This window comes from Bacteroidia bacterium, assembly GCA_023228875.1.
Lineage (GTDB): Bacteria > Bacteroidota > Bacteroidia > NS11-12g > UBA955 > JALOAG01.
Genome location: JALOAG010000009.1, coordinates 57,672 through 100,079 on the forward strand (window position 1 = coordinate 57,672; position 42,408 = coordinate 100,079).

43 protein-coding genes and 1 tRNA gene (1 of these 44 cut by a window edge) are annotated in these 42,408 nt (G+C 35.3%); 21 read left to right on the plus strand and 23 right to left on the minus strand.

Annotated features, from left to right (window positions below; translation table 11 throughout):
* The 9 genes from M0R38_09485 to carA form a co-directional block, all read right to left on the minus strand.
* Positions 1-418, minus strand: the 5' portion of a protein-coding gene (locus M0R38_09485; protein ID MCK9481975.1) for a sulfite exporter TauE/SafE family protein. Its footprint begins 299 nt before the window's first position; 418 of the gene's 717 nt are visible here — the first part of the coding sequence; its start codon is at positions 416-418; the stop codon falls past the left edge of the window.
* A 54-nt stretch (positions 419-472) separates the two neighbouring features.
* A complete protein-coding gene (locus M0R38_09490) occupies positions 473-937 on the minus strand; it encodes a FixH family protein (protein ID MCK9481976.1) in 465 nt (154 codons plus the stop codon).
* Positions 938-943: 6 nt separating this feature from the next.
* Entirely contained in the window at positions 944-2,368 is a 1,425-nt protein-coding gene (ccoG, locus tag M0R38_09495) for a cytochrome c oxidase accessory protein CcoG (GenBank protein MCK9481977.1), read from the minus strand.
* 11 nt (positions 2,369-2,379) lie between these two features.
* Positions 2,380-3,243, minus strand: a complete 864-nt coding sequence (locus M0R38_09500) for a c-type cytochrome (protein MCK9481978.1) — start codon at positions 3,241-3,243, stop codon at positions 2,380-2,382.
* Between the two features lie 4 nt (positions 3,244-3,247).
* The gene (locus M0R38_09505; GenBank protein MCK9481979.1) at positions 3,248-3,445 is read right to left on the minus strand and encodes a cbb3-type cytochrome c oxidase subunit 3; all 198 of its coding nucleotides are present in this window, start codon (positions 3,443-3,445) and stop codon (positions 3,248-3,250) included.
* 8 nt (positions 3,446-3,453) lie between these two features.
* Positions 3,454-5,625, minus strand: coding sequence for a cytochrome-c oxidase, cbb3-type subunit I (gene ccoN / locus M0R38_09510; protein ID MCK9481980.1), 2,172 nt, complete (start codon positions 5,623-5,625; stop codon positions 3,454-3,456).
* Entirely contained in the window at positions 5,626-5,817 is a 192-nt protein-coding gene (gene ccoS / locus M0R38_09515) for a cbb3-type cytochrome oxidase assembly protein CcoS (protein MCK9481981.1), read from the minus strand.
* A gap of 165 nt (positions 5,818-5,982) precedes the next feature.
* On the minus strand, positions 5,983-7,272 hold the full coding sequence (gene eno / locus M0R38_09520) for a phosphopyruvate hydratase (protein ID MCK9481982.1): 1,290 nt from the start codon (positions 7,270-7,272) through the stop codon (positions 5,983-5,985).
* 4 nt (positions 7,273-7,276) lie between these two features.
* Positions 7,277-8,374 (minus strand): glutamine-hydrolyzing carbamoyl-phosphate synthase small subunit, encoded by a 1,098-nt coding sequence (gene carA / locus M0R38_09525; GenBank protein ID MCK9481983.1) that lies wholly within the window; start codon positions 8,372-8,374, stop codon positions 7,277-7,279.
* A gap of 236 nt (positions 8,375-8,610) precedes the next feature.
* On the opposite strand from carA, the gene M0R38_09530 reads away from it, so the two are divergent.
* On the plus strand, positions 8,611-8,886 hold the full coding sequence (locus M0R38_09530) for a co-chaperone GroES (GenBank protein ID MCK9481984.1): 276 nt from the start codon (positions 8,611-8,613) through the stop codon (positions 8,884-8,886).
* Positions 8,887-8,913: 27 nt separating this feature from the next.
* Positions 8,914-10,560, plus strand: a complete 1,647-nt coding sequence (gene groL, locus M0R38_09535; protein ID MCK9481985.1) for a chaperonin GroEL — start codon at positions 8,914-8,916, stop codon at positions 10,558-10,560.
* A gap of 155 nt (positions 10,561-10,715) precedes the next feature.
* Here the strand turns inward: groL and ppk1 are convergent, their stop codons facing one another.
* Both ppk1 and M0R38_09545 read right to left on the minus strand, forming a co-directional pair.
* Positions 10,716-12,788, minus strand: coding sequence for a polyphosphate kinase 1 (ppk1, locus tag M0R38_09540; protein MCK9481986.1), 2,073 nt, complete (start codon positions 12,786-12,788; stop codon positions 10,716-10,718).
* A complete protein-coding gene (locus M0R38_09545) occupies positions 12,760-13,788 on the minus strand; it encodes a hypothetical protein (GenBank protein ID MCK9481987.1) in 1,029 nt (342 codons plus the stop codon). Before M0R38_09545 ends, ppk1 begins: the two co-directional genes overlap by 29 nt.
* A gap of 136 nt (positions 13,789-13,924) precedes the next feature.
* Between M0R38_09545 and M0R38_09550 the strand changes: the two genes are divergently transcribed.
* The 6 genes from M0R38_09550 (at position 13,925) to corA (ending at position 20,377) form a co-directional block, all read left to right on the plus strand.
* Positions 13,925-15,385: an oligosaccharide flippase family protein gene (locus tag M0R38_09550; GenBank protein MCK9481988.1), complete on the plus strand. Its 1,461-nt coding sequence runs from the start codon at positions 13,925-13,927 to the stop codon at positions 15,383-15,385.
* 40 nt (positions 15,386-15,425) lie between these two features.
* The gene (locus M0R38_09555) at positions 15,426-16,487 is read left to right on the plus strand and encodes a Wzz/FepE/Etk N-terminal domain-containing protein (GenBank protein ID MCK9481989.1); all 1,062 of its coding nucleotides are present in this window, start codon (positions 15,426-15,428) and stop codon (positions 16,485-16,487) included.
* 12 nt (positions 16,488-16,499) lie between these two features.
* Positions 16,500-17,975, plus strand: coding sequence for an O-antigen ligase family protein (locus M0R38_09560; GenBank protein MCK9481990.1), 1,476 nt, complete (start codon positions 16,500-16,502; stop codon positions 17,973-17,975).
* Positions 17,956-19,029, plus strand: coding sequence for an ABC transporter permease (locus M0R38_09565; GenBank protein MCK9481991.1), 1,074 nt, complete (start codon positions 17,956-17,958; stop codon positions 19,027-19,029). Before M0R38_09560 ends, M0R38_09565 begins: the two co-directional genes overlap by 20 nt.
* Before the next feature lie 74 nt (positions 19,030-19,103).
* Positions 19,104-19,265, plus strand: coding sequence for a hypothetical protein (locus M0R38_09570; GenBank protein ID MCK9481992.1), 162 nt, complete (start codon positions 19,104-19,106; stop codon positions 19,263-19,265).
* 29 nt (positions 19,266-19,294) lie between these two features.
* Positions 19,295-20,377, plus strand: a complete 1,083-nt coding sequence (gene corA, locus M0R38_09575) for a magnesium/cobalt transporter CorA (protein ID MCK9481993.1) — start codon at positions 19,295-19,297, stop codon at positions 20,375-20,377.
* 3 nt (positions 20,378-20,380) lie between these two features.
* Here corA and mazG read toward each other — a convergent pair whose 3' ends face one another.
* From mazG to M0R38_09600, 5 genes are read right to left on the minus strand one after another with little or no spacing between them, the layout of a single operon-like run.
* On the minus strand, positions 20,381-21,148 hold the full coding sequence (mazG, locus tag M0R38_09580; protein MCK9481994.1) for a nucleoside triphosphate pyrophosphohydrolase: 768 nt from the start codon (positions 21,146-21,148) through the stop codon (positions 20,381-20,383).
* Positions 21,149-21,877, minus strand: coding sequence for a LytTR family DNA-binding domain-containing protein (locus M0R38_09585; GenBank protein MCK9481995.1), 729 nt, complete (start codon positions 21,875-21,877; stop codon positions 21,149-21,151).
* Positions 21,878-21,888: 11 nt separating this feature from the next.
* Complete coding sequence (locus tag M0R38_09590; protein ID MCK9481996.1) at positions 21,889-22,962, minus strand: histidine kinase; 1,074 nt, start codon at positions 22,960-22,962, stop codon at positions 21,889-21,891.
* Between the two features lie 5 nt (positions 22,963-22,967).
* Positions 22,968-23,189: a hypothetical protein gene (locus M0R38_09595; GenBank protein ID MCK9481997.1), complete on the minus strand. Its 222-nt coding sequence runs from the start codon at positions 23,187-23,189 to the stop codon at positions 22,968-22,970.
* 47 nt (positions 23,190-23,236) lie between these two features.
* Positions 23,237-25,087, minus strand: coding sequence for a sulfatase-like hydrolase/transferase (locus tag M0R38_09600; protein ID MCK9481998.1), 1,851 nt, complete (start codon positions 25,085-25,087; stop codon positions 23,237-23,239).
* 53 nt (positions 25,088-25,140) lie between these two features.
* On the opposite strand from M0R38_09600, the gene M0R38_09605 reads away from it, so the two are divergent.
* A tRNA-Leu gene (locus M0R38_09605) sits at positions 25,141-25,224 on the plus strand.
* Between the two features lie 289 nt (positions 25,225-25,513).
* Here M0R38_09605 and M0R38_09610 read toward each other — a convergent pair.
* From M0R38_09610 to M0R38_09620, 3 genes are all read right to left on the minus strand, one after another.
* Positions 25,514-26,434 carry a restriction endonuclease gene (locus tag M0R38_09610; protein ID MCK9481999.1) on the minus strand — a complete coding sequence of 307 codons (921 nt, stop codon included), beginning with the start codon at positions 26,432-26,434 and terminating at the stop codon, positions 25,514-25,516.
* A gap of 437 nt (positions 26,435-26,871) precedes the next feature.
* Positions 26,872-27,642, minus strand: a complete 771-nt coding sequence (locus M0R38_09615) for a tetratricopeptide repeat protein (protein ID MCK9482000.1) — start codon at positions 27,640-27,642, stop codon at positions 26,872-26,874.
* Positions 27,643-28,398: 756 nt separating this feature from the next.
* On the minus strand, positions 28,399-30,825 hold the full coding sequence (locus M0R38_09620) for a TonB-dependent receptor (protein ID MCK9482001.1): 2,427 nt from the start codon (positions 30,823-30,825) through the stop codon (positions 28,399-28,401).
* 111 nt (positions 30,826-30,936) lie between these two features.
* Between M0R38_09620 and M0R38_09625 the strand changes: the two genes are divergently transcribed.
* From M0R38_09625 to M0R38_09680, 12 genes are read left to right on the plus strand one after another with little or no spacing between them, the layout of a single operon-like run.
* A complete protein-coding gene (locus tag M0R38_09625; GenBank protein ID MCK9482002.1) occupies positions 30,937-31,581 on the plus strand; it encodes a MarR family winged helix-turn-helix transcriptional regulator in 645 nt (214 codons plus the stop codon).
* 2 nt (positions 31,582-31,583) lie between these two features.
* Positions 31,584-33,050, plus strand: coding sequence for a phytoene desaturase family protein (gene crtI / locus M0R38_09630; GenBank protein MCK9482003.1), 1,467 nt, complete (start codon positions 31,584-31,586; stop codon positions 33,048-33,050).
* A 3-nt stretch (positions 33,051-33,053) separates the two neighbouring features.
* Positions 33,054-33,890, plus strand: coding sequence for a phytoene/squalene synthase family protein (locus M0R38_09635; protein MCK9482004.1), 837 nt, complete (start codon positions 33,054-33,056; stop codon positions 33,888-33,890).
* Positions 33,890-34,345: a hypothetical protein gene (locus M0R38_09640; GenBank protein MCK9482005.1), complete on the plus strand. Its 456-nt coding sequence runs from the start codon at positions 33,890-33,892 to the stop codon at positions 34,343-34,345. Before M0R38_09635 ends, M0R38_09640 begins: the two co-directional genes overlap by 1 nt.
* Position 34,346: 1 nt before the next feature.
* On the plus strand, positions 34,347-34,805 hold the full coding sequence (locus M0R38_09645; GenBank protein ID MCK9482006.1) for an SRPBCC family protein: 459 nt from the start codon (positions 34,347-34,349) through the stop codon (positions 34,803-34,805).
* 3 nt (positions 34,806-34,808) lie between these two features.
* Complete coding sequence (locus tag M0R38_09650) at positions 34,809-35,267, plus strand: sterol desaturase family protein (protein ID MCK9482007.1); 459 nt, start codon at positions 34,809-34,811, stop codon at positions 35,265-35,267.
* Entirely contained in the window at positions 35,264-35,980 is a 717-nt protein-coding gene (locus M0R38_09655) for a lycopene cyclase domain-containing protein (GenBank protein MCK9482008.1), read from the plus strand. Before M0R38_09650 ends, M0R38_09655 begins: the two co-directional genes overlap by 4 nt.
* The gene (locus M0R38_09660; protein ID MCK9482009.1) at positions 35,956-36,546 is read left to right on the plus strand and encodes a glutathione peroxidase; all 591 of its coding nucleotides are present in this window, start codon (positions 35,956-35,958) and stop codon (positions 36,544-36,546) included. The genes M0R38_09655 and M0R38_09660 overlap by 25 nt, the downstream gene beginning before the upstream one ends.
* Positions 36,547-36,558: 12 nt before the next feature.
* Positions 36,559-37,164, plus strand: coding sequence for a glutathione peroxidase (locus M0R38_09665; GenBank protein MCK9482010.1), 606 nt, complete (start codon positions 36,559-36,561; stop codon positions 37,162-37,164).
* Between the two features lies 1 nt (position 37,165).
* Positions 37,166-37,930: a tryptophan-rich sensory protein gene (locus M0R38_09670; GenBank protein MCK9482011.1), complete on the plus strand. Its 765-nt coding sequence runs from the start codon at positions 37,166-37,168 to the stop codon at positions 37,928-37,930.
* A complete protein-coding gene (locus M0R38_09675) occupies positions 37,927-39,231 on the plus strand; it encodes a DNA photolyase family protein (GenBank protein ID MCK9482012.1) in 1,305 nt (434 codons plus the stop codon). Before M0R38_09670 ends, M0R38_09675 begins: the two co-directional genes overlap by 4 nt.
* Entirely contained in the window at positions 39,228-40,133 is a 906-nt protein-coding gene (locus M0R38_09680) for a TIGR01777 family oxidoreductase (GenBank protein ID MCK9482013.1), read from the plus strand. The genes M0R38_09675 and M0R38_09680 overlap by 4 nt, the downstream gene beginning before the upstream one ends.
* Positions 40,134-40,451: 318 nt before the next feature.
* Here M0R38_09680 and M0R38_09685 read toward each other — a convergent pair whose 3' ends face one another.
* Genes M0R38_09685 through M0R38_09700 form a run of 4 tightly spaced genes read right to left on the minus strand, consistent with a single transcriptional unit; the run spans position 40,452 to position 42,239 of the window.
* Entirely contained in the window at positions 40,452-40,790 is a 339-nt protein-coding gene (locus M0R38_09685; protein ID MCK9482014.1) for a DUF1801 domain-containing protein, read from the minus strand.
* Positions 40,791-40,793: 3 nt separating this feature from the next.
* Entirely contained in the window at positions 40,794-41,285 is a 492-nt protein-coding gene (locus M0R38_09690; GenBank protein ID MCK9482015.1) for a DUF4199 domain-containing protein, read from the minus strand.
* A gap of 45 nt (positions 41,286-41,330) precedes the next feature.
* Positions 41,331-41,753, minus strand: coding sequence for a DUF1801 domain-containing protein (locus M0R38_09695; GenBank protein ID MCK9482016.1), 423 nt, complete (start codon positions 41,751-41,753; stop codon positions 41,331-41,333).
* Between the two features lie 3 nt (positions 41,754-41,756).
* The gene (locus tag M0R38_09700) at positions 41,757-42,239 is read right to left on the minus strand and encodes a hypothetical protein (protein ID MCK9482017.1); all 483 of its coding nucleotides are present in this window, start codon (positions 42,237-42,239) and stop codon (positions 41,757-41,759) included.
* Between the last annotated feature and the right edge of the window lie 169 nt (positions 42,240-42,408).

Below are 42,408 nucleotides of genomic sequence, written 5' to 3' on the forward strand. Positions count from 1 at the left end.
GAAGACCGTTTAAAAGTCCTATTATACTTAACACCAAAGGGTTTTTGTGTTGAAATAATGGAGCCATTGTTTTGCTTAATGTTCTGTTCCATTGTTGAAGCCATGTTGAATTACCCATAATCCTTTTGCCAACTAACATCAAGATAAACATCAGCATTAGGAGGATTCCCAAAATTATTGAGAGGAGCTGTTGTGAAGAAAATAGCACAAAGGTTTTTCCAATCATTCCGAATAATGCACCTAAAATAGCATAGGTAACCACCCTTCCGAGATTATAAGAGATAATGCCTAGTGTTTTTCTGATTCCTGAAAGATGACCAACTGGCAATGATAGTGCTATAGGACCACACATCCCTACACAATGAAAACTGCCTAAGAATCCAAGTGTGAGCGCGGGTATGATGATCAGTGTAAACAATAGAAGAACAGGAAAATCAACATGCGAATATCGCTGCTATAATTTGTATAAGGGCTATTTTTTAACGAAGAAAGGTTGCTCCACATCATAACTTTTGTCGTTCATAGTCCAACCGCCTTTGAGAATGTATTTGCCGGATAGCAACTTGTTTCCTTCAATTATTATCATTCCATCTTTGTCAAGCTCAAGGGGCACGACTATATCCATGTTTTGATCGGAGGGTCTGTATAGAACCAGCTCTCCTTCAATGTTCTGAGCGATACATTCTTTAGGAAATTGTATCATTAAAAACTTGCCATCAAAGTGAATGTCAATCTTAGAAGAGAGGCTCTTTGTGTTGGCAAGTGCAGACTTTTTTTGGTCATATTTTAGTTCTGCACTGTAATAATCTTTCTCAACCATTGAAAAGCTTACTTTGGTTGTTTGATATACCAGAAAAAGTATTGCAATTGCTCCCAGACACAGAGTGATTACAATGCCTGTTCCCCAATTCCAAAAACCATATTTTCTTTCTTTCATATAGTGTTAATTCATGGCCGCAATAGGACCTAAGAAGTTTGTTTTCAAAGTTTTTATCTTTTCTCCTTGTTCATATAGTCCGATTTTGATTTCATTTTTACGGTTCTTAACTTCGGTTTTGGGCAGAATCACAAAAAATGTAGCCGAAGAATAATCATCTGCCTTTCCTGCAATATATGGCTTACCAACGTATTGAATAGCACCATTCATATCTTCTAATCTAAGCTCAAACATCCTATTGGTGAGTGTCTTGTTGATGATTTTGATATTAAATAAGTTTGAAATACTATCAGTACCTTTTTCTTGGTATAGCAGCCCGGGAGTTCTCAATATCTGACCTGTAATATTACTACGAGAAGCTAATAAACTCACGATACATACAAGAAGGAAAATTAAGGCAGCAGAATAAAGCTTGAGTCTTTTAGTAAAAGTAAATGCTTTATTATTTGCGATATTAAACTCAGAATCATACCGTATCAATCCCTTAGGGCGACCGGTTTTTTCCATCATAAAATCACAAGCATCGATACAAGCGGTACAATTCACACATTCTAATTGAGTTCCGTTCCTGATGTCTATCCCGGTAGGGCATACATTTACACACTGAAAACAATCAATACAGTCACCCAAGTCCCCTTGGTCTTTTTTAAACTTTCCTCTGGGCTCTCCGCGTCCGTAGTCATAAGCAACAACAATACTGTGTTTGTCTAATAACACACTTTGCATACGACCATAAGGGCAGATATTTGTACAGACTTGTTCTCTCAGAAATACATATACACCAAAGAAAACAGCAGTAAAAATTATAATACCTATAAAGCCCGCAAGATGTTGACTAACAGGCTCTGTAATAATTTTAAACAGCTCGTCCACACCGATGATATAGGAAAGAAAAGTATTAGCAATGATGAAAGAAAGCAGTGCATAAATCCCATATCGAAGAGAAAAAATTCCGACTTTTTTGGCAGACATAGGTGCATTTGACCATTTCCTATGATTTGCGGGTGTTCCTAAAATTAGAAAATCCACCCTTCGGAACAACATCTCCATAAAAATAGTTTGAGGGCAAATCCAACCACAGAATATTCTGCCATAAGCCACCGTAAAGATTGCAATAAATAGAATGGCTGCCAGCATAATTAATCCCAATACAAAGAAATCTTGGGGCCAAAATGCTTTTCCGAATAAGATGAATTTCCCATTAAAAAAATCAAAGAGCAATAAGGGTCTCCCATTCACTTTAATAAAAGGAACAGTAAAGAAAGCAGCATAATATAAAACAGCCAAAACGGCACGTCTATTAAACCACTTACCTTTTGGTTTTGTTGGTTTGATGTACTTTGATTTACCGTCTTCTGAAACAGTTGTGAGATGGTCGCGAAAGGATTGATCCCATAAGGGAATGTCTTTATTACTTAATTCCTCATTCATTTAAGCAATACTTAATTTTTGATTAAATCACCTTCAGGTTCTTTGGCACTTTGAGGAGTGGTTCCGTGAAGAGATTTGACAAAGTTTGTTATTTGAACGATTTGTTTATCAGAAAAATTTGCCTGCCATGCAACCATTCCCGTACCCGGCACACCGTATTTAATGGTTTTAAAAATATCATTCAAGGTGTTGCCGTGCATCCAATAATCATCAGTTAAGTTTGGACCTATTAGTCCTCCACCGTCATTCAAATGACAAGCAGAGCAGTTTTTCTCAAAAATCTCTTTTCCTTTTGCGATTTCACCGGCATCAGTTATTGCTTGGATATTGTTTTCGTCAACTTGATTGCCTGATTTTGCCAAGTATTCTGCTTTTGCTTGTTCGGCATGCGCATTCGCAATAGCAAGTTCTTCTAATTGAAGCGGTGCATTTTTTCCTACAAAATAAACCCACATATACACTACGGCAAATACCATACTGATTCTAAAACCCCATTTCCACCATGGAGGAGTAGGATTATCTAACTCACGGATTCCATCATAGTCATGCCCTAAGTCAATGGCAGCTTCAGATTCAGAATCTAAACTCCTTGTTTCGTTAAGCTGTTCAAGCCATGAACGTTTTTTAATCCCTTTCTTTTCATTGATTTCTTTTATCATGGGTGCGATTTGCTTGTTGATAGACAAAATGAATAACAAGATCGCTATGATAATCAATGCCAAGATGCTTGAAATGATATAAAAATAACCTGATGAAATTTCATTCGTATTGTTTGTTATTTCTTCTGCTGCTTCCGCAAATAATCCTGCAATTGGCATAGTGATGAATGTCAAAACAGCTGTAATCTGAATAAAAATCTTATGTGTCTTTTTCATGTTATTATTGTTGATTGTGGATGTTTAATGATTCGTCTTGATTGTCATCTAAGGGAATCCTTTTGATTTCATTGATTGTTTTTTTACTCTTAGAAAAAATCAAAATCACCGCAAGGATAAAGATAGTCATAAATAATATCAGCGTGATGATAGGATATATGCTCACTCCTTCGATAGATCTTAAAGAATTAATAAACCTCATTGATTCAATTATTTTATGGTACTAAGTTCGTTAACGTCTTTCTTCAAATCAGTTCCAAGTCTTTGTAAATACGCAATAAGAGCGATAATCTCTTTATCTTTACTGATTTCGATTTTATCTTTTTTCAATGAAGATTGAATTTTCTCTGCTTGCTTATCCATTTCGTCATTAGCATTGTTTTCATATCCATCGGGATAAGGAACACCAAGTCGTTTCATGGCTTTAATCATGCTAAAAGTTTTGCTTTTATCAACCTTATCTTTGAACAGCCAAGGATAAGGAGGCATAATAGAACCGAATGTTGTAGAGGTAGGTTCTAACATGTGATTAAAATGCCAACTGTCAGGGTATTTACCGCCCAATCGTTGCAAATCCGGTCCTGTGCGCTTAGAACCCCATTGATAAGGGTGGTCATATACAAACTCTCCTGCTTTTGAATATTCACCATAACGAGCTTCTTCGTCTCTAAATGGTCTTATCATTTGTGAGTGACAAGTATAACAACCTTCGCGGATATAGATACTCCTGCCATAAAGTTCTAAAGCTGAATAGGGTTGCACACTGCTGATTGTAGGCACATTCGATTTTACCAAGAAGGTTGGAACCATCTCTACCAATCCTCCGATTCCTACGGCAATAAGTGATAAAATGACCATCTGAACTGGTCTTTTCTCTACCCATGAATGCCAGTGTTCTTTTACATTAGACTTTATTTCAAATTTTGGCAAAGCTGCTGCTTGTGCCATTTCATTTTCAATCAGTTTACCTGATTTAATTGTTTTAAATAAGTTGTAAATCAGCATGAATACGCCAACCAAATAGAATGTACCTCCTAATGCCCTTAATCCATACATAGGCAAAATGGTATTTACAGTTTCCATAAACTGATACTTTAATACACCTTCAGGGGTAAACTGTTTCCACATTAGACTCTGGGTAAATGCAGCCCAGTATAAAGGTATTACATAGAAAATAATACCAACAATACCTATCCAAAAGTGTTGATTTGCTAATTTATTAGAATACAATTTTGTACCAAACAAACGCGGAATCATCCAATAGAGCATTCCGAATGCAAGAAAGCCATTCCAACCCAATGCACCCACGTGAACGTGAGCTATAGTCCAGTCAGTGTAGTGGCTGATAGCATTAACACTTTTGAGAGAAAGCATTGGACCTTCAAAAGTTGCCATACCATAACAAGTCAATGCTACCACAAAGAATTTAAGGATTGCATCCTCTCGCACTCTGTCCCAAGCTCCACGCAATGTCAACAACCCGTTTAACATACCACCCCAAGAAGGAGCAATCAACATGATTGAGAAAACAGTTCCCAGTCCTTGTGCCCATTCAGGAAGTGCAGTATAAAGCAAGTGGTGAGGTCCTGCCCAGATATAAATGAAAATTAAAGCCCAAAAATGGATGATAGACCAACGATAGGAATATACTGGACGGTTGGCTGCTTTAGGAATAAAGTAGTACATTAAACCTAAGAAAGGAGTTGTCAAAAAGAAGGCAACAGCATTGTGCCCATACCACCATTGAACCAAGGCATCTTGCACACCGGCATACCAGCTCACACTACCGAAAAGTGAATATGGCATTGCCATAGAGTTTACAATATGCAACATAGCCACAGCTACCCATGTTCCAATATAGAACCATATAGCTACATATAAATGTTTTTCTCTACGCTTGATGATTGTACCCATCATGTTGATGCCGAATACAACCCATAGCAATGTAATAGCAATATCAAGAGGCCATTCTAATTCTGCATATTCTTTTGCTTGCGTAAAACCTAACCATAAAGTTAATGCTCCGGCAAGAATCAGAAATTGCCAGCCCCAGAAATGAATTTTGCTCAATACATCAGAAAACATTCTGGCTTTTGTTAGTCTTTGTAAAGAGTAATATACACCGGCAAAAATAGCATTACCAACAAATGCAAAAATTACAGCATTTGTATGTACTGGACGCATACGTCCAAATGTTGTTGCTGCAAAGCCAAGATTTACTTCAGGATAGTAAAGGGACAATGCAGCCCATAGACCGGCTAACATCCCGATAACTCCCCAAAAAACAGTGGCATACGCAAAGTTTCTTACAGTTTTGTTGTCGTAGTAAAATGTCTCAAGCCCCGACTGTGTCGAGACATTTGTGTGTTTTTGTTCTTCCATTTAATGATTGGTTTTTGTTTGATTGTGTTGATAGTCTTCGTCTTGTTGTTTGATTTGAGGTTCAAAGAGAATTTTGTGTGCAGGGGAATAATCATCTTCGAACTGACCGCTTTTGACTGACCAAATAAATGCAATCAGAAATAATATGCCCACGAATAAGCTCACCCCTAACAATATGACCATTACTCCCATAGATTATTTCTTTTTTGAATCCACATTAATCAAGGCTACAAAAATATAATATAAAAGACTGTAAATTAACACCTAAAACATGATTTTTGTCATGTATAGAAATAGGTTATAATCTGCGCTAACTGCTTGTGTTTATTAGCAGTTCGTAGAAAACAGTGTGGTTTATTATTTAATAAACTTGAATCTCTTTCCGGGAAAAAATGCTTGGGCACCTAACTCTTGTTCAATACGCAATAATTGGTTGTACTTTGCCATTCTGTCGCTGCGAGATGCAGAACCCGTTTTAATTTGACCGGAGTTCATAGCAACAGCCAAGTCTGCAATGAAAGCATCCTCCGTTTCACCGCTTCGATGGCTGATGATATTAGTATAACTATTGCGGGTGGCGAGGTTAATTGCATCAATAGTTTCTGTTAAAGTCCCTATTTGATTTACTTTAACTAAAATAGAATTAGCGATGTGCCTGTCAATACCTTCTTGTAATCGTTTTACATTGGTTACAAATAAATCATCACCCACCAGTTGCACTCTTTTTCCAATTGCTTGTGTCAATTTCTCCCAACCTTTCCAATCATCTTCCCACAAGCCGTCCTCAATGGAAACAATGGGGTATTTGTTTATCCATTCTGTCCAATAGCCTACCATTTCATCACTGGTGAGTTTGTCTCCGCTAGATTTCTTGAAATGATAAACACCCTCTTCTTCTATGTAAAATTCAGAAGAAGCAGCATCCATGGCAATATAGATGTCTTCACCGGGAACATAGCCCGCTTTTTCTATCGCACGCAACACTGTTTCTATGGCTTCTTCATTGGATTTAATATTAGGTGCAAAGCCGCCTTCGTCACCCACATTGGTTGAATACCCTTTTTCCTTGAGTACACTCTTGAGATGGTGAAACACTTCAACCCCCATTCTGAGAGCATCACTAAATGTATCTGCTCCGAATGGCATTATCATAAATTCTTGGAAGTCAATAGAGTTGTCCGCATGTGAACCTCCGTTTAGAATGTTCATCATTGGCACCGGAAGTGTGCATGCATTCACTCCACCAAGATATCTGTATAAAGGCAATCCCACTTCTTGTGAAGCGGCTTTGGCTGCTGCAAGTGAAACGGCAAGTACAGCATTGGCACCCAGAATAGATTTGTTTTCTGAGCCATCTAAGTCAATCATCACCTGATCTAACTCTTTTTGTTCCTGTACTTCCATGCCCACAAGCGCTCCTGCAATTTTGTCTTCAACATTTTTAACGGCATTCAGTACTCCTTTTCCAAGAAACTTTGATTGGTCTTTATCTCTTAATTCAACTGCTTCATGAATTCCTGTAGAAGCACCGGAAGGAACGGCAGCACGACCAATAAATCCATCTTCTGTGATTACATCTGCTTCTACGGTTGGGTTTCCACGCGAATCAAGTATTTGTCTGGCAATAATGTCAACTATTTGGCTCATATTGTTATTTTTTGTTTGCTTGCATTAATGAAATAAAATCATCAAAAAGATAGTGAGAGTCGTGAGGACCCGGAGCTGCTTCAGGGTGGTATTGAACCGAAAACACCGGTTTTCCTTTTACTCTAATACCCTCTATAGTTTCATCATTGAGGTTAATATGTGTTACTTCAATCATTTCGTTAGGCTCATTTTTAAGCGCGAATCCATGATTTTGAACCGTAATTTCACATTTTCCTGTTTGAATATTTTTGACCGGATGGTTTAAACCCCTATGTCCGTTTTTCATTTTGAAAGTCTTTAGCCCGAACGCTTGTCCTAACAATTGATTTCCCATACAAATTCCAAATGTTGGAATATTAGCTTCCATGATTTGTTTAACGGTATTGACTGCATAAGTCATAGTGCCGGGATCTCCGGGTCCGTTAGGAAGCATTACTCCGTCAGGTTTAAATTTGAGCAATTCATTAAAATCAGTCTTTGCAGGATAAATTCCACAATAGACGTTTCTATTAACTAAATTTCGCAGAATATTTTGCTTTATACCAAAATCTAATACTGCTACTCTTAGCGGTGCAGATTCGTTGCCCATAGTGTAGAAACTTTTTGTAGAAACCTGAGAAGATAGTTCAAGACCTGCCATAGATGGCACTAAGGCAAGTTTAGATTTTAATGTCTCAATGTCAAAAATCTCAGAAGAGATGATAGCATTCATTGAACCCTTTTGGCGAATATGTTGCACAATTGCACGGGTGTCAACGCCTTCAATACCTACTACTCCTTTTTCTATGAAATAATCCTGTAAGCTTTTGGTAGCCAGCTTTCTGGAGTAATGACTCGCAAAACTCTTACAAACCAATCCGTGAATTTGAATATTGTCGGACTCAATTTCATTTTCATTAGTACCATAGTTTCCTACGTGAACAAAAGTTTGAACTAATATCTGACCAAAAAAAGAAGGGTCGGTATAAAGTTCTTGGTATCCGGTTAATCCTGTGCTAAAACATATTTCTCCTGTTGTTGTTCCTATTTTTCCGATTGCAAATCCCTTGAAAATAGTTCCATCTTCAAGAAGTAAGATGGCTTTATTTTTAGATATACTCATTTAAGCTGCAAAAGTAGGTCAAGTGTGCATTTTGTTTTGCACTTTTTTTCGACTTTTTTAGACTGTTTTCTGTGGTTTTTAGAGTTTATAGTGTTAAGACAAGTTAAGTTAAATCATGTAATAAAAGTCATTTTGGCACAACCTCTGCCTGTTTGTGTCAGATTTGCTGACAAACCCTTATTTGGCACACCTTTCGTTCTCTCGCAAACCAGAACAAAAATTAATTAATAATAGTTATGGCAGTAAATATTAAACCACTTGCAGACAGAGTTCTAGTTGAACCTGCAGCTGCAGAAGAAAAAACATCCAGCGGAATTTATATCCCTGACACAGCAAAGGAAAAGCCACAACGCGGTGTTGTTGTAGCAGTAGGAAGCGGGAAAAAAGATGAACCGTTAACTGTAAAATCCGGTGATGTTGTGTTGTATGGAAAATATTCAGGCACAGAAATTTCACTCGAAGGCAAGGATTATCTTATTATGAGAGAGTCAGACATTCTTGCTATTATATAATCAAACATTTAAAATCAGAATAAAGTTATGGCTAAAGAAATTAAATTTAATATTGACGCAAGAGATAACCTCAAAAAAGGTATTGATGAGCTTGCTAATGCAGTAAAAGTTACACTTGGACCTAAAGGTCGCAATGTGGTTATAGATAAGAAATTCGGCTCACCTCAAATCACCAAAGATGGTGTGAGTGTTGCGAAGGAAATTGAATTAAAAGACCCTGCTCAAAATATGGGTGCGCAAATGTTAAAAGAAGTAGCAAGCAAGACTGCTGATATTGCCGGTGATGGAACAACTACTGCTACTGTACTTGCACAAGCAATTGTTTCAACAGGTTTGAAAAATGTGGCTGCCGGTGCAAATCCTATTGATGTAAAAAGAGGTATTGACAAAGCAGTGAGCGCAGTGGTTGCAGAACTTAAAAATATGTCAAAAGAAGTAGGTGATGACAACAATAAAATCAAACAAGTTGCTACTATTTCCGCAAATAATGACCACGAAATCGGTACTTTGATTGCAGAAGCAATGCAAAAAGTTGGTAAAGATGGCGTAATCACCGTGGAAGAAGCTAAAGGAACTGATACAACTGTTGATATTGTTGAAGGAATGCAATTTGACAGAGGATACCTTTCTCCTTATTTTGTTACCAATACTGACAAAATGGAAGCAGAGTTAGAAGATGCTCTTGTACTTATTTATGACAAGAAGATTTCTACAATGAAAGACCTTCTTCCTGTGTTGGAGAAAGTTGTACAAACAGGAAAACCTCTTGTTATTATTTCTGAAGAAGTTGAAGGTGAGGCCCTTGCTACATTGGTAGTTAACAAAATCAGAGGTTCTTTGAAAATTGCTGCTGTTAAAGCTCCGGGATTTGGAGACCGCAGAAAAGAAATGTTACAAGATATTGCTATTTTGACTGGTGGTAATGTTATCAGCGAAGAGCAAGGCAGAAAACTTGAAGATGCTTCTCTTGCAGACTTAGGAAAAGCGGAGAAAATCACTATCAACAAAGAACATACAACGATTGTGAACGGAGCAGGAAGCAAAGAGCTTATTGTTGCAAGAGTAAACCAAATCAAAGCGCAAATTGAAGCTACAACCAGTGATTATGATCGTGAAAAATTGCAAGAAAGACTTGCTAAATTAGCCGGTGGTGTTGCTGTATTGTACATTGGAGCTGCTTCTGAGGTTGAAATGAAAGAGAAAAAAGACCGTGTAGATGATGCACTTCATGCAACACGTGCTGCGGTTGAGGAAGGTATTGTCCCCGGTGGAGGTACTTCTTTCATCCGTGCCATAACTGCACTTGAAAAATTAACCGGAAATAATGATGACGAAACAACCGGTATTCAAATAATCAAAAGAGCATTAGAAGAACCACTTCGTCAAATTGTTACCAATGCAGGACTTGAAAGCTCTATCATTGTTCAAAAGGTTAAAGAAGGAAAAGATGATTTTGGATTTAATGCACATACTGAGGAATATGAAAACCTTATTAAATCAGGTGTAATTGATCCTACCAAAGTGGCTCGTGTAGCATTAGAAAACGCTGCTTCGGTTGCAAGTATGATTTTGACAACAGAATGTGCTTTGATTGAGACTGTAGAAGAAAATGCCGGTGCAGGTCATGCTTCTATGGGCGGTGGAATGCCGGGCATGGGTGGTATGGGATACTAAGCGGAAAAAATTTTCACAAAGAAGGGCTGTCAATTTTGACAGCCTTTTTTGTTATTGATAATCCTTATGTACAAGCATGAAACAACGCACATTAATTAGGATTTGAAGTTTGAGTATATAATGGAGTGTAAAATCAATGACTACGGCAAAAGCAGCTATCTTTTCTCTTGTTCATTCTTAACAATCACACGGTAAATTTGTCTTTGTGAACGTATTTTAGGTTCTGAAGGAAGTCTATATTCATTAGTGTTCTGTGAATCTATGATTCTAGCCTTCACATTGTCTTTCCATTGTATGTCAAAGAATCGCGCAAGTTCTACTTTGATTTCTGAGTCATAAACAGGTGTAATCACTTCAATCCTGTTATCTAAATTTCTTTGCATCAAATCTGCACTACCAAAATAATACTCAAGTTGGTTATTTGCACAGAAAATAAATAAGCGCGAATGTTCCAAAAATCTGTCCACTATACTAATTACTTTTATATTATCACTTAAGCCTTTAACACCCGGAATAAGACAACAGATTCCTCTGACTATCATATCTATCTGAACTCCGTGCTGAGATGCTTCATAAAATTTCTCAATCAAAACAGGGTCTGTCAGGTTGTTTAATTTGATTTTAACCCAAGCCGGCTTTCCTGTTTTTTTGTTTTCTATCTCTTGTTGAATTTTTGCAATAATGGAAGAGCGTGTATTATACGGAGAAACAAGTAAATGTTGGAACTTAGGTTTGTATTCTTCAAAATGATCAATTGCCTGAAAAACCATGTCTAATTCAGCGGTAATCCTTTTGTCGGCAGTTAACAACGAGTGGTCAACATAGTATTTTGCGGTTACGGCATTATAGTTACCGGTTCCAATGTGTGCATATTGCCTGATTTGATTTCCTTCATTTCTGGATACCAAGCAGATTTTTGCATGTACTTTGAGTTTTTCATATCCATAAAACACATTCGCTCCTGCTTCTACCAATTTTTTGCTCCAATAGATATTTGATTCTTCATCAAAACGTGCCTTTAATTCCATCATCACAAACACATTTTTGCCGTTATTGGCTGCATTAATAAGGGCGTTAACTATGTTTGAATATGAAGCAACTCGGTAGAGCGCAATTTTGATGCTGGTAACATTGGGATCAAGCGCAGATTCTCTGAGGAAACGTATGACATAGTCGAAAGATTGATAAGGATGGGTGAGCAAATAGTCTTTGCGCGTTAATTTGTCAAAAAGATTACCGGCAGTCTCAAAGTCATGTACTGCAATCTGTTCAAACGGTTTGTATTGTAATTTTTCCAATCCTTTTGAAACCGGAAATTTCATTAAATCTTTAAAGTTATGATAGCGCTGCCCCGCCAACGTGCTTTCTTTACTCAACCCAAGTTTTTTAAGAAAAAATTTGAGCATGTCTTTTGGCATTTCTTTGTCATATACAAAACGGACCAGTTCCCCTTTGGTTCTAAGTTTTAAAGCTTTTTTTATTTTAACATACATATTCTCGGACAAATCCATTTCAATGTCCAATTCGGCATCTCTGGTGATTTTGATTGTGTAGGCATCATAAGTGTCATAATCAAAAATACTAAACAAGGTGCGTAGATTGGCTCTGATGACATCATCTAAAAAAAGTATATAACGATTGCCTTCGTGTGCGGGCAATAAAAAGAATCGCTCTTTTGCACGAGTAGGAATTTCAACAATGGCATAACGTGTTTCATTGCCTCTTCTCTTATACATTCGTACTGCAAGATATATGGCAGAATCCTTCAGTAGCGGAATTTCTTTGTCGTCTTGGAGTAACGCAGGAAAAAGGTGAGATAGCACTTCATCTTTGAAATATCGCATTACTTCTTGCGCTTGCAAAGGGTTTAGCCTCTTTTCATCAATCCAGTAAATATGCTGTTGTTTGAGTTCTTCAATTAAGTCAAAGAAAATGTTGTCATATTGCTTTTGCAAATTCACTACTTCGTGTTGGATAAGCGATAAGGTCTTTTTGATATCTTCTTTGTATATGTCGCTGTCAAATTCACCTTTTTTTACCAATAACATCCTTCGGTTGGTTGCCACCCGCACCCTGAAGAACTCATCTTGGTTGTTAGAAAAAATCCCTAAGAATCTTAATCGTTCTAACAACGGGACTCGCGGATCGGCTGCTTCTTGCAATACTCTGGCATTAAAAGAGAGCCAACTGAGTTCCCTATTAATTAACCTCTTTTCTTTTTTTTGCATAGACTAAGGTAAAAGAGATTGGAAAGTGATTGCTAAAACCACCAATCCATTTGTCATTGTGAAAATTTTCAAAAGGGTGACCGGTCTTTATCCTTTCCGGATGTAGCATCCACGCGGGATTATAGATTTTGTATGAACCTTTAAGATACTGCCAGCCTGCATGATTGCTATAAAGTTGCTTACACAAAAGAACTTGGTCAAAATGGAATGGAACCCTGTCTTTAAAATAAGTTCCGGTAGCACTATCACAGAACAGGGCTAAAGGAACTAATTTTTGGTATTTGTAAATAGCAGAATCAGGGTGAGCAGTATTCAAAAGTACGGAAAACATAGGTGCTGTCGGTTCCATGCTCAAGGTTCCCATGATAATAGTGCGTTGTCCATCTTTCAAATGATGAGAAGTCAAATAATTAGATACTTGATTTATCGCGTTCATTCGAAGCGAAAAATACGCATCTTGAGTTGATTCAAAAGGATTTGGAAAATCGCATAACACAATGTCAAACACTTCATTTTTTACCATAACCTTAGCGTGTATTGCTCCGACAATGGATTTCTCCCATGGTTTCTTTGTACCGGTTACAGAAAACGAACTATCCCACAAATACTTTACTTTCTTGGGTTTATATAAAATTGCCATACCTAACCCATCGCGTTTTTCACCTTTTGAAAACACAAATTGGTATTTCATTTTATACAACAAAGGGGTAGCAATAAGGTCTTTCAACACATTTTCATTTTCTACACCGGCAAGTCCAATAAAATCTGCGCCTAAGCTGTCATGTAAGGAATAAATAGCTATGGCAGCATGTTGAAGTTTTGAATTGTATTTTTCAGTGTTCCACTCATACTTTCCTAAGGGTGTGTAATTTGAATCAGCAAGATTAGCATTGGCAATAGTGTCATACAAGTTGTTTAGATTATAATAAGAAACCTTGAACGTATTTTTAGCTTTAATTTTTTGTGCAAAGGATTTCTCGTTTAGGGCTAATAGTAACAATATTGCGAAACAAATATGACGAAAATACATGTGAGCAAAAGTAAAAAACCTTTTGGTATCAAAGCGAAATTATAAAGAGTCAATTTTATTCTTAAATAGTTTGCAAATCGCATAATAAAACAGACTTTTGTCAGCAATGTCAACGAACAGACATTTTCTAAGAGATTCCATTGTTTTTCAAGGGCTGAACTGGATGGTAAAGCCATTATGGATATTTCTGATTGACAGGGAAGTACAAAACTTTTTGGGGTTAGAAGTGTATGGAAAATACTTAATTCACTTCAATTTTACTTTTCTATTCATTGTTCTATTGGATATCGGTATGCATAATTACCAAACCCGACAAGTAGCAGAAAATCGAGGGTTCTTGGAGACAGGCACACCCGGCTTGCTTTGGATAAAATTATTGCTAAGTATTTTCTATCTTTTATTTGTTTGGCAAGCAGGATTATTCAATGGGTTGGGTTCATTCTGGCTATTGGCGATAGGTATCAATCAGGTGCTAAATTCATGGATATTGTTTTTCAGGTCAACATTGGCAGGTCTGCATCTGTTTAGAATAGAAGCGGTAATTTCGGTTTTGGACAGAACTTTGGCAGGTATTGGCTGTGGTTTGTTTTTGTTTGTTCCAAATCTGCAACCATATTTTGGTCTTAAAGAATTTGTGCTTTTCCAAACTGTCGCACTCACAATCGGATTGTTAATTGTTGTAGGAATATGCATACGCAAAAAAGCCTTGTTGAGCATTGCGTTACCAGACTTTTCAAAGTTTAAAGCGTTGTTTATTGCAAACCTTCCTTTTGCTATCTTAACCATGATAATGAATTTTTACACCCGTTTGGATGTTATTTTTATCAGTCATTTGAGACCGGAAACTGCCAATTTTGAAGCAGGTATTTATGCTCACAGTTTTAGATTCTTGGATGCAGCAGGTATGTATGCAATGTTGTTTACAGGTATGCTATTGCCGATTTTTTCACGTCAATTGGCTCAAAAAGAAGATTTCAGGTCTATCTTAAAATTAGTACTCAAATTTGTGATTATTCCGGGACTTTGGTTGGTGGTAATGGCATTGCAAAAAGGAGCAGAGATAATGGACTTGCTATATACAACCGATAATATTGAAGAAACCATGTATTCTGCCGCAGTCTTTACATGGCTGATGGCATCGTATTTACCTATGTCAGTTTCATTGGTGTTAGGCTCGTTGCTCACTGCTAGCAATTATATTAAGTCTTTAATATTTGCCACTAGCGCAGCATTGCTTATTTTAACGGTTGGGTGTTTTGTAATGGTTCCGACACAAGGAGCTTTGGGAGCTGCTAAAGCTGTATTTATTACGCAAATGTCAGTGATGTTGTTTTCTGTATTGTTGACAAAGAAATATTTTCCGAAACCCGATACAACCAATATAGTGTTGATGTTCAAACTTGTTTTCATTGGAGTTTTAATTTGGTTGTCTGCATGGGCTTTAGATGAATTCCTAAAGGTGAGTTTGATATGGTTCAGCATTGTAACTTTATTGATTACATGTTTGCTGACCTTGGCGTTTAAACTCTTTAATCTATCACAATTAAAAACCCTGAGAAGAGGTTAAATATATAAATTATTTTCGCATACTATTTTCAAAAATGAATATGACAAATAAAGAATCCAACATGTTGAGTTTTAGTGAAATCGTTGATTTTATTTGGCGATGGAAGAAGCCATTAATTATTATTTCAATCATCACCATCATTCTTGCTTCAGTATTTTCCGGTCCAAATTTTATTAAACCCAAGTATAAATCTACGGTTGTGTTTTACCCCGCAACAACCAATTCTATTTCCAAATCTTTGTTACCCGAAAGAGGTGAACGTGCACAAGATGCTCTTGAATTTGGTGCAGAGGAAGAAGCAGAAAAGGCACTGCAAATACTTCAATCAAGCAAACTTCGCGACAGACTTATCAAGCAGTTTGATTTGATGAGACATTATAAAATTGACCCTAAGAAAGACAAATATCCTTATACAAAACTTGAAAAGGAATTAGACGCAAATATTCAGGTGAGCCGTACTCGTTACCTTTCAATCCGCATAGATGTTCTTGATGAAAATCCACAAATGGCTGCGGATATTGCAACAGGAATGGCGAATTTGTATGACACCATTCGTTCAGAAATCAACTTGGAACGTGCGATACCGGCATTGCAAATTATTGAAAATGCTTATAAAGAGAAACAAGCCATGATTGATGATTTGCACAAGCAAATGCAAGAACTAGGTCATCAGGGAGTTGTGAACTATGAAGAACAATCTAAATCCATTCAGGAAGCATTGATTATTGCCGGAGGTGGTGCCCTCAAAGGAGATAATAAAATGAAAACCGGTCAAAAAGTAGTCGATGATTTATTGGAAAGACAATCGAAACTTGTTGAATTTGGTGGTATGTATCTTTCCATTGTAGAAAAAATTAAGTTGGAAGAAGAGAAACTGAGCGATATCAAAGCAAAATTGGATAGAGCCAAGGTGGATGTTGAAGAAACCATGACCAACCAATTTAGGGTGAGTGATGCTACACCTGCTGAGAAAAAATCTTATCCTGTTAGATGGTTGATCGTTTTAGTGAGTTTATTTGTCGCAGTATCTACCTCTGTTATGGTGTTTGCTATTATAGAAAAGTCAAAGACCAACAAGACTGTACAAACACAAGAATCTTAATTGTCTGCCCTTTTGGAAAAACTCAGTTCACATATTAACCCCATAGTATTTGTGGTAATTGGGTCTTTGATAGGACTCATTCCTGTGCTGGGATTTATGTTGGGGATTCCTGAGATATCCGTTTTTCCTCTCTTATTAATAGCAGCATGGATGGCATTTACATATCCGCTTGGGTTTACCATCCTCATAGCCGGATTAGTGCCGCTTTCCATACAAATTAATGACATCGGTGGTGGTTTGGGTTTGTCTTTGCCTACTGAACCGATGATGATTTTTTTCTTTGTATTGCTTATTTTTAGATTTATTATCAGAGGAAATATTAATACTACATTTATAAAACACCCCATTGTTTTATTTGCAGTTCTTTATTTAACATGGTACTTTATCACTACGCTCACAAGCTCCATGCTCTTTGTATCGGTTAAATCATTTGTTGCGAAATTTTGGTTTATCGCTATTTTCTTCTTTTTCCTTGCACCAAATCTTAGGACACCTAAGGTAATGAAACAAATCCTTTATGCCATGATTGCCGGAGGGACTGTTATGGTGCTTTACACCTTGATTCGCCATGCCGGAGAAGGCTTTGTGAGAATTCATTCCTATACAATCATGCGCCCTTTCTTCAGCGACCATGGGAGCTATGCAGCATTCTTAGCTTTGTTTGTCCCTATCTTGTTTGCTTTTGCTTTTTATGGAAAAAGATTGTCTATAGCCTTATTATGGAGGGTAGTATTGGGAGTATTGTGTGTTATCTTTTTGTTTGGAATTTTGTTTTCGTTTACAAGAGCAACATGGATTAGCATAGTTGCAATGATGGGCTTTGCTGCATTGGTTTACTACAAAATTACCTTTAAACAATTGATGGTAGGAGTGATTTTGGTAATTAGCATAATTGTATGGAAGCAAGAGTCAATTTTATATGAGTTGTCTCGAAACAAGCAGGATTCTGCCGAGAACATAGAGGACAACATGAAATCGGTGTCCAATATATCAACAGACCCTTCCAATATGGAGCGAATTAATCGTTGGAAATGTGCGGTGGCAATGGTAAAAGATAAGCCTATTTTCGGTTTTGGACCTTATACTTATACTTTTCAATATGCTCCCTATCAAAGACCTGAGGATATGACACGTATCAGCACCAATGCCGGTACGCTCGGCAATGCACACAGTGAATATTTTATGGCACTATCAGAGATGGGATATTTGGGTTTTATTTTAGTCTTAGGGCTGTTTTTGTCTTCATTGTATGTAGGAATGAAGATTTATAGATATGCAACACAAAGCTGGGTTAAGACCTTGGCCATGGCAATCACTTTAGGGCTGTTTACTTATTACATTCACGGGTTGATTAACAACTATTCTGAATACGATAAGATTAGTGTTCCCCTGTGGAGTTTTCTTGCAATTTTAACTGCGTTGGATTTATTCCATGCCCAATACGTAAAGAATCCCGAAAACCAAACTTATGTCGAGTCCGGCAAATAATAGAAAAAGTGTTTTCAGACAGATACTCTCCCACAAATTGGGATTGTTTGGCGTAATATGGGTTTTTCTTTGTCTTGTTATTGCTGTCTTAGGTTATGCTATTACTCCGGATGATTCTCCACTTGCCAACAGAATAAATTTACATGCAGCGTTTCTTAAACCTATGAGTAAAGTCATGCTTTATGCCCCCGATAATACTCAAGCAACAGACATGTCTTTCTTTTCAAGAATGATTTCGGGCAATCCCGCTACCGCAAATGATAAAGTTTACAATCGTAAAGAGCAGCGCAATGATTCTTTCTTTTTGTGGTTTGACAAGGCTGAATCTGCACCATTTTTGGTTGCAGAAGGCTTACAATCATCTGATTCAAAAAGGTTTCACAAACCGTTTACCTTTTATCTGGGTTCAGACAATTATGGTAGGGATGTGTTGAGTCGTTTGTTGCTGGGAACAAGGATTTCATTGTCTGTAGGTTTCATTGCAGTAGTAATTTCATTGGTTTTGGGTGTTGTACTTGGGTTGATTGCCGGTTATTATGGAAAATGGAGCGATAAGCTAATTATGTGGTTTGCAAGTGTACTTTGGTCTTTACCAACTTTGTTGTTGGTATTGGCATTTAGTTTTGCATTAGGCAAGGGATTCTGGCAGATCTTTGTTGCCATTGGTTTGAGTAGCTGGGTGGAACTCACAAGGGTTGTCAGGGGTGAAGTAATCAGCATTAAAGAAAAGGAGTATATAAAAGCTGCCAAGTTATTGGGAGTAAATGACTTTAGCCTTCTGTTCAGGCATATTTTGCCCAATGTGCTTGGCTCTGTCATAGTGATTTGCACAGCAAATTTTGCTTCTGCCATTTTATTAGAAGCAGGTTTGAGCTTTTTAGGACTTGGCGTCAAACCGCCCACTCCAAGTTGGGGTATTATGATTAATGAGTATTATGGGTTTATTTTGTTAGGTAAAGCCTATCTTGCATTGGTACCCGGTTTTACCATCATGATGTTGGTGGTTGCATTGAACTTTATTGGTATAGCACTTAGGGATGTATTGAACAAATAAGAAAATTTCCGGTTTCATTTCCCTTTTTCAATATAAAAATGCTTTACTTCGCAGTCTAATAATAAGGCAATATTATGGCAGCAGAAAATACAGCAAAAAGCAGAGGAAAATACTGGTTATTCTTTTTATTATCAGTTATTGGACTTGTTTTACTCCTTATGTATTCCCCCGCAATATTTTGGTTTGCACTCCCTCCGGGTGTTACCAGCCTTGCTTTAGCAATGGATTGGATTTAATTTGAATTGGATTATGCCATTCTAAGACAATGCGTAAGCGTATTATTAGGCATAAACCCATCAGAAGGCATCATAAGAGAAAGCCTGGATTGCCTCCGGCAAGTCTTATCAGAAGAAGTTCCGATGATTTTCTCGATACTGAGCTAAAGTACATTAGCTACAACATTGATTTCATTGAAGAGAAACAAATAAAGTCTCTCTCTGAGTTACCAGAAAAATCTCCCGACAAGTTTTTATGGTTAAACATTACAGGTCTTAATGATTTGGAATTACTGAAAGACGTAGGTAATAAGTTTAATATACATCCTTTATTGTTGGAAGACATTATTAATACTGACCAAAGACCCAAATTTGATGATTTTGAAGACAAACTCGCGTTAACTCTCCGGTTATATTACAACGACACTATAGAAAGTGTCACAGATGGCGAGCAGGTTACATTGGTTATGGGTGAGAATGTACTTATCTCTTTTCTCGAAAAACCAACAGACATTTTCGAGCCTATTTATGAAAGACTCCGAAAAACCACCAGTGGGGTCAGGGCACATTCTTCTGATTTTCTCTTTTATGCTTTGGCAGATTTAATTATTGACTATTATTTTGTGTTTATTGAAGTCCTTGGAGACAAGATTGAAGCCTTAGAAGACTCACTTTATTTACAACCCAATGACAGTAGTTTAGAGCGTATCCATGATTTAAAAACTGAATTACTGAATTTCAGGCGTAATGTTTTTCCATTGCGCGAAGCGATAGGACAAATCCAAAGAAGTGCTTCAAGACTTATTGAACCTGAAACCCAGCGATTTTGGACTGATGCTTATGATCACGTTATCAGGATTATTGATTTGTTAGAAAATTACAGAGAGTTGAATAACGGACTCAGGGACATTTATTTGTCGGGACTCAGTATCAAGATGAATAAAATCATGCAATTGCTCACGATTATTTCAACCATTTTCATACCCCTCACTTTTATTGTTGGTGTGTACGGTATGAATTTTCATTATATGCCGGAATTAGGCTGGAAATATGGTTATTTTATGGTATGGGCAGCAATGGTGCTGATTGTGCTGGGAATGTTAATTTATTTCAAACGGAAACGCTGGCTGTAATCATTACTTAGCTTCATTCCACCATACATCCATCTGCTGCAAACTTAGCTCTTCTAATTTCACTCCATTCTCGCGAGCGCGTTGCTCAATATATTCAAACCTTTTTTTGAATTTTCTGTTGGTTGCTTCTAAAGCATCATCAGGATTGATGTCTTCAAAACGGGCATAGTTTACCAGAGAGAATAGAAAATCCCCAAATTCGGCTTCTTTTTCGTGTTTGTTTTTTGCTTGTTGAAACTCCTCCCATTCTTCCCAAACTTTCTTTAAAACATCAGCTTTGTTATCCCAATCAAAACCGGCACGTGCTGCTTTTTCTTGCATTCGCAATGCTTTAATTAGACTTGGCATGGAAGCCGGGACTCCCGAAAGATATGATTTAGGTTCTGTGGCACTTTTTTCGGTTTGCTTAATCTGCTCCCAGTTTTGTTTTACATCTTCTGCATTCTTAACCTGCACATCTCCATAAATATGGGGGTGCCGCCTTATGAGTTTTTCGCAAAGGGTGTTAATAATATCTGTGATGTCAAACCACTTGAGTTCATCTGCTATTTTTCCATAGAAAACAATGTGCAAAAGGATGTCTCCAATCTCTTTTTTGATGTCGTCCTGATTGTTTTCCAATATAGCACCTGAAAGTTCATGCACTTCCTCAATAGTCAGATGGCGGATTGATTCAATCGTTTGTTCTCGATCCCACGGGCATTTTTCCCGCAGTTCTGACATAATATCTAATAAGCGTCCGAAAGCCTCTAGCGCTTTGCCTTTCTCCATTTATTTAAGAAAGTTGTTGTGATTCATTACTTCCATGAATGAATCTTTATAATTCTTGCCAATTGGAATATGTTTATTACCAATGGTTACATGGGTTCCAGAAAGTGAAGTTACTTTGTTGATAGCTACAATAAAAGAGCGGTGTACACGCACAAACTTGTCTTTAGGCAGGGTGGTTTCCATTTTCTTCATTGTTTGCAGGGTGATGATACGTTTGTCATCAGGAATGTGAATTTTTACGTAGTCTGCAAATGCTTCTATATACAGGATATCTTCGTAATTGAGTTTAACAAATTTAAAATCAGCTTTTACAAAAATGTGTCCATCTTCCAATTTGGTGTTCTCATCCTCTTTGGATTTTTTGATTTTAAGAAACTCTTCTAACTTGTCAATAGACTTTTTAAATCTATCCACAGGAACAGGTTTTACAAGGTAATCCAATGCTTCAAGGTCAAAAGCTTCTACCGCATATTCAGGATATGCAGTAACAAAAATTACAGGGATTCTTTTGTCTTCAATCTTTTTGAGAAACTGCAGCCCTGTTTCGTGAGGCATTTGTATATCCAGAAAAATTGCATCAACTGGTTCTTGGTTAATAAATTCTAATGCATCATGCGTATTTCTAAATCTTCCAATAACCTCAAGATGAGGAAATTTGGAGATATGTGAACTCAGCACTTCTGTTGCTAAGGGTTCATCGTCCACTAAAATTAGTTTTACTTTTTCCATGGTTTGTTATTTTATTTTAAATCTATTTTAAGCATTACCGAATAAGAATCCTCTTTATCAGTAATTTGCAGGGTATGGTTGTTTGGGTAGAGCAATTTTAATCTATTTTTGGTATTTTGTAGTCCAATACCACCTACTCTTTCGTTTTTAACAGTTAAATTCTCGTTAGGTTTTGAATTTTCAATAGAGAAACTGAGCTGTTTGTTTTCGGCGTCCGCATTAATCTTTATCAATATCCATGCATCATCTTTGTGAGAGTTCACCCCATGTTTAAAACTGTTTTCAACAAAATTTATAAACAACAAAGGTTCAATCATGATGGACGAAATATCCCCTTGAATATCAAAGCAAATTTTAACCCTGTCACCCATTCTGATTTTTTCTAAAGCAATCAAGTCATTTAAGTAATTGATTTCTTTTTCTAAAGGCACTTGTGATTCACTGGTTTCATAAAGCAGATAGCGCAAAATGTTGGCAAGGCTCATCACCATTTCAGGTGCTTTGTCTGATTTTGTGAGGGTGAGTGCATACAAACTGTTCAAACTATTAAACAGAAAATGCGGATTGATTTGTGATTTTAAGAATTTCAGTTCATTGCTAATATTTAATTCTTGCAAGGCTTTGTTGGCGCGATTTTGACTAAACCATTCAGAGAAAATATGGAAGAATGAGGTAATAGACACAGATAACAACAAGTAAGCTGAATTTACAAAAAAGAACATGGGTGTCCAAATGTTTGCAGCCAAGAACTCATTAGTCAAAAAGAAATTGTTGGTGATAATGGCAAGAGGAAAACAGAAAAAAAGAATCGTTAGACTTGTAACAATCAGGTAGGTAAGATAATGCCTTCTATACAATAAAAAAGGAATAAAGAAGTAGATGTTAATATAAGCTGCCAGTATATGAATTACTGAAAAACTTAATGCAGGGAGCACATTCTTTTCAAAACTTGAATAAGGTCCAATGATTCGGAGAATCACAAAAAAGAACAATACCCAATAGACAAAACGATACAGTTTATAATGAAAGAAAAAATCCTTTAACTTGTGTGAAAAGGCTACCAAAGCAACTCTGAAAGTCTGCACGGATTTTACTGATTGTGCATGTTACGAAAACTTTTGAATAGTTCGTATGTCCATGAAAGCAGATGAAATGAATTATCTTTTGATTGATTTGATTCTGTCAATCCCTCAACTTCCTGATATCCCGTCTTAGTAAAATATGTTTTTGTAACTCTGTATGCAAAAATGTTAAGGGTAATTAATGCAACAATTAACAATACAAGAGTTAAATTTTTAAAGATAGTTCTCATACGTTGTATAAACTATTTAGGCTTTTAATAGATTGGACAAAGGTCGTTTATTTCCTGTTTAATTCAAAATATTTTTTCATAAAAATTTGCTGATATATACGCCCAAACAATGCGCTTTCATTAAACTCATCTACATGCTTTGTATTCGGTTCATAGGTGGTAATTTTATTCAAGATATTATCCCAAGCAATAAACTTATCTTGATATATAAGTCCAAATCCATTGTCGAATGAATAAAGCGCAAATGGTCTTTGTGATAGAGGGTTATGATAGAATATAAATGAATATACCGGATAGTTCATATTTTGCAAGAGAAAGGGCAGTAATGATGTTTGAGATACAGGATTGTCAATGCTCTTCCCCTTGTAAACCGGGTGTAATGCTCCTCCAAGAATCAGAGCAGGGATATGAAATTTTTGTTTAGCAAAAAATTGCCCATAATCTATCCCTACATCCCGACCATGATCTCCGGTGATCACCAATATTGTATTGGAATAGTACTTAGATTGTTTAAACCAGTCAATAAAATCATAGACACAACTGTCTGTGTACCGATATGCTGCTTCCATTTTATTTGGCTTATGATTTTGTACCGGTATATCATAAGGTTCATGTGTGCTTAAACTCAAGAGTGAAATAAAAAACGGACTTTGGGTTTGTGTCAGTTGATTTTTAAGCTCTGCAAAAACATCTTGGTCATGGTAGCCCCATGAGCCTTTTGCTGTTCTTGAACTTATGTTTTTTTCGTCTATTATATGGTCAAAGCAAGTGTTTTTAAGATAATAACCCATATTGGCAAACGAAATGTCGCCTCCATAAATAAAAGTGTTACTGTATTGATTTTTAGCTAAAATACATGAAACCGAAGATAGTTTACTTGCTTTTTCGGGCTCAAAAAGGATAGAAGTAAGCGGTTGTGCAGGAAATCCATTCAACAATGCAACCAACCCCTTGTCGGTTCTGTTTCCACTCGCATACATTTTGGAAAAAAAGTATGCACTGTCCATGATATGGTTCATTGACTGCGTCCAATCATAAGTGCCACCAATGCGTTGGAAAGTCTCGGCAGAAAGACTTTCCAGAATTAGTAAGATGACATTAGGATGTGTATTTTCTTTAAACAAAGGAGGGCTGATAGTTACACCTTGTTCCAAGTTTTGTTTTAAGAATTCTGTAGCTATGGATTCATTTACTACCTGAAATTGCTCGTATTTCACACGATTGTCTTTGTTTAAAAAATTATAGCAGAAACTCCATAAGCTATTTACAGAAGCGGTGTTCAAATAATGATTCGAAGAATACACGACCCTGCTTTGATTGATAGGAACTTTGCCAATACCTCCGCGCATAAGCACTCCGGAAATGAGCATCAATAGACAAATAGAGACAAATGATAGCCATGTTAAACGCGGTGCAGCTGCCATTTTATTCAACAGCGATGACAACAGACGTTTTAGAATAAAATAAAAGACCACAAATTGCGTGATAACCACAATAACAAATGCAATGACTATTGGGAAATCAACAGACGCAAATGCATCGCCAAGGTGTTGTGAGTAGAACATTGCAGCATAATTCAGCCTTGCCCCCCAATGAATAAACAATTCGGCATCTATGGCATTGAGTAAAAATAAACAAAAATGAATACACTGATAGTAAACCAAGAGAGGCAGCCGGAGTTTGTTACAATCAAATATGTTGCACACCGGTAAAACCGGTATTAACGTATAAGCTGCAACTGCTAAATCAAGTGGTAATCCGTGCCAAAAACTAACAAGAGTATGCAAAAAATCGTCTGCATAGTGAATATCGCGCAACAGAAATGCTGCTCTTGCAATGGCAGCACCTGATAACATGATAAAAAAATGGTAAAAAAAGAGTACAAAATTCCTCTTCATGGATTGGCAAAAATATTTGAAATCTCGGATTATATTTGCACCCCGTTCATAGAGCCCGGGTGGTGAAATTGGTAGACACGCCACTTTGAGGGGGTGGTGCTCTTACGAGTGTGCAAGTTCGAATCTTGTCCCGGGCACAATAAAAACGAGCTGTCATTATTGACAGCTCGTTTGTTTTTTTTCAACTAAGATTTAAGTAGAAACGCAATTAGTGCAATTTATATGCTTGAAATCTATACAACGCTACTCAGTATTGTATTACGTACTGAGATTTTATAAATTCAAACTCGATTCGAAAGATTCCCTTCTTCTAATGGCAACTAATGAGGTCATTATTTGAATAGAAACTTGGTTTGGCTGGGTTTTTTAGGGAGTTGTGCAACGGTTACTGCTGTTGGCGGATGAACTTCTGTCTGTTCGTATAATTTATTCTTCTCCAAAATAATCGCTGTCAATTTTTTTGAGTTCATAAGTCTGCTGTGTTGTACAGCCAAGATTATAGTCAATCATTAGTTGAGCCAACTGTACACCATCTATAAGAACTATTTTAGTTTCATTTCTCGGAGTATATTCTAACGCTTCTTTTGTAAAGTTAGATGTCGTGATGAAAATTCCTTTTTTTGCACCTTGTCCGGCAAGCGCTCCAACAAATTTTTGAAGTTCAGGTCGCCCAACTACATTTCCTGGTTTCCAACGTTTGGCTTGAATGTAAATAATGTCAAGTCCGAGTTTGTCCTCTTTTATTGTTCCGTCAATTCCTTCGTCACCGCTTTTACCCATCGCTTTTCCAGCGTCCTTGATTGAACCACCGTAACCCATTTTCACTAACAGCTCGACTACAAGCCGTTCAAAAAAGGCAGGAGAGAGGTCAACAACTTTGTTTAGCAATTCAGATGCTAATGACTTTCTTATTCGTTGATACGCTTTGTCTAAACTCTCTTCAGGCGTTTGTTCGTTGTTCTCAATTATTGTTGTTTCATCTTCTTCGTTATCACTGTTGTTTTTCGAAGCATTCTGAAACTCTATAAATGCAGGAAACTGTCTTAAATACTTTGTATCAATTTTGTCAGGTTTTTTCGCTAAAGTCTGTTTGCCAAGGTCTGTAATTACAAATGTCGCCCGTTTCGGAGAGTCAAGCATACCGGCTTTTTTTAGATAAGTTTTTGCCCAACCAACTCTGTTGTCAAAAATGGCTTGGTTACCACTTGCCAAAAGTTCTTTTCTTTCTTCGTCTGTTACTTTAAATTCAATTGCCAAACTCTCAATTAAATCTCTGTATTTGTGTTCCTGTCCATCTTCTACATGTTTGAGTAAAGGAAGCATTAATGATTGATAGTCTGGTATCATATGTTCTTTTAAATATCTGTTCGTTTTCTGTTTAGTTGTCGTCTTTTAGGCTGCCCGCTAACGGCAGACTGTCTAATAACTTCCTTTCTCCGTTAATTCCGCTGCTAAACTACGCATTTAGTTCAAGTTTAGGCAACTTTAAAGAAGCCTTTTTCAAAGGTAGATTTCCCTAAAGTGAAAAATAAAATGCTGTAAAACGGCTTAAATTAGCGCGAGCCATGCAAAAAATAGAGGCAACTGCGCAAAACACCTTTCGTTTTTTTATTGACTACATCACAACGCTCACAACTCCTATATAAACCACCCAAAAAACCAACTTAAAAAGCATAGTTGAAAAAACAAGTGTGCTTAAATCGCTTCTAATGAAGCCGTTTTTGATGTTTTTTTCTTTTTTTAGAGAGTTGTGCAACAGCTACCCGTGTTATGCACCGTTTTTCTCATTTACATTTCTTACAGTATAAGTAAATCATATCTTCTACACTTTTGTCTCCCATTCTTTTTGCTTTCAGTAGGTCTGCACAAGGGTCTTCTAAACAATCAATTTTTTTTCCTAATCTTTCGTTTGTAGGTATTTTATTGATTTTTTGAACACCACGATTTGCGTATGCTTCCATATAGTTTGGGTTGTATTTTATTGCTAAATCAAAATCTTTAATTGAGCCGTCAATATCCATTATGTTACTTTTAGCTGTTCCACGCAAAAAATATCCTTCATAGTCAGTCGGAACAAGTTCTAATAACTTGTCAAAATGTTTTATGGCTTCTTCATCTTTACCAATTAACATTTTTATTCGTCCTAAATAGTAAAATGCAGCTTCAGCTTGTTTTCCTGTTGAGTCAAGCTCCAGCACCTTATTATAATCTTTAATTGCCTTGTCATAGTCTTTTTTGTAAGAATATGTTTTTGCTCTGTCTGTATAAGTCGCTGGGTCAAGTGAGTCAATCTCAATTGCTTGGTTAAAGCAAACAATAGCACTATCATACTTACCTTGTCCATTAAGTGAAAATGCTTTGTAAACGTATGACATTTTAAGTCCATTCTTGGTTTCTCCTTTTGATATTGCTTCTGAAAAGTATTTCTCAGCTTCACTAAATTTCTCCGCTTTAAGAAGTCTTACACCTTCGCTAAATGCTTTTTGTGCTTCTTCTTGTCCATTTACAACAAATGTTGTCAGTAAAATTGTAATGGTTAGTAGTAAGTATCTCATTGTTGTCGTCTTTTTAAAATGGTGCATAAAGGTTCGCGGCTTGGTGCAGTGCGGGATTTTTAGCACTACTGTTCATACGAAGAACAAAAGTTTGTTTAAGCACAAATGTTTCTACGAAGCACTTCGCCCCGCATTGCACCAAACCGCTGTGCCTGTTGCACAACCACACCCATAACTTCATTAGGCAAATATAAATCAATTATGCATGTATTAACAAAAGTGCAATAAGTATGCATAATTAATTGATTGTCAGTGTTGTATATTTTGCCTTAAAAATTTCTTTTCTTATCTTTGATGCATGCAGGGACGTAAGGATATTCAACCAAAAATGTTGTATCAAGTAAGCATTGACAGCTTGGTACCAACTGACAATTTTTATCGCTTATTATCACAAACCCTTGATACAGCATAGCGCGAGCCATGCAAAAAATAGAGGCAACTGCGCAAAACACCTTTCGTTTTTTTATTGACTACATCACAACGCTCACAACTCCTATATAAACCACCCAAAAAACCAACTTAAAAAGCATAGTTGAAAAAACAAGTGTGCTTAAATCGCTTCTAATGAAGCCGTTTTTGATGTTTTTTTCTTTTTTTAGAGAGTTGTGCAACAGCTACTGATGTTACAGGCTGGCGTTCTTTAAATCGTATAATTTGTTTTATTTTTCTCCATTAAGACATACTCTTTGGCAAGCTTAACTTTGAGTATTGTCTAATAAAACTTGCTAATGTGCATGTCTGATATTTTGCTATTCATTAAAATTCAAATATAAATCCAATTGAAGGAACAATTGTAGCTGACCTTTGGTTTAAAATTAAAGGAATACCGTTACTGCCGTCTGATTTAATAGGTTGACCATCTGTTGTTTTAAAACCTGTATTGTCATCGGTCCTTTCAAAAGTAAATTTCGGTAAATAAGGTGTTTTGTAGAACAAAATATTTTGAAAATCTACAAATACATCTAAGCTCATTTTTTTGAAATTGAACTTTTTATCTGCTCTCAAGTCCAATTGGCTAAAAATAGGAAGTCGTTTGTTGTTCAGTTGTGTATAATCGTAAATACCTATTCCTGATGTTAGATACATAGCTGTTGATGCGTTCATATCAAAAGGCGTATAAGGTTGTCCTCCTGCAATTCTGTATTTTAAACCTATATCCCAATTCTTTTTGAATTTATACCCAAAAGTTGCAGAAACAATCAATCCATAATTCCAAGTTGAAGGTTTAAATTCTCCATCTATACCTGAAAATTCAGATTTGTAAAGCGTGGCACTAGCTACGTAAAATAGATTTTTAATCAATTTTTGCTGAATATATGCTTCGATTCCATAAACTCTTCCTCGTCCTGTTGAAGTGTATTTATCGCTGCCAACTGCTGAATAATCCGTGCCTATGTTAGCATAAGAAATCCCATTAATTAACGATATTGGATAGTTCCTGTAATCTTTATAAAATGCTTCAAAAGTAACTCGTAAATCATTTTTTGGAACAAATTCAGCACCAATTGTATAATGAATGGAATTGGTGTATTTTAAGTCTTTATTGCTAAGTGTTCCGTTGTTGTCTTTGTACCCAAGCATTGTGTAAACAGGTAATTTGTAATAACTCCCCACTGATGCCGAAATATTCCATTTATTGTTGATGATATAAGAAAATGAAGCTCTTGGAGATATTGTTCTTAATGGATTTAACCCGTTTTTAGTATAGGTATTGATGTCTGTTCGAATACCAGCCGATACTAAAAATCTATCGTCAAAAAAATATGTAGCAACCTGACCATACGCACCAAATTTAAAAAAATCAATTGCTGAATTGGTTGAAAAAGATATAGCAGGGCTAATCGTATTTCCTAAACTATCTTTTATTTCATCCTTAACTGTGTTGAAAATAGAAGCATCGTACTTTACATATTGAGCATCAACTCCGTAACTGTATTTCCAACCGTTTTTAAACTTATTCATATCAAAACGAAGCTTATTTTCTATTTCGTGACTTCCCAAACTGAACAATTTATTACCACTTTTTGAGGCGTTGTTTTCGTAACGGTCTGCACCATTAAAAAACATATTTCTACTCAATGCAATGGTAAAGTATCCGTCATTTACTAATCGTTTTAATGTTGCCCCAACTGTATAATTCCACTGTTTAATCAATGGATTAGCACGGTTGATGTATTCTGTATTTGCATCACTCTTTTTGGGAGCAGCTAATTTAAAATTGTCAATAGCACCAATTCCAATAAAATTAATCTCAGTTTTATTGTTTATTTTGTGGTTAACTTTATATTGAAAATCATAGTAATCAGGTCTAATCGGTAAATCCAATAACGTAAATAAAAATTGTAAATACGAGCGTCTTGCCGAAGCCATAAAAGTAGTTTTTTTTCCTAAAGGACCTTCTAACATTGCTGCAAATTCTGTTCCTGACAAGCGAAAATTTCCACTTAATTTATCGGGATTTCCATTTCGTTGTTTGATAACAATTGTTGAAGCCAAAGCATTATCATATCTGGCATTAAAAGCCGATGAAGTAAGTTGCACATCTTGTATAAACGAAACATTTAAAATACCTGTTGCTCCGCCACTTGCTCCTTGCGTTTGAAAATGGTTTAAAACAGGAATTTCAATCCCGTCTAAGTAATATACATTTTCACTGGGTCCACCACCCCTAACAATAATATCGTTTCTGTTGGGTGTGGTTCCGCCTGCAACTCCCGGTAAAACTTGAATCACTTTTGAAACATCAAAATTCCCACCCGGATTAGATTTTATTTCTTCGGCAGTTAATTTTTGTGTTGCTAGTGGAGTTACCATATCAGTAGCTCTAACAGATTTCCCTGAATTAATAACAATTTCTTCTAATGCTTGACTTTTGGGGTCTAATTCTATTTGAAGTAAAAGAGCATTTCCTGAACTTAGATTTAGATTGTATTGTTCAAATACTTCATATCCAATGTAAGAAGCTTTTAAATTATATTTTCCTACTGGTATTTTGATAGAAAAAGAACCATTTTCATCAGTTACAACACCTAAAGTATCTGGACCAAAAAATTGTATAGCTACACCAATTAATTCTTCTTGTGTATTCTTGTCCTTCACAGTACCTGAAACCGTCCCTAATGTTTGAGCATTGAGTTGTACAGATAACATTGTTGCAACAAGAATGAAAATCAACCTTTTCATACTTTAAATCTATTCATTCGGTGCAAAAGTAAACTTTGTTTTTGAATATTGGTGTAAAATAGCACTTTATTTTAAAAATAGTAGTATCTTTGTACCCTAGAATTTTTAGTAATGAATTACGGTTTATTAAAAGATATTATTGGTTTAGTAGAACAATATGAGTTGGAAAATTCAAAAACGAATGAAATTACAGTCAACGGTTTTAGAAGATGGATTGCTTGTAATTTGAAAGAAAACGAGGTAGAGCCTGATTGGGAAGGTAAAGAGAATGGAAGAAGTCCTGAAAGTGTCATTAACACTCTTATAGTACACATGAATCGCTATGCTAAGAGTTATTCCAAATCAGCAATAATTGATTCTGACTTTTCAACACAAGAAGATTTTATTTTTTTAATCAATCTAAAAGCATTTGGTGAAATGACTAAGATGGAGTTAATCAAAAAGAATGTTCAAGAAAAGCCGGCAGGCATGCAGATTATCAACCGCTTAATTACTCAGAAATGGGTAGCACAGAGAGATTCTAAGACTGACAAAAGAAGTAAGGTGATTTCTATTACTCAAAAAGGTTTGGAAGCTTTAGAAGCTCAAATGGATAAAATCAGACAAGCTACTTCTATTGTTACGGGCGATTTGACTTACAATGAAAAAATGGAATTAATAAGGCTTCTTAATAAATTGAATGATTTTCATCAGCCTATTTATGACAAAAATATTGAACCAGAGAATTTGTTGAAAGAAGTATTAAAAAAAGATTAGAGATGAAAATAGCCATTATAGGTTCAGGATTTTCAGGGCTTTCTGCTGCTGCTTATGCTGCAAAAAATGGAAATGAAGTACACGTTTTCGAAAAGCACGACCAAGCAGGTGGAAGAGCAAGGCAATTTTGCACGCCCCAAGGATATGTTTTTGATATGGGACCAAGCTGGTATTGGATGCCTGATATAATTGAAAGATTTTTTGCGGATTTCGGGTACAAACAAACGGATTTTTTTGAATTGGTTTCTTTAAACCCACAGTTTGAAATGATTTTTTCGGATTTAAAAATGGATGTTCCTGAAAGTTTGGATGATTTGAAAAGTCTTTTTGAAAAAATAGAATCTAGTGCAGGCAAGCAATTGGAGAAATTTATACAATCGGCAAAATTCAAATACGAAGTCGGTATGCAAGAATTTGTAAACAAACCTTGTCATAGTTGGGCTGAGTTTATTGCTCCGAAAATTGCTAAGAGTGCTTTGAAGCTGGATTTACTGACAAATTTCAGAAGTTATGTTGCCCGATATTTTAAAAATGAAAAACTGAGAACTTTGATGGAGTTTCCTGTTATATTTTTAGGAGCATCTCCAAAAAATATTCCTGCATTGTATAGTCTGATGAACTACGGAGGTTACGCTCTGGGTACACATTATCCAATGGGCGGTTTTTACCAGTTGGTTTTAGCAATGAAAAGTGTAGCTGAAAAACAAGGGGCTAAATTTCATTTTAATAAAACTGTTGAATATATCAATACTCAAAATGGGGAAGTAAAATCTCTTACAATTAATGGAGTGAATATTGAATTTGATGCAGTTATTGCTTCTTCGGATTATCACCACACTGAATCACTTTTGGATAGCGAGTTCAGAAATTATGATGAGCAATATTGGAAGAAAAGAACTTTTGCTCCATCAAGTTTGATTTTTTATTTGGGTATTAATGAAACGATTCCTAATTTAAAACATCATACGCTTTTCTTTGAAAACGATTTAGATGACCATATTGATTGTATTTACGGTCATAAAAGATGGCCTGAAAAACCTTTGTTTTATGCGTGCTGTCCTTCAAAGACAGATGATAACGTTGCCCCAAAAGGAAAAGAAAATTTGTTTTTACTTATGCCTGTAGCGATAGGAATTAATGATGATGAAAGTATCCGTGAAAAATATCTTAGAGATATGCTGTTAAGAATCGAAAAACACACCGGCATCAGTGATTTAAAATCTAAAATTGAATACCAAAGAAGTTATTGTGTGCGTGATTTTGTTTCTGATTACAATGCTTACGGAGGGAATGCTTATGGTTTGGCTAATACGCTAAATCAAACAGCGGTATTAAAACCAAAACTCAGGAACAAAAAATTAAAAAACTTATACTACACTGGACAATTAACCGTACCGGGACCTGGGGTTCCGCCATCAATAATATCAGGAAAAATAGTAGCAAATGAAGTTAACCGATTAAATAAATAAAAAATGAAAAAACTGTTTGAAGAATTGTCTTACGATGTGAGCAAAAAGACAACAAAAAAGTATAGCACCAGTTTTTCGTTGGGCATACTAGCGTTAAAGCCGTCAATTAGACCTGCTATTTATGCTATTTATGGTTATGTAAGATTAGCTGATGAAATTGTGGATAGCTTTCAAGGTTATGATAAAGAAAAATTATTAAATAGATTAAAATTGGAAACCGACAATGCTTTGTCCGAAGGCATTTCATTGAATCCAATTTTACAATCTTTTCAAGATACCGTTGTAAAATACAATATAGACAGAACTTTAATAAATCAATTTCTACACAGTATGGAAATGGATTTGCAAAAAATAGATTATAATTCTGCATTGTATGAAGAATACATTCACGGTTCCGCGGAAGTGGTTGGTTTAATGTGTTTGCAAGTTTTTACCGAGGGAGATAAATCTAAATACGAAGAATTGAAGCCTTATGCAATGAAATTAGGTTCGGTTTTTCAAAAAATTAATTTTTTAAGAGATTTGAAAGATGATTATCAAATCCTTGGTCGTACTTATTTTCCGAATGTTGATATGTGTTTGTTCGATAATTGTGTGAAATGCCAAATTGAAGAAGATATAGAACAAGAATTTAAACAGGCATTAATCGGAATTAAAATGCTTCCTAATTCTTCGAAATTTGGCGTGTATTTGGCTTACAAATATTATTTGACTTTGTTTAAAAAAATCAAAAATAAATCTTCTAAAGAGATTATGAATAACCGTGTACGTGTTGCTAATTCTGAAAAAGCTTTTGTGGCATTTAAGAGTTATCTCAGGTATAAAACAACTTGTTTGTAATGAAATGGACTATTTTTCTTTTATCAGCTCTGTTTATTTTTAGCAGTTTCGCCATTTATTCCTTAGATGATGTAAGGGCAAATTATAGCCAATTGGCTACCGATAAGAAAATGTGTAGTGAATTACTGGCTCAATTGGAAAAGAATAAAGACCAATCGGCTACCCATTTAGCATATTTAGGAGGTTTGCAAACCATTTGGGCAAATCACGTTTTAAATCCATTAAGCAAACTCAATACTTTTAATAAAGGGAAAAAAAATATTGAACTAGCTATTGAACAAGAGCCCAATAATGCTGAATTACGATTTATAAGGCTGTCAGTCCAAAAAAATGCACCCAATTTTTTAGGGTATCACTCCAATATTAAAGAAGATATACAATTTATTAAAAACAATCGAAGTCAGATAAAATCAAATGTAATCAATCATTACATAGAACTGTTATTAAAAGATTAAAATGAAACATCAGTTATATAGAGAACAACAACTTAATTGTGATATAGAAACCGCTTGGGAGTTTTTTTCATCGCCCTATAACCTTGCCCAAATTACTCCTAAAGAAATGGGATTTGTAGTGCATACCGATGTAGGAAACCAAGCGATTTTTGAGGGTATGGAAATTGAATATACCGTTTCTCCATTACTTAAAATACCGTTGAAATGGAGAACGAAAATTACGGAAGTTACTTTTCAAAAAAGCTTTACCGATTTTCAAGAAAAAGGACCTTATAAACTCTGGAATCACATTCACGAATTTATTCCAAATAAAGAGGGCGTGTTAATGAAAGATACGGTAGATTATGAATTACCTTTCGGCTTTTTGGGAGATATCACTCACGCTTTATTGGTTAACAAGAAGCTGGAATCAATTTTTGATTTTCGCTTTAAAGTTTTGGAGCAAAAATTTAATAAATAATATATGAATATAGTAATAACCATACTCGTTTTTGTACTAATGGAAGGAGCTACTTGGCTCATTCATAAATACATAATGCACGGTTTTCTTTGGGTATTGCATAAAGACCATCACGACCATAGTAATAAAGGCGTTTTAGAAAAAAATGATTATTTCTTTGTCATCTTTGCCTTGCCAACGATTGCTTTGATGTACTTTGGCTCACTCAAAGATTTTAATTACTTGTTCTTTATTGGCTTGGGTATTATGCTATATGGAATGGCGTATTTTTTTGTGCACGATATCTTCATCCACCAAAGAATTAAATATTTTACCCACACTAAAAACCTTTATTTTAAAGCTTTAAGAAGAGCTCATAAACAACATCACAAGCACTTAGGAAAAGAAGAAGGCGAATGTTTTGGATTTTTGTATGTGCCTTTCAAATATTTCAGAATGTATTTTAAAAGCAATAAAAAATGATGTCTTTCACCTACATACTCGTCTTGTTTTTCACAGTTATCATTTGTTTTATTGCATCTTTTGACAAGCGATTACAGTTCAACAAGCATTTTGGAGCATTTCTAAAAGCATCTGTTCTAGTAGCTATTCCTTTCATCGCTTGGGATGTTTGGTTTACTGCAAAAGGTGTATGGTGGTTTAATACAAACTACACACTTGGAATTGTTATAGCAGGCTTACCTTTAGAGGAATGGCTTTTTTTTATTTTTATTCCTTTTTCTTGTGTTTTTACATATTACAGTATTGATAAATTTTTTTCGTTGAAGTGGTTAAGTGGATTTAATAATATTATTGTTTTTGTATCTATTGTTATTTGCTCAGTTGTTGCTTTATTGCATTATGATAAGGTTTATACCTTGGTTACGGCAATCGTGACTGTTTTTACGTTAGTTTATCTCCATTTTATTGTAAAAAAAGAATGGATTAGCAAGGCTTCTCTAGTTTTTCTAATATTGATGTTAGGATTCCTTCCAGTAAACGGAATTCTTACAGGTACTGGATTAGACTCTCCAATTGTTAACTACAATCCTAATGAATTCTTAGGAATAAGAATATTAACGATACCAATTGAAGATGCAGTATATGGATATACACAGTTTTTATTAGTCCTTTATTTTTTCAAGGAATTTCAAAAAAGTAAAAAATTAATATGGAAACGCTTAGACAAAAAATAAGCAGGTTTTTATATCCTGTTATTCAAAGAGTGGGAAAATCTACAAAAATGGGTAGTGTTATTTCAAACGAAAATAAAGTCTATCCAATTTCATCTTTTTATGACTTGGAAGTTCAGTTAATTGACCAAAAAAGTATTTTACTATCTTCTTTTAAAGGTAAAAATATTATGATTGTTAACACCGCCTCTGATTGTGGTTATACCGCTCAGTATGAAGAGTTACAAGAATTGTATGATTCAATGCATGATACCTTAGTGATTATCGGATTTCCTTCTAACGATTTTGGTGAACAAGAGAAAGAAGAGAATGAAAAGATTGAAAGTTTTTGTAAGTTGAATTATGGTGTCACATTTATGTTAGCAAAAAAAAGTTCTGTATTGAAGGGTGAAAATCAAAATAGTATTTACAAATGGCTAACAGATGCTACATTAAATGGCTGGAATACACAAGAGCCAATATGGAATTTTAGTAAATATGTAATTAATGAAGAAGGTGTGTTAACTCATTTTTTTGGACCGAGTATATCACCAAAAAGTAAACTAATTAAAAATAGTATTAACAAATAAAACAAAAAAAGTATGAAAAAAAACAGAAAATATTTAGTCTCAGCTTTAGCAGCTTTTACAGCATTAACAATGTATTCTTTTAACCTAGAAAATAAAACGAATATGAATCAACACTTGGAATTAAAATCAAAACCTAGTACATCCTTTTATTCATTGAAAATTACACTAAATAATGGTGAAGAATTGGATTTCGCCTCTCTTAAAGGTAAAAAAGTACTTTTAGTAAACACAGCTTCTAAATGTGGATATACCCCACAATACGAAGGACTTGAAAAACTCTATGAAAAATACAAGGATCAACTTGTAATCATTGCTTTTCCAGCTAATGATTTTGCTAATCAAGAAAGTGGTTCTAATGAAGAAATCGCTCAGTTTTGTAAAGCGAACTATGGTGTCACGTTTCCTATTGCAATGAAGGCTGGAGTTATTAAAAATGAGGCGCAACAAGAAGTATTTAAATGGTTGACAGATAAAAAGTTAAATGGATGGAATGATCAAGCTCCAGAATGGAATTTTAGTAAATACTTAGTTAATGAAAATGGGGAACTGGTAAGTTATTTTAAGTCTTCGGTGAAGCCTTTTGATTCTCAGATTATTAGTTTAATTGAAAAAAAATAAAATGAGAAAACAACTTTCCTTATTAAATTTTCTAGCTGTAATTACAACAATTGCAATGAGTTATGTTTCTAATAGTGGTATTTTAAATGGAGAAACAATGGGGTCAATTTCAGCTAAGTACCAAAATTTATTTACTCCAGCTGGCTATGCTTTTTCTATATGGGGACTAATATATCTTGGGTTACTGTCTTTTGTTTTTTATTTTGGACCATTTACAAAAAAAACTGCCTTTAAAAAACAAGTAGTTCAAAAAATTGGATGGTGGTTTGTAATATCCTGTATTAGTAATAGTTTGTGGGTAGTTTGTTGGCTTTATGAATATACTCTTGTTACAATCCCTTTAATGGTTCTTGTTTTAGTATCATTGTTAAAAATAATTGTAACCATTCAGGATCAAAATAATACCTCTAATCCAACGTTAAAATTATATTTAGAAATTCCTTTTTACATCTATGCAGGTTGGATTTCAGTAGCATTAATTGCAAATGTAGCAGCTTATTTGAAAAAAATTGAATGGTATGGTTTTGGAATTTCAGAATCAAGCTGGGCGATTGTTATGTTTGCCATTGCAAGTGTAATTCATCTCTATATGGTCTGGAAAAAGAATATGCCTGCTTTTGCAATGGTTGCTGTTTGGGCTTTAATCGCTATTGCTGTTGCAAATTACGAAAGCCAAAAAACAGTTTATTTTGCTGCCTTAGGTTTTGCACTAGTTATTTTTATAAATATTTTGATTTTTATAACTAGAAAGATGAGCCTGAAATGAAAGAAAGGGTATCAATTTTTTGGTTTAGACGAGATTTAAGACTGGAAGATAATGCGGGACTATACCATGCACTTGCTGGAAAAAGTCCCGTTTTACCTGTATTTATTTTTGATAAATCAATACTTGATAAATTAGAAAATAAATACGATCGAAGAGTGGATTACATTCACCAAGCACTTCAGAAATTAAATAAGGAATTAAGTGCTTTTAAGTCTTCGCTTAATTCCTATTTTAGCAATCCCCTTACTGTTTTTCAGCAACTTGCTAATGAATATACTATTGAGGCTGTTTTTTGTAATCGCGATTATGAGCCGCAAGCCATAAAAAGGGATACCGAAATATATGAATATTTTAAAGCACTTGACATACCTTTTAAAGCATTTAAAGACCAAGTTGTTTTTGACAAAAATGAAGTACTGAAAAGTGACGGAACTTCTTATACTGTTTATACGCCCTATTCCAAAAAATGGAAAGAAAAATTAACGGTAGAAAATTATCAAACATATAAAGCTGATTTTACTAATTTTTTTAAAATAAATTTTTCCGAAATTTATTCATTACAAGAAATAGGTTTTCAAAAAACAGAATTTGAATTTATTGAACCTACACTTAATCCTGATATTATTGATGAATATGACAAATTTCGAGATTATCCTGCTATGCAGCGTACTACGCAATTGGGTATTGCACTTCGCTTCGGAACGATTAGTGTTCGTCAATGCGTGGCTTTTGCATTAGAACACAATCAAACTTGGCTGAATGAACTGATTTGGCGAGAATTTTTTATGCAGATTTTGTATCATTTTCCAAAAGTTGTGACTGAATCATTCAAACCCAAATATGATTTTATAGAGTGGAGAAATAATGAACAAGAATTTAAGCTTTGGTGTGAAGGAAAAACAGGCTATCCAATTGTAGATGCCGGAATGCGACAACTCAATCAAACGGGTTACATGCACAATCGGGTGCGAATGATCGTTGCTAGTTTTTTATGCAAGCATTTGCTGATTGATTGGCGATGGGGTGAAGCTTATTTTGCTCAAAAATTAAATGATTATGATTTATCAGCTAATAATGGAAATTGGCAATGGGCTGCTGGTTCAGGTTGTGATGCTGCACCGTATTTCAGAGTGTTTAATCCTGCCGTACAAACAGAAAAATTTGATAAGGATTTTGTTTACATAAAAAAATGGATTCCTGAATTTGGTACAGATAATTATCCTAAACCTATTGTAGAACATTGCTTTGCGAGAGATAGAGCATTGAAAATTTATGAAAAAGCGGTAAAAGAAAAAATATGAAAAAAATTCTCATAGCAGGCGCAACTGGTTTTGTTGGAACATATCTTATTAATTATTTATTAGAGAAAGGGTATTTCATTAATGCCTTATCAAGGAGGAGTAAACAAGTTAGTCATCATACGAATTTAGCGTATTTTCAATGGGATATTCATCAGCAATATATTGACAGAAACGCCTTTGAAAATGTAGATACAATTATCAATTTAACTGGTGCTAACATTGGAGAGAAAAGATGGACAAAAGAACGAAAAAGTGAAATTATCAGCAGTCGTATTAAGTCCATTGACTTATTGTATCAGTATGTATCGGAAAATAAATTTAGCATCAATACATTTATTTCGTCTTCTGCCGTTGGGTATTATGGAGCAGTAACTACAGATGAAATTTTTAAAGAAACTGCTGAAAATGGAACTGATTTTTTAGCCACTGTTTGCAAAGAATGGGAAAATACAGTAATGAAATTTAACGATATAGGTATTAGAACAGTTATTTTACGCAAAGGAGTGATAATTGGAAAAGATGGAGGAATAGTTCAAAAATTAGCACCGTTAGCTAAATTAGGAATAAATGTTTCGTTGGGTTCAGGAAAACAGTTTTTACCTTGGATTGATATTAGAGATTTAGTAAAACTGTATGAATTTATCCTTTCTAATTCTAAAATTAACGGAATTTATAATACTGTCTCAAGCGAAAATATCACGATGAATGAATTTTCAAAAACCTTGTTGAAATCTTATAAAATGAGAACTATTCTACCCAATGCACCTGCCTTTATCATCCGTTTACTTTTTAGCGAAATGTCGGTTATGTTTTTAGAAGGATCAAAAGTCAGTAATGAAAAGCTAAAAAAAACTGGCTTTTCTTTTGAATTCGACACTATAGAGAAGTCCCTTTTATTGTGATTTTTCAGTGAAAGGAAAAATTTTGCTCTTTTGTTTTTTTTAGTGATTGTTTCGTATTTCTGCAAAACCAAAAGTGCAAAACGAGCGTTGGCAAAAAAATAAAACAAATCTCAGACTAATTTCTGTAATAATCTTGAGGGTTCGGTTGTTCTACGCTTGCCTGTAACGAGCCGCGTATTGGCGATGGGCGGGATTTTTAGTATAAAACTTTAATCGAAGAGGAGACTTTTAAATTTACGAAAAACTTTTAACCGAAGACGTTTCTTGCCACTTTTGCCAAACGAGCTGTTGTGTGTAGTGGCTCTTTTGGTTGTCGTTTTATTCTTGTGTCAAAACAGTAAACCATTGGCTTAAAAGTTTATGGTCAATGTCCGAAGCATTTTTTAATTTGATGTGTCGCATCGTTTTTCCTGTTCCTTCCAATAATCCTTTTGGGTCGTTGAGTTTTTCAAAATCTTTGTAAAAACCCAAATTCACGTGATTTTTATTTGATTGTAAATAGGCAAAGTCTTTTGAGGATTTAAAAATAGGTCTGCTCCATTTGAACTCTTCCTTTACGTTTTTCACAGATTGATGAATGAGCGAACGGATGGCTTCCATTACTTCCTTTTGCTCTTTTGGGGCATTGTTAATATATGCTGTTATTTGCTCATTCATTGTTTAAACGGATTGTTTTTTTGTTCTGATGAAAATCATTGCGATTGCTGTTGTTATCACTCCAAATACGAATGCAAAAATGGTTGAGTTAATTGCATAGTTTTTATAATTGAAATTGGCTTCTGCTTCGGCAGTCGTTTTGTAGTAACCTATTTCTACTGAACGCTTTATTACGTTCGGAAAATATTCGGGTGTGATTATATAAGAAGTAATCCATTGAGTCAAAGGGCTAAGCAAGGATATAAATGCAGAAACGATAATACCCGAAATCAAACCTTGTTTGTAAGTCATATTTCCGTTGTAAAAATTTTTCTTTTTGTCTTTCAAAGCCAAAACCATAAACCAAATTGCGGGTATTGCAAAAAGATTGGTCAAGTAAAGATGATAGTCAATATATTTTCCGTGTAGTCCGCATAGTTTTTCCAAAAACATCCACAACAAGGACATTATTGTAAAATATATTGCCCACTTAATTTCTATTTTTATATTTTTCATAATCAGTTATTTATCGTTTATTTAAGCGGATTGTATCCATTTGCTTTATCCGTATTTCTCTTTTAAAAAATCAATGGTTGATTGCATCATTTCTTTTAAAACTTCCTGATTAATATCGGAAAGTTTTTTGACATAAATACAGCTTTTTCCCATCGTGTATTTTCCCAAGCCTTCGAGTAAATTGTCTTGTCCTTCACAACCACAATGAACATACAAAGAAATGGCTGCTTTTCGTGGCGAGAATCCCACTAATGGCCAATCGCCTTCTTGTCGGCTTCTTTCGGATTTGTAATGGTACTTGCCAAAACCGATAATAGAAGCGCCCCACATTTTGGGTTCGTAGCCTGTAAAATCCTGCATCACTTTCAATAGTTCAAAACTGTCTTTTTTCTTTTGTTCAGGGTTTGCAAAAGTGTTTATAAATTCAGTAACGTCTGCTCCGGTTTGTTTTGTTTTAATTTCTGCCATTTTTTAGGGTTTTGATTTCCAAATTTTGTCTGAAAATGGTAGATATTCGGGAAGTGCTGCCGAACCGTACCAAGTGAAAATATCGTAATCCAAAAGTTGGTTTTTTATCGCAAGGTCGGTTTGTAAAAGTTCTTTCGCCTCCTCAATACTTTGAATGTTGTTGAGAATAAAAATTCCTCTGTAATTGTTTTCATTCTTTCCTAATGGTCCCGCAACAATTAGTTTCTCTTCCTTAACCAATTTGTTTATATTGTCAAGATGACCTCTAAAACTTTCGTTAATCAGAGCTTTGTCGGTTGTTTTGTTCGTTCCTGTTTTGAGGATAACCAAAAAATAGCTTTTCATTCCGTAATCATCTCCCCCTAATTTTTCGCTCAATATTTTGTCGTAATTAGGATTTGCGACAGTCGTGTCTTTTGGGTTGTTTGATTGTCCAAAAGTCAAGTTTACGGTCAATATTGTTATAAGTAAAAATAAATTTTTCATTTCGTTGATATTTTGTTGGTGCGGTCAGTTGCCATTACACACAACGGTTTGGGTATTGCCGAAGGCGGGGATTTTTAGCACAAATGTTGATGCGGAGAACGAATGTTTGATTAACCACAAATGTGTCTGCGTAACAATGAACCGCCACTTTTGCCAAACCCGTGTGCCT

Coding starts and splice junctions, on each gene's coding strand:
- M0R38_09660 (MCK9482009.1), top strand. CDS start 35,956: ATGGAAACGCTTAGACAAAAAATAAGCAGGTTTTTATATCCTGTTATT.
- M0R38_09635 (MCK9482004.1), top strand. CDS start 33,054: ATGAAAAAACTGTTTGAAGAATTGTCTTACGATGTGAGCAAAAAGACA.
- ccoS (MCK9481981.1), bottom strand. CDS start 5,817: ATGGGAGTAATGGTCATATTGTTAGGGGTGAGCTTATTCGTGGGCATA.
- ccoN (MCK9481980.1), bottom strand. CDS start 5,625: ATGGAAGAACAAAAACACACAAATGTCTCGACACAGTCGGGGCTTGAG.
- M0R38_09615 (MCK9482000.1), bottom strand. CDS start 27,642: ATGAGATACTTACTACTAACCATTACAATTTTACTGACAACATTTGTT.
- M0R38_09655 (MCK9482008.1), top strand. CDS start 35,264: ATGATGTCTTTCACCTACATACTCGTCTTGTTTTTCACAGTTATCATT.
- carA (MCK9481983.1), bottom strand. CDS start 8,374: ATGAGTATATCTAAAAATAAAGCCATCTTACTTCTTGAAGATGGAACT.
- groL (MCK9481985.1), top strand. CDS start 8,914: ATGGCTAAAGAAATTAAATTTAATATTGACGCAAGAGATAACCTCAAA.
- M0R38_09650 (MCK9482007.1), top strand. CDS start 34,809: ATGAATATAGTAATAACCATACTCGTTTTTGTACTAATGGAAGGAGCT.
- ppk1 (MCK9481986.1), bottom strand. CDS start 12,788: ATGCAAAAAAAAGAAAAGAGGTTAATTAATAGGGAACTCAGTTGGCTC.
- M0R38_09500 (MCK9481978.1), bottom strand. CDS start 3,243: ATGAAAAAGACACATAAGATTTTTATTCAGATTACAGCTGTTTTGACA.
- M0R38_09570 (MCK9481992.1), top strand. CDS start 19,104: ATGGCAGCAGAAAATACAGCAAAAAGCAGAGGAAAATACTGGTTATTC.
- M0R38_09640 (MCK9482005.1), top strand. CDS start 33,890: ATGAAATGGACTATTTTTCTTTTATCAGCTCTGTTTATTTTTAGCAGT.
- M0R38_09670 (MCK9482011.1), top strand. CDS start 37,166: ATGAGAAAACAACTTTCCTTATTAAATTTTCTAGCTGTAATTACAACA.
- M0R38_09610 (MCK9481999.1), bottom strand. CDS start 26,434: ATGATACCAGACTATCAATCATTAATGCTTCCTTTACTCAAACATGTA.
- M0R38_09595 (MCK9481997.1), bottom strand. CDS start 23,189: ATGAGAACTATCTTTAAAAATTTAACTCTTGTATTGTTAATTGTTGCA.
- M0R38_09585 (MCK9481995.1), bottom strand. CDS start 21,877: ATGGAAAAAGTAAAACTAATTTTAGTGGACGATGAACCCTTAGCAACA.
- M0R38_09620 (MCK9482001.1), bottom strand. CDS start 30,825: ATGAAAAGGTTGATTTTCATTCTTGTTGCAACAATGTTATCTGTACAA.
- corA (MCK9481993.1), top strand. CDS start 19,295: ATGCGTAAGCGTATTATTAGGCATAAACCCATCAGAAGGCATCATAAG.
- M0R38_09700 (MCK9482017.1), bottom strand. CDS start 42,239: ATGAAAAATTTATTTTTACTTATAACAATATTGACCGTAAACTTGACT.
- M0R38_09685 (MCK9482014.1), bottom strand. CDS start 40,790: ATGAATGAGCAAATAACAGCATATATTAACAATGCCCCAAAAGAGCAA.
- M0R38_09645 (MCK9482006.1), top strand. CDS start 34,347: ATGAAACATCAGTTATATAGAGAACAACAACTTAATTGTGATATAGAA.
- crtI (MCK9482003.1), top strand. CDS start 31,584: ATGAAAATAGCCATTATAGGTTCAGGATTTTCAGGGCTTTCTGCTGCT.
- M0R38_09625 (MCK9482002.1), top strand. CDS start 30,937: ATGAATTACGGTTTATTAAAAGATATTATTGGTTTAGTAGAACAATAT.
- M0R38_09665 (MCK9482010.1), top strand. CDS start 36,559: ATGAAAAAAAACAGAAAATATTTAGTCTCAGCTTTAGCAGCTTTTACA.
- M0R38_09690 (MCK9482015.1), bottom strand. CDS start 41,285: ATGAAAAATATAAAAATAGAAATTAAGTGGGCAATATATTTTACAATA.
- M0R38_09555 (MCK9481989.1), top strand. CDS start 15,426: ATGACAAATAAAGAATCCAACATGTTGAGTTTTAGTGAAATCGTTGAT.
- M0R38_09490 (MCK9481976.1), bottom strand. CDS start 937: ATGAAAGAAAGAAAATATGGTTTTTGGAATTGGGGAACAGGCATTGTA.
- M0R38_09505 (MCK9481979.1), bottom strand. CDS start 3,445: ATGAGGTTTATTAATTCTTTAAGATCTATCGAAGGAGTGAGCATATAT.
- ccoG (MCK9481977.1), bottom strand. CDS start 2,368: ATGAATGAGGAATTAAGTAATAAAGACATTCCCTTATGGGATCAATCC.
- M0R38_09565 (MCK9481991.1), top strand. CDS start 17,956: ATGTCGAGTCCGGCAAATAATAGAAAAAGTGTTTTCAGACAGATACTC.
- M0R38_09530 (MCK9481984.1), top strand. CDS start 8,611: ATGGCAGTAAATATTAAACCACTTGCAGACAGAGTTCTAGTTGAACCT.
- M0R38_09600 (MCK9481998.1), bottom strand. CDS start 25,087: ATGAAGAGGAATTTTGTACTCTTTTTTTACCATTTTTTTATCATGTTA.
- M0R38_09675 (MCK9482012.1), top strand. CDS start 37,927: ATGAAAGAAAGGGTATCAATTTTTTGGTTTAGACGAGATTTAAGACTG.
- eno (MCK9481982.1), bottom strand. CDS start 7,272: ATGAGCCAAATAGTTGACATTATTGCCAGACAAATACTTGATTCGCGT.
- M0R38_09695 (MCK9482016.1), bottom strand. CDS start 41,753: ATGGCAGAAATTAAAACAAAACAAACCGGAGCAGACGTTACTGAATTT.
- M0R38_09550 (MCK9481988.1), top strand. CDS start 13,925: ATGTCAACGAACAGACATTTTCTAAGAGATTCCATTGTTTTTCAAGGG.
- mazG (MCK9481994.1), bottom strand. CDS start 21,148: ATGGAGAAAGGCAAAGCGCTAGAGGCTTTCGGACGCTTATTAGATATT.
- M0R38_09680 (MCK9482013.1), top strand. CDS start 39,228: ATGAAAAAAATTCTCATAGCAGGCGCAACTGGTTTTGTTGGAACATAT.